53 protein-coding genes and 1 pseudogene (1 of these 54 cut by a window edge) are annotated in these 56869 nt (G+C 63.2%); 32 read left to right on the top strand and 22 right to left on the bottom strand.

Annotation, left to right across the window (positions count from 1 at the left end):
* A protein-coding gene (gene puuE / locus J4E08_RS21395) for an allantoinase PuuE (protein WP_349540217.1) crosses the window boundary here: on the bottom strand, positions 1-661 show its beginning. It extends 758 nt beyond the left edge of the window; 661 of the gene's 1419 nt are visible here — the first part of the coding sequence; its start codon is at positions 659-661; its stop codon lies beyond the left edge, outside the window.
* 77 nt (positions 662-738) lie between these two features.
* On the opposite strand from puuE, the gene uraH reads away from it, so the two are divergent.
* From uraH to J4E08_RS21375, 4 genes are all read left to right on the top strand, one after another.
* Positions 739-1095 carry a hydroxyisourate hydrolase gene (uraH, locus tag J4E08_RS21390; RefSeq protein ID WP_349540216.1) on the top strand — a complete coding sequence of 119 codons (357 nt, stop codon included), beginning with the start codon at positions 739-741 and terminating at the stop codon, positions 1093-1095.
* A 548-nt stretch (positions 1096-1643) separates the two neighbouring features.
* Positions 1644-2120 carry an SsrA-binding protein SmpB gene (gene smpB / locus J4E08_RS21385; RefSeq protein ID WP_183967560.1) on the top strand — a complete coding sequence of 159 codons (477 nt, stop codon included), beginning with the start codon at positions 1644-1646 and terminating at the stop codon, positions 2118-2120.
* A 138-nt stretch (positions 2121-2258) separates the two neighbouring features.
* A complete protein-coding gene (gene sseA, locus J4E08_RS21380; protein WP_349540215.1) occupies positions 2259-3116 on the top strand; it encodes a 3-mercaptopyruvate sulfurtransferase in 858 nt (285 codons plus the stop codon).
* A complete protein-coding gene (locus J4E08_RS21375) occupies positions 3116-4300 on the top strand; it encodes an amino acid aminotransferase (protein WP_349540214.1) in 1185 nt (394 codons plus the stop codon). Before sseA ends, J4E08_RS21375 begins: the two co-directional genes overlap by 1 nt.
* 512 nt (positions 4301-4812) lie before the next feature.
* Here the strand turns inward: J4E08_RS21375 and J4E08_RS21370 are convergent.
* From J4E08_RS21370 to J4E08_RS21350, 5 genes and pseudogenes are all read right to left on the bottom strand, one after another.
* The gene (locus J4E08_RS21370; RefSeq protein WP_349540213.1) at positions 4813-7836 is read right to left on the bottom strand and encodes an error-prone DNA polymerase; all 3024 of its coding nucleotides are present in this window, start codon (positions 7834-7836) and stop codon (positions 4813-4815) included.
* 139 nt (positions 7837-7975) lie between these two features.
* Complete coding sequence (locus tag J4E08_RS21365; RefSeq protein ID WP_349540212.1) at positions 7976-8878, bottom strand: metal ABC transporter permease; 903 nt, start codon at positions 8876-8878, stop codon at positions 7976-7978.
* A gap of 20 nt (positions 8879-8898) precedes the next feature.
* A pseudogene (locus J4E08_RS21360) lies at positions 8899-9786 on the bottom strand (metal ABC transporter permease); the annotation flags it as partial.
* Between the two features lie 4 nt (positions 9787-9790).
* Positions 9791-10534 (bottom strand): metal ABC transporter ATP-binding protein, encoded by a 744-nt coding sequence (locus J4E08_RS21355; protein WP_349540211.1) that lies wholly within the window; start codon positions 10532-10534, stop codon positions 9791-9793.
* Positions 10531-11490, bottom strand: coding sequence for a metal ABC transporter solute-binding protein, Zn/Mn family (locus J4E08_RS21350; protein WP_349540210.1), 960 nt, complete (start codon positions 11488-11490; stop codon positions 10531-10533). Before J4E08_RS21350 ends, J4E08_RS21355 begins: the two co-directional genes overlap by 4 nt.
* A 193-nt stretch (positions 11491-11683) precedes the next feature.
* Here J4E08_RS21350 and deoC point away from each other — a divergent pair, with 193 nt between their 5' ends.
* From deoC to rlmH, 5 genes are all read left to right on the top strand, one after another.
* Positions 11684-12682, top strand: a complete 999-nt coding sequence (deoC, locus tag J4E08_RS21345; RefSeq protein ID WP_349540209.1) for a deoxyribose-phosphate aldolase — start codon at positions 11684-11686, stop codon at positions 12680-12682.
* Between the two features lie 90 nt (positions 12683-12772).
* Complete coding sequence (locus tag J4E08_RS21340) at positions 12773-13066, top strand: hypothetical protein (RefSeq protein WP_183967581.1); 294 nt, start codon at positions 12773-12775, stop codon at positions 13064-13066.
* A gap of 1 nt (position 13067) precedes the next feature.
* Positions 13068-15398: an aldehyde dehydrogenase family protein gene (locus tag J4E08_RS21335; protein ID WP_349540208.1), complete on the top strand. Its 2331-nt coding sequence runs from the start codon at positions 13068-13070 to the stop codon at positions 15396-15398.
* A 222-nt stretch (positions 15399-15620) separates the two neighbouring features.
* Positions 15621-15980 (top strand): ribosome silencing factor, encoded by a 360-nt coding sequence (gene rsfS / locus J4E08_RS21330; RefSeq protein ID WP_183967585.1) that lies wholly within the window; start codon positions 15621-15623, stop codon positions 15978-15980.
* A gap of 7 nt (positions 15981-15987) precedes the next feature.
* On the top strand, positions 15988-16458 hold the full coding sequence (gene rlmH, locus J4E08_RS21325; protein ID WP_349540207.1) for a 23S rRNA (pseudouridine(1915)-N(3))-methyltransferase RlmH: 471 nt from the start codon (positions 15988-15990) through the stop codon (positions 16456-16458).
* A gap of 75 nt (positions 16459-16533) precedes the next feature.
* On the opposite strand, the gene J4E08_RS21320 is transcribed toward rlmH, so the two are convergent.
* The gene (locus J4E08_RS21320; RefSeq protein ID WP_349540206.1) at positions 16534-17340 is read right to left on the bottom strand and encodes an undecaprenyl-diphosphate phosphatase; all 807 of its coding nucleotides are present in this window, start codon (positions 17338-17340) and stop codon (positions 16534-16536) included.
* Positions 17341-17572: 232 nt separating this feature from the next.
* Here J4E08_RS21320 and J4E08_RS21315 point away from each other — a divergent pair, with 232 nt between their 5' ends.
* The 11 genes from J4E08_RS21315 to J4E08_RS21265 all read left to right on the top strand — a co-directional run bounded on the left by J4E08_RS21315 (position 17573) and on the right by J4E08_RS21265 (position 32974).
* Positions 17573-19012 (top strand): NAD(P)-dependent oxidoreductase, encoded by a 1440-nt coding sequence (locus J4E08_RS21315; RefSeq protein ID WP_349540205.1) that lies wholly within the window; start codon positions 17573-17575, stop codon positions 19010-19012.
* A gap of 155 nt (positions 19013-19167) precedes the next feature.
* A complete protein-coding gene (locus tag J4E08_RS21310) occupies positions 19168-19857 on the top strand; it encodes a hypothetical protein (protein WP_349540204.1) in 690 nt (229 codons plus the stop codon).
* 151 nt (positions 19858-20008) lie between these two features.
* On the top strand, positions 20009-24553 hold the full coding sequence (gene gltB / locus J4E08_RS21305; protein ID WP_349540203.1) for a glutamate synthase large subunit: 4545 nt from the start codon (positions 20009-20011) through the stop codon (positions 24551-24553).
* 416 nt (positions 24554-24969) lie between these two features.
* Positions 24970-25605 carry a monofunctional biosynthetic peptidoglycan transglycosylase gene (mtgA, locus tag J4E08_RS21300; protein WP_349540202.1) on the top strand — a complete coding sequence of 212 codons (636 nt, stop codon included), beginning with the start codon at positions 24970-24972 and terminating at the stop codon, positions 25603-25605.
* Positions 25606-25720: 115 nt separating this feature from the next.
* Positions 25721-26386 carry an FtsZ-binding protein FzlA gene (gene fzlA, locus J4E08_RS21295; RefSeq protein ID WP_183967597.1) on the top strand — a complete coding sequence of 222 codons (666 nt, stop codon included), beginning with the start codon at positions 25721-25723 and terminating at the stop codon, positions 26384-26386.
* A 95-nt stretch (positions 26387-26481) separates the two neighbouring features.
* On the top strand, positions 26482-27504 hold the full coding sequence (gene queG / locus J4E08_RS21290) for a tRNA epoxyqueuosine(34) reductase QueG (RefSeq protein ID WP_502949307.1): 1023 nt from the start codon (positions 26482-26484) through the stop codon (positions 27502-27504).
* 418 nt (positions 27505-27922) lie between these two features.
* Positions 27923-28369, top strand: a complete 447-nt coding sequence (gene msrB, locus J4E08_RS21285) for a peptide-methionine (R)-S-oxide reductase MsrB (RefSeq protein ID WP_349540200.1) — start codon at positions 27923-27925, stop codon at positions 28367-28369.
* Positions 28369-28875: a peptide-methionine (S)-S-oxide reductase MsrA gene (gene msrA / locus J4E08_RS21280; protein WP_349540199.1), complete on the top strand. Its 507-nt coding sequence runs from the start codon at positions 28369-28371 to the stop codon at positions 28873-28875. The genes msrB and msrA overlap by 1 nt, the downstream gene beginning before the upstream one ends.
* Positions 28876-29141: 266 nt before the next feature.
* On the top strand, positions 29142-31166 hold the full coding sequence (locus J4E08_RS21275) for an oxidoreductase (RefSeq protein ID WP_349540198.1): 2025 nt from the start codon (positions 29142-29144) through the stop codon (positions 31164-31166).
* A gap of 144 nt (positions 31167-31310) precedes the next feature.
* Entirely contained in the window at positions 31311-31871 is a 561-nt protein-coding gene (locus J4E08_RS21270; protein ID WP_183967604.1) for a type 1 glutamine amidotransferase domain-containing protein, read from the top strand.
* A gap of 197 nt (positions 31872-32068) precedes the next feature.
* Positions 32069-32974: a LysR family transcriptional regulator gene (locus tag J4E08_RS21265; protein ID WP_349540197.1), complete on the top strand. Its 906-nt coding sequence runs from the start codon at positions 32069-32071 to the stop codon at positions 32972-32974.
* A 144-nt stretch (positions 32975-33118) separates the two neighbouring features.
* Here J4E08_RS21265 and J4E08_RS21260 read toward each other — a convergent pair whose 3' ends face one another.
* From J4E08_RS21260 to J4E08_RS21245, 4 genes are read right to left on the bottom strand one after another with little or no spacing between them, the layout of a single operon-like run.
* Entirely contained in the window at positions 33119-34048 is a 930-nt protein-coding gene (locus J4E08_RS21260; RefSeq protein ID WP_349540196.1) for an OmpA family protein, read from the bottom strand.
* Positions 34020-34586 carry a peroxidase-related enzyme gene (locus J4E08_RS21255; RefSeq protein ID WP_349540195.1) on the bottom strand — a complete coding sequence of 189 codons (567 nt, stop codon included), beginning with the start codon at positions 34584-34586 and terminating at the stop codon, positions 34020-34022. The genes J4E08_RS21260 and J4E08_RS21255 overlap by 29 nt, the downstream gene beginning before the upstream one ends.
* Positions 34583-35341 (bottom strand): GNAT family N-acetyltransferase, encoded by a 759-nt coding sequence (locus J4E08_RS21250; protein WP_349540194.1) that lies wholly within the window; start codon positions 35339-35341, stop codon positions 34583-34585. Before J4E08_RS21250 ends, J4E08_RS21255 begins: the two co-directional genes overlap by 4 nt.
* Positions 35338-36069: a competence/damage-inducible protein A gene (locus J4E08_RS21245; RefSeq protein ID WP_349540193.1), complete on the bottom strand. Its 732-nt coding sequence runs from the start codon at positions 36067-36069 to the stop codon at positions 35338-35340. The genes J4E08_RS21250 and J4E08_RS21245 overlap by 4 nt, the downstream gene beginning before the upstream one ends.
* Before the next feature lie 68 nt (positions 36070-36137).
* Between J4E08_RS21245 and sfsA the strand changes: the two genes are divergently transcribed.
* Positions 36138-36845, top strand: a complete 708-nt coding sequence (gene sfsA / locus J4E08_RS21240; protein WP_349540192.1) for a DNA/RNA nuclease SfsA — start codon at positions 36138-36140, stop codon at positions 36843-36845.
* Positions 36846-36927: 82 nt separating this feature from the next.
* Here sfsA and J4E08_RS21235 read toward each other — a convergent pair whose 3' ends face one another.
* From J4E08_RS21235 to mutY, 3 genes are all read right to left on the bottom strand, one after another.
* Entirely contained in the window at positions 36928-37848 is a 921-nt protein-coding gene (locus tag J4E08_RS21235) for a manganese-dependent inorganic pyrophosphatase (RefSeq protein ID WP_349540191.1), read from the bottom strand.
* A gap of 115 nt (positions 37849-37963) precedes the next feature.
* Positions 37964-39130 carry an alkane 1-monooxygenase gene (locus J4E08_RS21230; protein WP_349540190.1) on the bottom strand — a complete coding sequence of 389 codons (1167 nt, stop codon included), beginning with the start codon at positions 39128-39130 and terminating at the stop codon, positions 37964-37966.
* Positions 39131-39187: 57 nt separating this feature from the next.
* Entirely contained in the window at positions 39188-40246 is a 1059-nt protein-coding gene (mutY, locus tag J4E08_RS21225) for an A/G-specific adenine glycosylase (RefSeq protein ID WP_349540189.1), read from the bottom strand.
* Between the two features lie 91 nt (positions 40247-40337).
* Here mutY and J4E08_RS21220 point away from each other — a divergent pair, with 91 nt between their 5' ends.
* From J4E08_RS21220 to J4E08_RS21210, 3 genes are read left to right on the top strand one after another with little or no spacing between them, the layout of a single operon-like run.
* Positions 40338-40892, top strand: coding sequence for a DUF721 domain-containing protein (locus J4E08_RS21220; RefSeq protein WP_349540188.1), 555 nt, complete (start codon positions 40338-40340; stop codon positions 40890-40892).
* Positions 40893-40907: 15 nt separating this feature from the next.
* Complete coding sequence (locus tag J4E08_RS21215) at positions 40908-41606, top strand: DsbA family protein (protein ID WP_349540187.1); 699 nt, start codon at positions 40908-40910, stop codon at positions 41604-41606.
* Entirely contained in the window at positions 41603-42721 is a 1119-nt protein-coding gene (locus J4E08_RS21210) for a CaiB/BaiF CoA transferase family protein (RefSeq protein ID WP_349540186.1), read from the top strand. Before J4E08_RS21215 ends, J4E08_RS21210 begins: the two co-directional genes overlap by 4 nt.
* A 35-nt stretch (positions 42722-42756) precedes the next feature.
* On the opposite strand, the gene J4E08_RS21205 is transcribed toward J4E08_RS21210, so the two are convergent.
* The 3 genes from J4E08_RS21205 to J4E08_RS21195 all read right to left on the bottom strand — a co-directional run bounded on the left by J4E08_RS21205 (position 42757) and on the right by J4E08_RS21195 (position 45699).
* The gene (locus J4E08_RS21205; protein ID WP_349540185.1) at positions 42757-43887 is read right to left on the bottom strand and encodes a saccharopine dehydrogenase family protein; all 1131 of its coding nucleotides are present in this window, start codon (positions 43885-43887) and stop codon (positions 42757-42759) included.
* A gap of 3 nt (positions 43888-43890) precedes the next feature.
* Positions 43891-44937 (bottom strand): saccharopine dehydrogenase, encoded by a 1047-nt coding sequence (locus J4E08_RS21200; RefSeq protein ID WP_349540184.1) that lies wholly within the window; start codon positions 44935-44937, stop codon positions 43891-43893.
* 102 nt (positions 44938-45039) lie between these two features.
* Positions 45040-45699 carry a histidine phosphatase family protein gene (locus J4E08_RS21195; RefSeq protein WP_349540183.1) on the bottom strand — a complete coding sequence of 220 codons (660 nt, stop codon included), beginning with the start codon at positions 45697-45699 and terminating at the stop codon, positions 45040-45042.
* A 232-nt stretch (positions 45700-45931) separates the two neighbouring features.
* Between J4E08_RS21195 and map the strand changes: the two genes are divergently transcribed.
* Complete coding sequence (gene map / locus J4E08_RS21190; RefSeq protein ID WP_349540182.1) at positions 45932-46744, top strand: type I methionyl aminopeptidase; 813 nt, start codon at positions 45932-45934, stop codon at positions 46742-46744.
* 109 nt (positions 46745-46853) lie between these two features.
* Here map and J4E08_RS21185 read toward each other — a convergent pair whose 3' ends face one another.
* Positions 46854-47825 carry an MBL fold metallo-hydrolase gene (locus J4E08_RS21185; protein ID WP_349540181.1) on the bottom strand — a complete coding sequence of 324 codons (972 nt, stop codon included), beginning with the start codon at positions 47823-47825 and terminating at the stop codon, positions 46854-46856.
* 485 nt (positions 47826-48310) lie between these two features.
* Between J4E08_RS21185 and J4E08_RS21180 the strand changes: the two genes are divergently transcribed.
* Together J4E08_RS21180 and J4E08_RS21175 are read left to right on the top strand one after the other, a co-directional pair.
* The gene (locus J4E08_RS21180; RefSeq protein WP_183967641.1) at positions 48311-48448 is read left to right on the top strand and encodes an aa3-type cytochrome c oxidase subunit IV; all 138 of its coding nucleotides are present in this window, start codon (positions 48311-48313) and stop codon (positions 48446-48448) included.
* 135 nt (positions 48449-48583) lie between these two features.
* Complete coding sequence (locus tag J4E08_RS21175) at positions 48584-49237, top strand: hypothetical protein (RefSeq protein WP_349540180.1); 654 nt, start codon at positions 48584-48586, stop codon at positions 49235-49237.
* A gap of 4 nt (positions 49238-49241) precedes the next feature.
* On the opposite strand, the gene J4E08_RS21170 is transcribed toward J4E08_RS21175, so the two are convergent.
* Complete coding sequence (locus J4E08_RS21170; protein ID WP_183967644.1) at positions 49242-49571, bottom strand: AzlD domain-containing protein; 330 nt, start codon at positions 49569-49571, stop codon at positions 49242-49244.
* Positions 49568-50284, bottom strand: a complete 717-nt coding sequence (locus J4E08_RS21165) for an AzlC family ABC transporter permease (protein WP_349540179.1) — start codon at positions 50282-50284, stop codon at positions 49568-49570. Before J4E08_RS21165 ends, J4E08_RS21170 begins: the two co-directional genes overlap by 4 nt.
* 51 nt (positions 50285-50335) lie before the next feature.
* Between J4E08_RS21165 and fdhD the strand changes: the two genes are divergently transcribed.
* From fdhD to J4E08_RS21145, 4 genes are all read left to right on the top strand, one after another.
* Positions 50336-51217, top strand: a complete 882-nt coding sequence (gene fdhD / locus J4E08_RS21160) for a formate dehydrogenase accessory sulfurtransferase FdhD (protein WP_349540178.1) — start codon at positions 50336-50338, stop codon at positions 51215-51217.
* 64 nt (positions 51218-51281) lie between these two features.
* A complete protein-coding gene (gene mobA, locus J4E08_RS21155; protein WP_349540177.1) occupies positions 51282-51899 on the top strand; it encodes a molybdenum cofactor guanylyltransferase MobA in 618 nt (205 codons plus the stop codon).
* Positions 51896-52390 carry a molybdopterin-guanine dinucleotide biosynthesis protein B gene (mobB, locus tag J4E08_RS21150; RefSeq protein WP_349540176.1) on the top strand — a complete coding sequence of 165 codons (495 nt, stop codon included), beginning with the start codon at positions 51896-51898 and terminating at the stop codon, positions 52388-52390. The genes mobA and mobB overlap by 4 nt, the downstream gene beginning before the upstream one ends.
* 35 nt (positions 52391-52425) lie before the next feature.
* Entirely contained in the window at positions 52426-54483 is a 2058-nt protein-coding gene (locus J4E08_RS21145; RefSeq protein WP_349540175.1) for a molybdenum cofactor synthesis domain-containing protein, read from the top strand.
* Between the two features lie 64 nt (positions 54484-54547).
* Here J4E08_RS21145 and J4E08_RS21140 read toward each other — a convergent pair whose 3' ends face one another.
* Together J4E08_RS21140 and greA are read right to left on the bottom strand one after the other, a co-directional pair.
* Positions 54548-55540 carry a hypothetical protein gene (locus J4E08_RS21140; RefSeq protein ID WP_349540174.1) on the bottom strand — a complete coding sequence of 331 codons (993 nt, stop codon included), beginning with the start codon at positions 55538-55540 and terminating at the stop codon, positions 54548-54550.
* A gap of 12 nt (positions 55541-55552) precedes the next feature.
* On the bottom strand, positions 55553-56023 hold the full coding sequence (gene greA / locus J4E08_RS21135) for a transcription elongation factor GreA (RefSeq protein ID WP_183967654.1): 471 nt from the start codon (positions 56021-56023) through the stop codon (positions 55553-55555).
* Positions 56024-56337: 314 nt separating this feature from the next.
* On the opposite strand from greA, the gene J4E08_RS21130 reads away from it, so the two are divergent.
* Positions 56338-56869, top strand: a 532-nt coding sequence (locus tag J4E08_RS21130; protein ID WP_349540173.1) for a calcium-binding protein, incomplete at its 3' end; no start/stop codon positions are given.

Raw genomic sequence — 56869 nt, 5'->3', positions numbered from 1 at the left:
GGGCTCCGGCGAAACGCATGTCGTTGGCTTCAAGCGTGTAGGGGATCACAAGTTGGTCGCGGTCGCCCACCTGCAACCAATAGGGCAAATCATCGTCGTATGTGTCTGAAATATAATCAAGCTTTCCGGTTTCTGCCGTCAATCGCACCGTATTCATCGAGCAGCGGCCGGTGTACCAGCCACGCGGCGGCGTGCCGACGACCTCTGTGTGCAAGCGGATGGCCTCCGCGATCTGCGCGCGCTCTTCCTCTTCCGGCATGTCGCGGTGTTCGATCCATTTCAGCCCGTGAGAGGCGATCTCCCACCCGGCGTCCTTCATCGCTTCGACCTGCTCGGGGGACCGGGCAAGAGCACTGGCCACACCGTAGATGGTCAGCGGCAGATTTCGCCCCGTAAACAGGCGATGCAGCCGCCAGAACCCGGCGCGTGCGCCATATTCGTAGATCGACTCCATATTCCAGTGGCGCAGGCCGGGCCAGGGCTGCGATCCGGGGATGTCAGACAAGAAGCCTTCAGACCCGCCGTCGCCATGTAACAGATTGTTTTCGCTGCCCTCTTCGTAGTTCAGTACGAATTGCACACAGATTTTTGCGCCGCCGGGCCACTGCGGATCAGGGCGATCAGGGCCATAGCCGATCATGTCACGAGGATAGCGGTTCATCTTGACCTCCCACTGGATTGCTTTCAACCATCTGAAAAGCGCCACCACGGCGCAATTTGCAAGGGGATGCAACCGAAATGAGCGAAGGTTACCTGACCACACACGTGCTGGATACGGCGCGAGGATGTCCGGCGGAGGGCGTTAAAATATCATTATATCGCATCGAAAGCGATGCGCGCCACAAGATATGCGACCTGACGACCAACGCGGATGGACGGACGGATCGCCCAATTCTTGGGCAGGCCGATTTTGCCAAGGGCAGCTACGAGCTTGTCTTTGAGGCGGGCGATTACCTGCGGGCCACCGGAACGGCGGGGCCGGAACCGCTGTTTCTGGACGTGGTGCCGATCCGTTTCGGCATGTCCGAGGACGACCATTACCATGTGCCGCTGCTGATCTCTCCCTACGGAATGTCGACCTATCGCGGCAGCTGATCCAAGGTTAACTTAAGGGGCCGAAAACAGAGCGCGCGCAGGGATGAACGCAGCGCGCGCAGGCCACATGATGTGTTGCGCATGCGGATGCACCACAAGGCGGAAGGATATTTTAAGCCGCCTTTACGGATTTTAACCGACGAACCGACCGGTTCGCGGCGAAAACCGGTCGGTTGTTAAGCTTTGTACGCAAGCCTGCGAGAAATGTGGTTAACGCGACCATTTTTCACGCTTCGATCCTGGGTCACAACCGCCCTGGGGGCGGTTCGTGATTAGCGGTATCAGGTTTCACCTATTCGACCTGCGCGTCGCGTCGGAAAGGGCGGTAGGCTCTAGCGGTATAAGGTTCGGCCGGCTTTGGTCGCGGATGGTTTGGTGGAGCCGGTCCAGCGCCAGCCGGTATCGGTTCAAGCGCATATTCAGGGTCCGATATGTTGACGCGGATGTCATATCCTCGCACGTGAGGTGCCTGCGCATGCGATGTCCGTGATGGCTGTGAAAGCGCCTCCTATGGACAACCCGATCAAGCGCCCCTATCTAGACCAGCCATGGCACAGAAACCCAAATCCGACCCGAACTACAAAGTGATCGCCGAGAACCGGCGCGCACGTTTTGATTATGCCATCGAGGATGACATCGAGTGCGGCATGATCCTGACCGGGTCGGAGGTGAAATCTCTGCGCGAGAACACCTCCAACATCGCCGAAAGTTATGCAGCGGTGGAAGAGGGGGAGCTTTGGCTGGTGAACTCCTACATTGCGCCCTACGAGCGCGCGATGTTCAGCCATGAGCCGCGCAAGCGCCGCAAGTTGCTGGTGTCGCGCAAGGAACTGTCACGGTTGTGGAACGAGACCCAGCGCAAGGGCATGACCATCGTGCCGCTGGTGATGTACTTCAACCACAAGGGCATCGTGAAGCTGAAGGTCGGCATCGCGAAAGGCAAGAAGAACCACGACAAGCGCGAAACCGCCGCCAAGCGGGACTGGAATCGTCAAAAACAGCGACTGCTCAAGAGCAACGGCTGATCGGCCTGCTGTGTTGGCGCTACCGCTGTTGCGGTTTTGCGCTGACAGCGCGACCTTGGGCGCAAAGCCGGTGGTTCGCCTTGCAGAATGGTGCGCGCTTGCCTAAGCGTGTGGCCCATGACAAGGGCGAGGGGCGACATGGCCACAGACGATCCCAAGGTGCTGGTTTCGACCGATTGGCTTTCGAAACATCTGAACGATCCGGATCTGCGGATTCTGGACGCAAGCTGGTATCTGCCGGACGCCGGGCGCGATCCGAAGGCGGAGTACAAGGCGGGCCACATTCCCGGTGCGCGGTTCTTTGACATTGACGAAATCTCGGACGCGCGCTCGGACCTGCCGCATATGGCGCCTGAGCCGGAGAAGTTCATGTCGCGGATGCGTGCCTTGGGGGTGGGCGACGGCCATCAAGTCGTCGTCTATGACGGCATGGGCGTGTTTTCTGCCGCCCGTGTCTGGTGGCTGTTCAAGCTGATGGGCAAGACCGACATTGCCGTTCTGGACGGCGGCCTGCCCAAATGGGTCGCAGAGGAACGCCGGGTGGAGGATCTGCCGCCGATGATCCGCGACCGTCACATGACCGTTCGCCGTCAGGCGCATATGGTGCGTGACGTGACGCAGGTCAGCGCGGCGGCCAAGCTGAAGGATCACGAGATCCTCGATGCGCGCAGTCTGAAGCGGTTCAGTGGCGAAGCCGAAGAACCCCGAGAGGGTCTGCGCTCGGGTCATATTCCCGGCTCAAAGAGTGTGCATTATGCACGCCTGCTGACCGAAGACGGCTGCCTGAAGTCGCCCGACGCCTTGCGCGCGGAATTCGAGGCCGCAGGCGTGGATCTGTCCAAGCCCGTGATCACGAGCTGTGGATCCGGCGTTACAGCTGCCATTATCAACCTTGCGCTGGAGGTCATCGGAAAGACTGACCACGCGCTTTATGACGGGTCATGGGCGGAATGGGGTGCCTTTCCGACGTTGCCTGTCGCCACCGGAGAAAACTGATGTTCGAACTTCTCAAAGAACAACCCGAAGACAAGATCCTGATGCTGATGCAGGCCTACCGCGAAGATCCGCGCGAGGCCAAGATCGATCTGGGCGTTGGCGTTTACAAGAACGCCGAAGGCAAGACGCCGATCATGCGTGCCGTCAAGGCTGCGGAAAAGCAGCTTTGGGAAGTGGAAGAGACCAAGAGCTACACCGGGCTGGCCGGCGACGTGGGCTTTGCGGATGCGATGTTCGATCTGCTGATCGGTGATGCCTGCCCGCGCGATTGCGTGGCGGCGGCGGCGACGCCGGGCGGCACGGGCGCGGTGCGCCAAGGCTTTGACATGATCCGCATGGCCAACCGGGAGGCGCGCGTTTTCGTGTCCGATCCGACGTGGCCGAACCACCTGTCGATCCTCAAGCACATGGAAATACACATTCAGCCCTATCGGTATTTCGATTCCGAGACGCGGTCTGTGAATTTTGCCGGTATGATCGAAGACATTGCCGATGCGCGCGTCGGCGATGTGGTGTTGCTGCACGGCTGCTGCCACAACCCGACCGGCGCGAACCTGACGCTGGAGCAATGGCAGCAGGTCATCGATACGCTGTTGAAAACCGGCGCAACCCCGATGATCGACATTGCCTACCAGGGCTTTGGCGACGGTCTGGCCGAAGATGCGGCGGGCCTGCGCATGGTCGTGGCGCAAATGCCGGAAGTGCTGATTGCGGCGTCATGCTCCAAGAACTTCGGTGTGTATCGGGAGCGGACAGGTCTGCTGTTGGCTGTCGCCCAGGACAAGGTGCGCCGTCAGGCAAACCAGGGCATGCTGAACTATCTGAACCGTCAGAACTACTCTTTCCCGCCGGACCACGGCGCCCGTCTGGTGACCATGGTGCTGCAGGACGACGCGTTGCGCATGGATTGGGAAGAAGAAGTTCGTGAGATCCGTGAAGGTGTGCTGGCCCTGCGTCAGCAGCTGGCGGGTGAGCTGGCACGTCTGACCAACTCGGACCGCTTTGCCTTTGTGGCCGAGCACCGGGGCATGTTCTCGCGGCTTGGCGCAACGCCGGAGCAGGTGGAAGCCATGCGTGTGAGCCACGGCGTCTATATGGTGGGCGATTCGCGCATCAATATGGCCGGTCTGAACAAGGATTCAGTGCCGGTGCTGGCCGAAGCCATGGTCGCCGCGGGCGTCTAAGGCTTTGTGTTTGTCAAAATGAAAAAGGGGACGCGGGCATTGGCCCGCGTCCCCTTTTGCTGGTCTCTCCTCGCGCGCCTCTGGCGCACTTCGTCGCGCGGATCACAGCCTACCGAAATACATTTCAAGCGGTGCTCTGTGACGTCCTCGACAGCTTGGCTTTCGTCTTGGCCGGTTCGCGGTTTGCTGTGCCGTGGTCGCGCAGCATCTGGGGATCAGGACATGCCAGCGCTCAACGGCGCTCTCGTTCTTTCAATTCAACAGTGACATGCGTCTGTCCGGAGGGGTGAGCGTCTGTAACCTGAAGCTGTCATCCCCTTTCATAAGCGGGCGCATGTGGGCGACGATGGCGATGGAGGCGTGCTTTTCCACTTCGGCGGGCAAAACCTCAAGATAATGGCGGGGCGGGTCGCCCTCGTCCGCCGCGCTGTTTTACGGCCTCGTCCAGGGGGGCAATGGCGCACCTGCACCGGCAACGTTTGTCCGGGCTATCGATGCGGATGTTGGCCGTATCATGTGGTGCGGAGGCCGCCCGCTTGTCGCGAAACATGCCCTCTGCTGTCTGGCGCGCGCCCGGCTTCTTTGCTGTCCGAATACCTCTGGGGGAGTTCCGCAGGAGCGGGGGCAGTGCCCCTCGTGCGGTTGGCCGGCGGCGGCGTCAGGATGTGGCGCAACAGGGCCACGGGATGCGCGCGCAGGCTCAGACGCATGGCGACGTAATCTTCGACGACCTCTTCGCCCAGCGTCATTTCCGGAAGGTGGGCGGTGGGTTCCAGAATCGCCTCGCCGTCCAGATCGCCGGAAAAGAGCGGCAGCTCCGGGCCTTTCACCAGCGCCTTGGCCTGCCACAGCGCCTCGCGACGGCTGAGACCCATCGGGCGGAAGGCGTCGGCCTCGGCCAGTCGGGCCAAAGTGGCCGGGGCCAGCCCCGCGCGGCGCCAGACGTCACGCACCGATTGGTAGCCGTTGCCGCGCGCGCCTGCGATCCATTGGGCGTCGTCCTCCGCCAGCCCCTTGATCTGGCGAAACCCCAACCGGAGGGCGAGGCCGCCGCGCTCGTCTGGCTCCATCACATTGTCCCAGTAGCTGGCATTGATGTCGATGGGACGCACCTGCACGCCATGTTCGCGGGCGTCGCGCACGATCTGGGCGGGCGCGTAGAACCCCATCGGTTGGGCATTGAGCAGGGCGCAGGCAAAGATGCCCGGATGGTGGCATTTCAGCCAGGCAGAGGCATAGACCAGCAGGGCAAAGCTGGCGGCGTGGCTTTCGGGAAAACCGTAGGAGCCAAAGCCCTCGATCTGGGAAAAGCAGCGTTCGGCAAAATCGGCATCATAGCCGTTGGTCATCATCCCCTTCAGGAAGCGGGTGCGGAATTCGCTGACGTTGCCGTGTTTCTTGAAGGTGGCAAGGGCGCGGCGCAGGCGGTCGGCCTCGGTCGCAGTGAAGTTCGCGCCGGTGATGGCGATCTGCATGGCCTGTTCCTGAAACAGCGGCACGCCCAGCGTCTTGCCCAGCACGCGCCCCAGCGCATCGGAGGGGAAAGTGACCTGTTCCTCGCCATTGCGGCGGCGGATGTAGGGGTGGACCATGTCGCCCTGGATCGGGCCGGGGCGGATGATCGCCACTTCGATCACCAGGTCGTAGAAGCAGCGTGGCCTCATGCGGGGCAGAAAATTCATTTGCGCGCGGCTTTCCACCTGGAAGACGCCCAGACTGTCGGCCTTGCACAGCATCTGGTAGGTTTTGGGGTCTTCGGGGGGCAGTGTGGCGAGCGTGTGCGTGGTGCCATGGTGGCGTTTGAGCAGGTCGAACGCCTTGCGGATGCAGGTCAGCATCCCGAGGCTGAGCACGTCGATCTTGAGGATCCCGAGCGCGTCGATGTCGTCCTTGTCCCAGCAGATCACGGTGCGCCCCTCCATCGAGGCGTTTTCGATCGGGACAAGTTCGTCCAGCCGCCCTTCGGTGACGATGAAGCCGCCCACGTGCTGGGACAGATGGCGCGGAAAGCCGATGATCTCGTAGATCAGCTCCATCGTCAGTTTCAGCCGGCGGTCCGTGGGGTCGAGGCCGATCTCACGCATGCGCTCTTCCTCCAGCCCGTTGGTGGAGAAAAATCCCCAAAGCTGGGAGGAAAGCGCGCCGAGCGTGTCCTCTGACAGACCCATGGCGCGGCCCACTTCGCGGATGGCGCGTTTGCCCCGGTAGTGGATCACGGTGGCGCAGAGCCCCGCGCGGTGGCGGCCGTAGCGTTCGTAGATGTGCTGGATGACTTCTTCGCGGCGTTCGTGTTCGAAATCCACGTCGATGTCGGGCGGCTCGTCGCGGGCCTCGGAGACGAAGCGCTCGAACACCATGGTGCCGATCTCGGGGGAGACGGAGGTGACGCCGAGGCAGTAGCAGGTGATGGAATTGGCGGCCGAACCGCGCCCCTGACACAGGATTCCGCGCTCTCGGGCAAAGGCCACGATGTCGCGCACGGTCAGGAAATAGGGTTCGTATTTCAGCTTGCCGATGAGGTCGAGTTCATGGGCGAGCTGCGCGCGCGCGTGATCCGGGGCGCCTTGGGGGTAGCGCCAGTCCAGACCTTCGTGGGCGAGGCGGGAGAGGCGCTGGCGCGCGGTCTCGTTCTCGGTGACTTCGGAAGGGTATTCGTAGCGCAGGGATGCGATGTCAAAGGTGCAACGGCGGGCAAGGTTTGCGGCACGGGTGACAGCCTCGGCATGGGGGCCGAGCAGGCGGCGCATCTCTGGGCCGGAGCGCAGGCGCTGTTCGGCATTGGCGCAGGCGGCGCGGCCGAGTTCCTCGATCCGGCAGCCCTGGCGAATGGCGGTCAGCACGTCGGCCATGCGGCGGCGGCGGCCATGGTGCATCAGCGGGGCGGCGCTGGCGATGGTGGGGATGTTCAACCGCTGTGCCAGCGCGCCGAGCGCGTCGAAGCGGGGACGGTCCTGTCCGTCATAGCAGGGCGCGAGAGCTAGATGCGTTTCGACGCGGCGCGTCAGCTGCTGCGCCAGTGTCGACCATGCGCCCGCGTCGCCCTGTGAGGTGAGCGCCTGTGGCGGATGGAGGATGGCGACGAGGCCGCTCATGTCCGCGGGCAGGTCGGCCATGGTGAGCAGGCAGGTGCCTTTCTGCGCCCGGCGGCGGCCCAGCGTGATCAGGCGGCAGAGCGTGGCCCAGCCTGCGCGGGTGGTGGCCAGAGCGGTGAAGCTGATGCCATCGGTGAGGGTCAGCCGCGCTGCGGGGATCAACCTCGGGATATTGCGGACGGGCAGGGAGGGCGGCTTTGGCAGGTGCGCGGGGGCGGGCGGGCCGATAGGGCCATCGCGGGCCTCGATCTCGTCACGGGTGCGGATCTGGTGGGCGATGTCCTTTGCCTGCGTGTGGGCGCGCACGATGCCCGCGACGGAGTTGTCATCGGCAATGGCGATGGCGTCGAGGCCAAGCAGGGCGGCACGCTCCATGTACTCCTCCGGGTGGGAGGCCCCGGTGAGAAAGGTGAAGTTGGAGGTGATGCAGAGCTCGGCGAACATGAATCACATGGTAGTTCATGATTTGTTCTTTTTGGAGTCCTATTATCGGATTGCGGCGTTGGCACGCTGTCAGGGGGCAAGCCGAAAGCTGTGATGTAACTGGACTATGGGCGGCGACATGAAAACAGACGCGAGGAGGTTACGCTTTGCGGTGTGGCCCTGCGAGGGCGGCCCCGCCAAGGATAAGGCCGGAGACCGTGGCGATCATCCCGGCGGCGGAGACGGAGGCCTCTGCGCCCAGCCAGAGTGGTCCGTAGCCTGCGAGCACATAGCCAAGCGTGGCCGACAGTGCGGCGAAGGCGAGGGACCATGCGATCTGGTGTTTCAGGTCGTTGGTCATCAGCCGCGCGCTGGCGGGCGGGCAGATGAACATGGCGATCACGATGATCGACCCAACAGCGTCGAAGGCGGCGACGGCGGCCATGGCGGCACAGACCACCAGCCCGAGGGAGAGGGCCGTGACCGGCAGGCCGAGGCTTTGCGCGAAACCGTTGTCAAAGGTGGCCAGCGCCAGCGGTCGCCAGAAGATCCACAGCGCCAGCGCGATGACCGCGAGTGTCAGGGCCATGCGCGTCAGCTCTGGCGGGAGGGTCGCCAGCGCCTGCGGGTCGGTCAGGGCGCCGGGGACAAAGCCGTCGAGCCAGATCAGGCTTTCGAGGTTGCCGTAAAGCGCGTGTTCGACGTCGAGGTGGACCGATGCCGTGTCGGTCTGTTCCAGCAGCAGCACGCCGGCGGCAAACATGGTGGTGAAGACGACACCCATGGCAGCGCCCGGCTCCACCCGACCGAAGCGACGGATAAGTTCGATGAGCACGACGGCCAGCAGGGCGGCTGCGGCAGCGCCCAGCATCATCGGCAGCGCGGCGAGCGAACCGGTGAGCAGGAAGGCCACCACGATACCGGGAAGGACCGTGTGGGAAATGGCGTCACCGATCAGGCTTTGACGGCGCAGAAGCAGAAAGTTGCCGGGCAGGGCGCAGGCCATGGCGGCCAGCGTGCCGATCAGCATCGGCGGCAGGGACAGCGCGATGAACTCGCTCATGAGCGGGCCGTGGCGCGTTGGCGGGTGTGACGCAGGGCGGAGGCGAGAAGGCCACGGCGCGGGGCGCAGAACAGGCTGACGGCAAAGGCCGAGAAGGCGGTGAGCACGATCAGCGGGCCGGTGGGCAGATCCGGCGCGGAGGCGGAGAGCGCAGCACCAACGTAGCCTGCACCTGCGCCAATGGCAGCGGCGATCAGGGCCATGCGCGGCGCGCGGTCCGTCCAGAAGCGCGCGGCCACGGGCGGGATCACCAGCAGCGCAACAATCAGGATAAGGCCGGTGATTTTCAGCCCGGTGACGGTCACGGCCAGCACCAGTCCAAGCAACGCAAGGTCGTAGCGCGCCACGTTCAGACCGCGCTGGGCGGCATAGCCTTCGTCAAAGGCGATCATGAGCAAGGGGCGCCTCAGCGCCATCGTCGCCAGCAAGGTCAACGCGCCCCCTGCCGCGATCAGCAGCGCATCGGCGCGCAGCATTCCGGCGGTGGCCCCGAGCAGAACGCTCTCCAGACCGGCTTGTTGTCCGGCGTCGAGGGTCTGGATCACGGTCAGCAGCGTGATCCCGGTGCCGAAGAAGACCGAGAGCACCGCACCGATGGCGGCATCCTGGGGCAGGCGGGTCGCGCGGGTCAGCCATGTCACAGTGGCCAGCCCGAGCGCGGCGGTGATTGCGCTGCCCAGCATCAGACCGGCGAGGTTGCGCCCGGTGCCACCAAGCGCGACCATGACAAGGAACGCAATCGCGACGCCCGGTAGGGTCGCGTGGCTGATGGCGTCCGACACCAGCGACCGTTGCCGCAGGTAGAGGAAAGTGCCCACAGTGCCTGCGGCCAGCCCCAAAGCCGTTGCTCCGAGGGCGACCAGCGTCGCGTTGTACCCGAGGTTCAATGTAAGAGCATCAAGAAGCATCTGGTCAGGCCGCAGTGGGCAGACGCCCGTCGTAGGTGCGCATCAGGTTGGCGTCGGTGAAGGTTGTGGTGGTCGGCCCCTGGGCCACAGTATGCCGGTTCAACAGGCAGACATGATCGAAGTATCGCGGCACGGTCGACAGGTCGTGATGGACGCACAGCACGGTTTTCCCAGCGTCGCGCAGCCCATGAAGGACGGTGATGATGGCGGCTTCGGTGGCGGCATCCACCCCGGCAAACGGTTCGTCGAGCAGATACAACTCGGCCTCCTGGGCCAGCGCGCGGGCGAGGAAGACACGCTGCTGCTGGCCGCCTGACAGCTGGCCGATCTGACGATCCGCGAGGTCGGACATGCCGACGCGATCAAGGCAGGCCAGCGCCGTGTCGCGGTGGTGGGGGCGGGTGCGGCGCAGCAGGCCGAGCTGGCGGTAAAGACCCATCAGCGCGACCTCCAGAACCGTCGTCGGAAAGTCCCAGTCGACGGAGGCGCGCTGTGGCACATAGGCGATGCGGTCCCGCTGTGTGGCCAGTGGCTGATCCCAGGCCGTGATCGTCCCGGACAGCGGTTTGACCAGACCGAGCGCGGATTTGAGCAGCGTGGATTTGCCCGCGCCGTTGGGGCCGATGATGGCGGTCATCTCGCCCTCGGGCACTGTCAGGTCAGCCCCGGTCAGCACGGGATCGCCGCCGTAGGAAACGGTCAGGTCCTGCACCTGAAGCGGGGCGGAAAGCAGCGCGGTGTCCTTCATAGGCCTGCCGAGAGCTTGCCAAGGCGCCCCGAAGTGGGCGCGGTGCCGCCAAGGGCGCGGGTGATGGTCGTCGCGTTGTGGTCGATCATGCCGAGCCACGTGCCTTCATAGGTGCCGGGAATGCCCATGGCGTCGGAAAACAGCTCTCCGCCAATGCGCACCGTGTGGCCGCGCGCTGCCGCGCCTTCGACCAGAGCGCGGACGTTGCGATCGGAGACGGAGCTTTCGACGAAGACGGCACCGATCTGGCGGGTGACGAGCGTGTCCACGAGGGCGGAGATGCGCGCCAGACCAGCCTCGGATTCCGTTGAGATGCCTTGAATGCCCAGAACCTCGAAGTCGTAGGCGCGGCCGAAATAGGCAAAGGCGTCATGCGCCGTCACCAGAACACGGGCGTTCGGCGGCACGGAGCCAAGAGCCTCGCGGGCATAGGCTTCGGTGGCGCGGGCCTCGGAGAGATAGCGCTCGGTGTTGGCGGCCAGCAGGTCGGCGGCGTCGGGGCGCAGGTCGGTCAGCGCATCGCGCGTGGCGGTGATGGCGTATTCCCACAACGCGGGCACCATCCAGATATGCGGATCGGGGCGGCCCTCGTAGATTGTGTTGTAGAGCGTCTGATCTTGCGGCAGCGCCTCTGCCACGGCGGTGACGGGGGTGCGGGCGGCAAGTTTGTCCAGCAGGTCGTTCAGCTGTGCTTCGAGGTTCAGACCGTTGCGCAGGATCAGGTCGGAGCGGCTGAGCGCCACGATATCGGAGCGGGTCTGACGATAGCCGTGCGGATCGACCCCCGGTCCCATGAGGGCGGTGACCTCTGCGAGATCCCCGGCAATGTTACGCGCTGTGTCGGCGATCATCCCGGTGGTGGCGGTCACGGTCAGCGCGGACGCGGCGCGGGCCGTCTGCGGGAGGGTCAGGGCAGCAGCAGCGGCAGTCAGCATTTGGCGGCGAGTGAGGGTCATTTATCGCTCCTTTGCGTGATGAATATGCGAATCATTCGCAAGAAGTCAACGCTTTTGCGAGTTAGTCGCAACAAAAGCTATTGGTGGGGGGCTTGCCGATGACAAGCGCCGCGTCACCATTTGCCGGAACGGAAGTCTTGCAGTCCGCTCGACCCGCAGGCAGGGTTGCCGCGCCGCCAGAAGGAGACCCGCGATGACCATCACAGATCAGCAGACTGCCCTCGGGGCGGCGCAATTGCCGCAGGTGCATGGCGCGCGCAATCCGGGCATGGCGCTGGATATGGACTGGGTCCTGTCGGCACGGGCGAACCGGTCCGCGATTGAGCGACGCGCGGCGACGTTGCCGGGGCGGCGTTCGGTCAAGAAGGATCATCAGGCGGCCTGGATGGCGCGGGCGATTTCTTGCATCGACCTGACGACGCTGGCGGGGGATGACACCGCAGGTCGCGTGGCGCGCTTGTGTGCCAAGGCGCGCCAGCCCGTGCGCGCCGACCTGCTGGAGGTGCTTGGCCTGCCGGATCTGACCGTCGGTGCGGTGTGCGTGTACCACGGCATGATCGCGCCCGCAGTGAAGGCGCTGGACGGCTCGGGCATTCCGGTGGCCGCTGTGTCCACCGGATTTCCGGCGGGGCTGTCGCCGATGCATCTGCGGATCGCGGAGATCGAAGAAAGCGTGAAGGCGGGGGCGGAGGAGATAGACATCGTGATTTCGCGCCGCAAGGTGCTGACCGGCGACTGGCAGGGGCTGTACGATGAAATGAAGGCCTTTCGCGCGGCCTGTGGCGAGGCGCATGTGAAGGCGATTCTGGCCACCGGCGAACTGGGCACCTTGCAGAACGTGGCGCGGGCGTCGCTGGTGTGCATGATGGCGGGCGCGGATTTCATCAAGACCTCCACCGGCAAGGAATCGGTGAACGCGACACTGCCTGTCAGCCTTGTGATGATGCGGGCGATCCGCGAGTACCATCTGCGCACCGGGGTTCGCGTGGGCTACAAACCTGCTGGCGGGATCTCCAAGGCGAAGGACGCGGTGCTGTATCTGTCGCTTGTGAAAGAAGAGCTGGGCGACCGCTGGCTGCGGCCTGACCTGTTCCGCTTTGGCGCGTCGTCGCTGCTGGGTGATATCGAGCGGCAGCTGGAACATCACGTCACCGGGGCCTATTCGGCGAGCTGGCGGCATGCATCGGCGTGAGGCCGGTTCGGGGCGCGGCCTGACCTGCGGGGAAGGCGTCGCCTTGGGCGATGAACATTTGAACCAAACAGATACAGGGGCGTCGGGCCGATGAATATGAGCGCGGAATGGTCGCTGGCCATGGTGTTCGTCTTTGCCGTCACGCTGGCAAGCGGGTGGCAGCGGGCAAAGATCCGTCGCGCGGTGCGCAACTTGTCCACCGCCGCGCAACGGCAGTTGGGCGAGGCACCGACCTACGCACCGCCCACGGGCGACGCTCTGACACCGGAGCTGGCGGACTATGCCGCCGTGCATCGGCGTGTGGGCTGGATCGTAAAAGGCGTCTGGGTGCTGGCGCTTCTGTGGCTGGCCTATGTGGCCTGGCTGATACTCGGGGGGATATGAGATGAGCGTTAAAGAGATATTCGAGACCATGAGCTATGGACCGGCCCCGGAGCAGGCGGGCGATGCGCTGGCGTGGATCGTGGACCGCGGGGCGCGGTTCGGACACTTCATCGACGGGGCGTTTACCGAACCGGGCGAGGGGTTCGAGTCCAGGAACCCGGCCACCGGAGAGGTGCTGGCGACGCTGACCCAAGCCACCAGCAGTGACGTTGCGGCGGCGGTGGATGCGGCGCGATTGGCGCAGCCCGAGTGGGAAGCGCTGGGCGGCAAGGGGCGTGCGCGCTACCTTTATGCGCTGGCGCGGCTGCTGCAAAAGCACGCGCGCCTGTTCGCGGTTCTGGAAACGCTCGACAATGGCAAGCCGATCCGCGAGGCGCGCGACATCGACGTGCCGCTGGCGCAACGGCATTTCTATTATCACGCCGGTCTGGCCCAGCTGATGGAGCAGGAACTGCCGGGACGCGCGGCGCTGGGCGTGTGCGGTCAGGTGATCCCGTGGAACTTTCCACTGCTGATGCTGGCGTGGAAGGTCGCGCCGGCACTGGCCATGGGCAATACCGTGGTGCTGAAGCCCGCCGAATGGACGTCTCTGACGGCTTTGTGCTTTGCGGACATCTGCCAGCAGGCGGGGCTGCCGAAAGGTGTGGTGAACATCGTCACCGGCGACGGTGCGGTGGGCGAAATGGTCGTGAACGCCGAGGTCGACAAGGTCGCCTTTACCGGCTCTACCGAGGTGGGTCGCAAGATCCGCGAGGCCTCGGCGGGGCGCGGGATCGCCCTGTCGCTGGAGCTTGGCGGGAAGTCTCCGTTCATCGTGTTCGAGGACGCGGATATTGATTCGGCGATTGAAGGCGTCGTGGATGCCATTTGGTTCAACGGCGGCCAGGTCTGCTGTGCCGGAAGCCGCCTGTTGGTGCAGGAGGGCATCGCCGAGGATTTCCATACCCGGCTGAAGGCGCGCATGGCGACGCTGCGCGTGGGCGACCCCTTGGACAAATGCATCGACGTGGGGGCCATCGTGGACCCGGCGCAAAAGGCGCGCATCGCCGCGCTGGTGGATGCGTCTGGCGGCGAGGTGTTCCGCGCCGGTGATGCGCCGGCGGGATGCTTTTACCCGCCAACGCTGATCTCCGGCCTGTCGCCAGCAGATCCGCTGATGCAGGAGGAGGTCTTTGGCCCGGTGCTGGTGTCCACCACCTTCCGCACGCCTGCGGAGGCGGTGCAACTGGCCAACAACACGCGTTACGGGCTGGCCGCAAGCGTGTGGTCGGAGAACATCAACACCGCGCTGGATGTGGCGCCGAAGCTGGTGTCGGGCATCGTCTGGGTCAACGGGTCGAACATGATGGATGCAGCGGCGGGCTTTGGCGGTGTGCGCGAAAGCGGATGGGGCCGCGAAGGCGGTTGGGAAGGCGCGCGCAGCTACACGCGCGTGGTTGACGATATGCCCGCGCTCACCACTGTGGAGGGATTCGCTGGCGAAAAGGTCGAGCCTGTGGCCGTTGACCGCACCGCCAAGATGTACATCGGCGGCAAGCAGGCCCGGCCTGACGGTGGCTACGCCAAGGCCGTTTATGGCGCGGATGGCTCACTGATCGGGCAAGCGCCCATCGCCAACCGCAAGGATATCCGCAACGCGGTGGAGGCGGCACGCGGGGCCGCAGGCTGGGCCGGTGCGACGGCGCACAATCGCGCGCAAGTGTTGTATTACCTGGGCGAGAACCTGTCCGCGCGTGCAGATGAGTTCGCAGTGCTAATTGACCGGATGACCGGAGGCACCGGCGGCAGGGCAGAGGTCGAGGCGGCGGTGGATCGCCTGTTCACCTATGCGGCCTGGTGCGACAAGTTCGAAGGCGCGGTGAAGCCGGTGCCGGGGCGCGTGGTGGCCATGGCATTGAATGAACCCTGCGGCGTGATCGGCGCGCTTTGCCCGGACGAGGCGCCCTTGCTGGGATTGGTCTCTGTGATGGCGCCGATCATCGCCATGGGCAACCGCGCTGTTCTGGTGGCATCCGAGCCGTTCCCGATGGCGGCCTTGGAGTTTATTCAGGTGCTGGAAACCTCGGACGTGCCGGGCGGCGTGGTAAATATCCTGACGGGCAGCCATGCGGAACTCGCCAAGCCACTGGCAACGCATATGGATCTGGATTGCGTCTGGTCTTTCTCCTCCACCGATCTGGCGGCAGAGATCGAGCGCGGCGCGGCGGGTGTGCTCAAGCGGACATGGGTCGACGGGCTGGCGCGGGATTGGCTGACGACGCAGGGCGAGGGGCGTGTTTTCCTTGATGCGGCGACCGAGGTGAAGACCGTCTGGGTGCCGTACGGCGCCTGAATACTGCCCCGGGCTGGCGATAAACATTGACCGACTTGCAACGCTTCGGCCCTGTGCCGTGGCGGAATGCAGCCGCCGACACGGCTGACATTGAGATTTAACACACCCGGTGTTATCTTAAGTCTATCCCAGCGCCGGGGATGTGCGGCGTTCGATGCAAAGGAGGACTATGTCCTGTCTGCCATGCAATTTGCGGGTCATACCGCAGCACCGGGTCAACCCATGACGGCCACGACCCATTCCACCCCGTCGAGCGAGCAATTGCGCGACGTGGTTTTGTCCATCCTTGATGACAACAAGGCCGAAGACGTCGTGCAGGTCGACCTGCGCGGCAAGACGTCTGTCTGCGACTTCATGGTGATCGCGTCCGGTCGCTCGTCGCGTCAGGTTGCTGCGATGTCTGAGATCCTTTCGGACAAGCTGAAAGCCGATTACGGCTTGCTGACCAAGATGGAAGGCAAGGAAACCGGCGACTGGGTTCTGTTGGATGCAGGCGATGTTGTCGTGCACCTGTTCCGCCCGGAAGTGCGCGAGTTCTACCAGCTTGAAAAGATGTGGGCGCCCACGGCGGCGTCGGCCTGACACTCACGTGAGGGTACATCTGTGCGTTGTGGGCCGGCTGCGGGCCGGTCCGGAGCGCGAACTCATATCCGACTATCTCGACCGTTTTGAAAAGACCGGGCGCGGTATGGGGCTTGGCCCCGTGACCGTGCACCAGGTCGAGGATCGCAAAGGCGGCGGCATGGCGGCAGAGGCCGCTTTGCTGCGCAAGGCGCTGCCGTCCGGCGCAAAAATCTGCATCATGGATGAACGTGGGCGTGTCATGAGTTCGCCTGATTTTGCCGGGCAACTGGCAAAATGGCGGGACACTGGCTGTTCCGACCTGGCGATCGTTATCGGCGGCGCGGACGGGATAGATCCGGGCCTGCGCGCCGAGGCCGATTTCGCGCTGAGCTTCGGTGCGATGGTCTGGCCGCACATGCTGGTTCGCGTGATGCTGTCCGAACAGTTGTATCGTGCGGCGTCGATCCTTGGCGGCGCACCGTATCACCGGGTCTGACGAGGCTGATTTGTGCGCCACCCCGAGAGCGTTGCTCCCGGGATAGTATCAGCCGGCAGACATCAAACTCTTGCGTCAGCCGGTGTAGGCAATGCCAAGCAGGATAAGGCCGAGGATTACCCGGTAAATGACGTAAGGTGTGAAGCTGACAGATTTCAGCAGGCGCATCATGAGCGCAAGCGCACCGAAGGCGGCGACAAAGGCAAAGGCTGCGCCGATGGCTGCGTCGCGCATGAGCGCGGCATTGGCTTCGGATGCCACTTCGAGGCCAAGCAGCGTACCGGAAGCCAGGATCGTCGGGATCGACATGAGCATCGCGAGCTTTGCGCCGTCCTGGCGGGTATAGCCCAGCATGCGCGCGGCGGTGATCGTTATGCCTGAACGCGAGGTGCCTGGAATCAGGGCAACGGCCTGCCAAAGGCCCATTTTTATGGCGTCAGGCAGGTTCCAATCGTGATCTTCCTTGATTTCCGGGCCTGTCTTGTCCGCCCAGTAGAGTAGGATGCCGAAAACCAGCATCGTCCAGCCGATCACCGCAGTTGACCGCATCAGGTCGTTCAGACCCGTGATCTTGAGGATCAGTCCGGCGATGATCACGGGGATGGTGGCGACCAGCAGGAGGAAGGCGAGCCGCGATCCTGGGGTGTCGGTGCGACCCGTCAACATGCGGGGCGTTCCAACCGCTGCCTCGCGAACGTCATGCCAGAAGTAGAGGATCACAGCCCCCAGAGTGCCGACATGCACTGCGACATCAATCGCTTGTCCCTGATCTGCCATGCCCGTGAGATTCGGCAGCAGAATAAGGTGACCGGAGGACGAGATCGGAAGAAATTCCGTAACGCCTTGGACCAGCGCAAGAATCATTAGGTAGAACAAAGGCATTGGCGTTATCCTGAATATAGTATGACTTGGGTATAAGACCCTGTTTCCGAAAGAAAAGCGGGAATAAATGGCCGGTTCGGACCCAAATACTCTTGAGGTCACCTGAAATATCCGCCTGCAGTAGGTGGAAAAGCGCAAATAGGTCAGCACTTATGACTTTTATTTGCTGAGGGCGTCGGGTAAAGAGGCCGAACACCCCTGAAGTCTACTCCTTGAAGAGGTTCAGCGACACATGGCAAAGCAGCCGATGTTGAAATTCGTTACCACCGCGCGGGAAATGCCCGAAAAGCGGGAGGCTACTGTCCGCAACAAGGATTTCGACGAGATTTATGCGGAGTATGCAGAGGCGAAGGCCCACGAGCAAGCGTCTCGCTGTTCGCAGTGTGGCGTGCCCTATTGCCAGAGCCATTGCCCCCTGCACAACAATATCCCTGATTGGCTGAACCTGACGGCAACCGGCCGTTTGCAGGAAGCCTATGAAGTCAGCCAGGCCACCAACACCTTTCCGGAGATCTGCGGCCGCATCTGCCCGCAGGACCGTCTGTGCGAAGGCAACTGCGTGATCGAGAAGTCCGGCCATGGCACCGTGACCATCGGCTCCGTTGAAAAGTACATCACAGACACCGCCTGGGAAAAGGGCTGGGTCAAGCCGGCGTCTCCTTCTCACGAGCGGTCCGAAAGCGTCGGCATCATTGGCGCAGGCCCCGGCGGATTGGCGGCGGCGGACATGCTGCGCCGCGCTGGCGTGCAGGTCACGGTCTACGACCGCTACGACCGCGCGGGCGGTTTGCTGACCTACGGCATCCCCGGCTTCAAGCTGGAAAAGGAAGTGGTCATGCGCCGGGTCGAGCAGCTGGAGCAGGGCGGCGTGCGCTTTGTCCAGAACTGCAACGTCGGCGACACCATGTCCTTTGACGAGATCCGCGCACAACATGATGCGGTGATCATCGCCACGGGCGTCTACAAATCGCGTGACCTCGGCGGTCCCGGTGCGGGCGCCAAGGGCATCGTGAAGGCGCTGGACTACCTGACCGCATCGAACAAATCCGCGAACTTTGGCGACACGGTTGCGGACTTCGAGGACGGCACGCTGAACGCCAAGGGCAAGAATGTGGTCGTCATCGGTGGCGGCGACACGGCCATGGACTGCGTGCGGACGGCGATCCGGCAGGGCGCTTCGTCGGTGAAATGCCTGTACCGTCGTGACCGCACGAACATGCCCGGCTCGCAGCGCGAGGTGCAGAACGCCGAAGAAGAAGGCGTCGTGTTCGAGTGGCTGACTGCGCCTGCGGGCTTCAAGGGCGGTGATGTTGTCAGTGCGGTGACGGTGCAGAAAATGCGCCTTGGCGCGCCGGATGCCACGGGCCGTCAACGTCCCGAGCTGATCGAAGGGTCCGACTATGACGAGCCTGCAGATCTGGTTGTGAAGGCGCTTGGGTTTGAGCCGGAAGAGCTGCCGACCCTCTGGGGTGTGGACGGGCTGGACGTGACCCGCTGGGGCACCGTGAAGGCGGAGTTCACCACCGGACGCACCGCGCTGGATGGCGTCTATGCCATCGGTGATATCGTGCGTGGCGCGAGCCTTGTCGTCTGGGCAATCCGCGATGGCCGCGACTGTGTCGAAGCCATTCTGGAAGACTTCAACGCCAAAGCATCGGTTGCTGCGGAGTAACTTGAGCTTGTTTTCCGGTCGGATGCTTCGCCTTTAAGGTGCGCAATCCGACCGGAAAGGCGGGGCAAACCGGTCGGTTGTTAAGGCCGCTCACGTGGGAAGTCGTAAAGGTTAAAGGTCTGCAAGGCTGACCTGAACTGTGGGAGAGGTAAAATATGTCTGAAGCAATGCGTCACTTGAGCATCGCGGGGCTGTTGGCCCTGATGCCCTTGTGCGCGCAGGCGGCAGACGTGTTCCAGGCGCCCGCAGGCTGCGAGACCTTTCTGACGGTGCAGATGAAGGAATGCCGCGTCGAGCATCATTATCGCTGTGCGGCCAGCGGCTCTGACCAGTGGCGCGCTGTCTACGTGGAGCAAGGGCCGATCTTTGTCAGCCGCATCGACGCTCAGGCGCAGTGGCTGTCCAGCATCGACATCGCATCGGGCCGTGAAACGGTGACGGTGATGCCGGTGAAGGATCCGTCAGACGTGACAGCCCTGATCGAAACCGGGCAGGACGCGTTTGATTTTCAGCAGCGTCGCGCGGATGGGTCGGTGGAGCGTGTGTTCGGCGAGGATCGTATCGTCGAGCGCAACGTGCTGCTGGACGGCGAGCTGCTGCACCGCACGGTGTTCGAGGTGACCTATCAGCGCGCCGATGGCAGCGAGATCGGGACGTATTCCGGTTCGGAATATGTCTCTGAGGCGCACCAACGGTTCTTTGCCGGTCGGGGCACCAGTGTGTTCGATGGCGTGTCGTCGTCGTTCGACCGCACGCCACAGGAGTTTATCTATCCCGGCGAGCCGGGCTTTGCTTCGGTCACGCCTGTCTACGACTGTGGCATGATGATGAGCGCCCTGCGCTAGAGGATTGGGGATGGCGGGCTCGCCCCGCGTCCTGAGTGAATTTGAACCAAGGCGAGGTTGCGGCCGGATCTTGGGATGTAATCTGGTCGCCTGCGGGGGACCGAACGGATGAGACGGCCACCCGGCGTGGCCTATATGGAGGGCGTGAGCCATGACCAAGTTTGACGCTGAATGGGTGCGCAACGAGGAAGCCAAGCGCAAGTGGATGTCGGAAAACGGCATGTACCACGAGAGCGAGGAGCATTCGTCGTGCGGTGTGGGCCTTGCGGTGAGCCTTGACGGCAAACCGTCGCGCAAGGTTGTGGAGGCGGGCATTTCCGCACTGAAGGCAATCTGGCACCGCGGCGCGGTGGATGCGGATGGCATGACCGGCGACGGCGCAGGCATCCACGTTCAGATCCCGGCCCCCTTCTTCTACGATCAGGTGGAGCGCACCGGCCACACGCCGCGCATGGACCAGCGCATGGCCGTGGGTCAGGTGTTTTTGCCGCGCACGGACTTCGGCGCGCAGGAAGCCTGCCGGACCATCGTCGAGACCGAAGTGCTGCGCATGGGCCATTCCATCTACGGCTGGCGCCACGTCCCGGTGAACGTCGGCTGCCTTGGCGAGAAGGCGAACGCCACGCGCCCCGAGATCGAGCAGATCCTGATTTCCAACGCACGCGGCGTGGATGAGGAACAGTTCGAGCGTGAGCTCTATGTCATCCGTCGTCGCATCGAAAAGGCGGCTGCGGCGGCTGGCGTTGCGGGCAACGGCGGGTTGTACATCGCCTCGCTGTCCTGCCGGTCGATCATCTACAAGGGCATGATGTTGGCGGAACAGGTGGCGGAGTTCTACCCCGACCTTCAGGATGAGCGGTTCGAGAGCGCCTTTGCGATCTATCACCAGCGTTATTCCACCAACACCTTCCCGCAGTGGTGGCTGGCGCAGCCGTTCCGCATGTTGGCGCACAACGGCGAGATCAACACGCTGAAGGGCAACGTCAACTGGATGAAGTCGCACGAGATCCGCATGGCGTCGTCGGCGTTTGGCGATCTGGCGGAAGACATCAAGCCGATCATCGCAAATGGCGCGTCTGATTCGGCGGCGCTGGATGGCGTGTTCGAGGTTCTGGTGCGCGCGGGCCGCAACGCCCCGATGGCCAAGACCATGCTGATCCCCGAAAGCTGGTCCAAGCAGGCGGTCGAGCTGCCCGAGGCGTGGCGCGACATGTATTCCTACTGCAACTCGGTGATGGAGCCGTGGGACGGCCCTGCCGCGCTGGCGATGACCGATGGTCGCTGGGTCTGTGGCGGTCTGGACCGTAACGGCCTGCGTCCGATGCGGTATGTCGTGACCGGCGACGGCATGCTGATTGCCGGGTCCGAGGCTGGCATGGTGCCGGTGGACGAGGCGACCGTGCGCGAAAAAGGCGCGCTTGGCCCGGGCCAGATGATCGCGGTCGACATGGCCGAGGGCAAGCTGTTCCACGACACCGAGATCAAGGACGTGCTGGCCGCATCGCAGCCGTTTGGCGACTGGGTTGGCAAGATCAACGAGCTGGACGGGCCTCTGGCCGAGGTCACCGAAAAGCCGCTGTTCGAGGGCGCAGAGCTGCGCCGGCGTCAGATTGCAGCCGGCTACACCATCGAGGAGTTGGAACAGATCCTTGCGCCGATGGCCGAGGACGGCAAGGAGCAGCTGGCCTCGATGGGCGACGATACGCCCTCTGCCGTGCTGTCCAAGAAGTACCGTCCGCTGTCGCATTTCTTCCGCCAGAACTTCTCCCAGGTGACCAACCCGCCGATCGACAGCCTGCGCGAATTCCGCGTGATGTCGCTGAAGACGCGGTTTGGTAACCTCAAGAACGTGCTGGACGAATCCTCGTCGCAGACAGAGATCCTCGTGCTGGACACGCCCTTTGTGGCCAATGCGCAGTTCGACGCGCTGAAGGAGAACTTCAACGCGACCTCGACGACCATCGACTGCACGTTCGGGGCTGGCAAAAACGAGCTGCGTGACAACCTCGCCCGCATCCGGGCAGAGGCCGAAGAGGCTGTGTCTTCCGGCGCGGGGCATTTGATCCTGACGGATGAAGGCACCTCGGAGGATCGCGTTGCGATGCCGATGATCCTGGCCACCAGCGCGGTGCACAGCCACCTGACGCGCAAGGGCTTGCGGACCTTCTGCTCGATCACCGTGCGGTCGGCGGAATGCATTGACCCGCATTACTTTGCGGTGCTGATCGGCGCCGGTGCGACCATCGTGAACCCCTATCTGGCCGAAGACAGCCTTGCCGACCGTATCAAGCGCGGTCTGCTCGACATGACGCTGACCGAAGCCGTGGCGAAATACCGCGAAGCCATCGACCAAGGTCTGCTGAAGATCATGTCCAAGATGGGTATCTCGGTCGTGTCGTCCTATCGCGGCGGCCTGAACTTCGAGGCGGTGGGCCTGTCCCGCGCCATGTGTGCCGAGTACTTCCCCGGCATGATTTCCCGTATCTCGGGGATCGGTGTGAACGGCATCCAGCACAAGGCCGAGCAGGTCCATGCGCTGGGCTTCAAGAACGGGCGCGACGTGCTGCCCATTGGTGGCTTCTACAAAGCGCGCAAATCGGGCGAGACCCATGCGTGGGGTGCGCAGACCATGCACCTGATGCAGGCCGCCTGTGATCGAGCGTCCTACGAGCTTTGGAAGCAGTATTCCAACGCGATGCAGGCGAACCCGCCGATCCATCTGCGTGATCTGCTGGCGGTGAAGCCGCTGGGCGCCTCCGTCCCGCTTGAAGAAGTCGAATCGATCACCTCGATCCGCAAGCGGTTCGTGACGCCGGGCATGTCGCTGGGCGCGCTGTCGCCGGAGGCGCACAAGACGTTGAACATCGCGATGAACCGGATCGGCGCAAAGTCGGATTCCGGTGAAGGCGGCGAAGATCCGGCGCACTTCGTGCCGGAGCCCAACGGCGACAACCCGTCCGCGAAGATCAAGCAGGTGGCGTCGGGCCGTTTCGGTGTGACCGCCGAGTACCTGAACCACTGCGAAGAGCTGGAAATCAAGGTCGCGCAGGGGGCCAAGCCCGGCGAGGGCGGTCAGCTTCCGGGCATGAAGGTCACCGACCTGATTGCGCGTCTGCGGCATTCGACCAAGGGCGTGACCCTGATCTCGCCACCGCCGCACCACGACATCTACTCGATCGAGGATCTCGCGCAGCTGATCTACGACCTCAAGCAGATCAACCCGCGCTGCAAGGTGACGGTGAAGCTGGTGGCGTCCTCCGGCGTGGGCACAATCGCGGCAGGCGTGGCAAAGGCGAAGGCCGACGTCATCCTGATTTCGGGCCACAACGGCGGCACGGGCGCATCGCCTGCGACCTCGATCAAGCATTGCGGTCTGCCGTGGGAGATGGGGCTGTCGGAGGCGCATCAGGTGCTGTCGATGAACAACCTGCGCTCGCGCGTGACGCTGCGCACGGACGGTGGTTTGCGCACCGGTCGTGACATCGTCATGGCGGCCATGATGGGGGCCGAAGAGTTCGGCATCGGCACCGCGGCGCTGATCGCCATGGGCTGCATCATGGTGCGCCAGTGCCAGTCCAACACCTGCCCGGTGGGCGTGTGTACTCAGGACGAAGCCCTGCGGGACAAGTTCACCGGCAACGCGGACAAGGTGGTCAACCTGATCTCCTTCTATGCGACCGAAGTGCGCGAAATCCTGGCCGAGATCGGTGCGCGGTCGCTGGACGAGGTGATCGGTCGTGCGGACCTGCTGACGCAGGTGTCGCGCGGTGCAGAGCATCTTGACGATCTGGACCTGAACCCGCTGCTGATCCGCGTCGATGGGTCCGACAAGAACGTCTACAACCGCGACAAGCCGCGCAACCCGGTGCCTGATACGCTGGATGCGGAAATCGTGCGCGACGCCGCACGCTTCTTGCAGGATGGCGAAAAGATGCAGCTATCCTATGCCGTGATGAACACGCACCGGACGGTGGGCACGCGGGTGTCGAGCCACATCGAGTCGAAGTTCGGGATGCGCAACGCGTTGCAGCCCGATCACCTGCACATCAAGCTGACCGGCTCTGCCGGGCAGTCGCTGGGCGCCTTTGCCGCGCCGGGGCTGAAGCTCGAAGTGTCGGGCGACGCCAACGACTACGTGGGCAAGGGCCTGTCGGGGGGCACGATCGTTGTGCGCCCGCCGCTGGTGTCGCCGCTCAAGGCGTCGGAGAACACGATCATCGGCAACACTGTCCTTTACGGTGCGACCGACGGCTATCTGTTCGCGGCAGGCAAGGCGGGGGAACGCTTCGCGGTCCGCAACTCCGGTGCGAAGGTTGTGGTCGAGGGCTGCGGTTCCAATGGGTGTGAATACATGACCGGGGGCGTGGCGGTGATCCTTGGGGAGATCGGTGCGAACTTTGGCGCGGGGATGACCGGCGGCATGGCGTATCTGTACGATCCCGAAGGCAAGGCCGACGCGTTGATGAACATGGAAAGCCTCGTGACCTGCAAGGTGACCGTGTCTGCGTGGGAAGATCAGCTGTTGGGCCTGATCCAACGCCATGCGGAGGAAACGCGCTCTCAAAAGGCCGCAGAGATCCTGCAGCATTGGGATCTGGAGAAGGGCAACTTCATTCAGGTCTGCCCGAAAGAGATGCTGAACAAGATCCCGCATCCGCTGGGCATCGAAGACGCCGTGGCGGTGCCGGCGGAGTAACCTGGCCTCGCTTTGAAATCATGCGCCCCGGGGGAGACCTCGGGGCGTTTTTGGTTTCCGAGGTGGGGCCTTGTGGTGGTTTGCCTGATGTTGGGCCGGGCCGATATTTTTTTGTCCGCCGCACATGACGCGGGCTGATGTCTAATTCCGTGTCCGTAAGGACATTATTCGGGTTTTGCGTGGTACAGATTCGGGATGACCGGCGAAGGCCGTTGATATCCGGGTGACGTCAGGCGGCGACCGCTGCGGTGCCGTCTCGTTTTTCTGCTAGCCCCTTTGGCACGGGTGTGTAGACAGGGGACATGGCTACCAAACGGACAAAATCGACGCCCAAAAGCAAGGCGCGCAAGCAGGACAAGACGAAGCTGCCTTTGAGGCGGCGGCTGAAACGCCTTGTGTATATAGGAGCTTTGGGGATGGCAGCCTTTGTCGTTCTGGCGGTGGCGGCGTTTACCGTGCTGAACCCGCCCACCACGCACACGATCTGGAGCGAGAAGCAGCGCCTTGGCTCTGTGGACCGGTCCTGGGTCCGATTCGAGGATGTGGCCCCGGTGATGGGCCGTTCGGTCGTGGCGGCGGAGGATGCCAATTTCTGCGAACACTGGGGATTCGACATGACGGCGATCCGCGCCGCCATTGCGGAAGGGGCGCAGCGCGGCGGCTCCACCCTTAGCCAGCAGGTGGTGAAGAACGTCTATCTCTGGCAGGAGCGGTCCTGGCTGCGCAAGGGGTTGGAGGCCGGGCTGACGCCCTTGGTCGAAGGCATCTGGTCCAAGCGACGCATTCTCGAGGTCTATCTGAACGTGGCGGAGTTCGGTGAGGGCGTGTTCGGGGTGGAGGCGGCCTCCTGGCATTATTTCGGCGTCGGGCCGGAGGCTTTGACCGCGCGACAGGCGGCTTTGCTGGCGGCTGTGTTGCCCAGCCCCAGAACGCGGGATGCTGGCCGTCCTTCGAAGGCCGTGAGCCGGCGCGCTCAGGCGATCATGGATGGGGCGGCGACCATCGCGGCGGATGGCCGGGCGGCGTGCTTTGAGGGCGGTCAGGCCGGCTGAAATCGGCGGGAGGCAGCCGGCATGTGGTCCGCAGAGGGGCGCAACCTGCGGCGGGCGCTTGAAACCGGGTGGCGATGGACTCTATTAGAAGGCATTCCCGAAACGCAGGATTATCATGGCCAAGCTGTATCACGTTCCCCTTTCTCCGTTCTGCCGCAAGGTGCGGCTGAGCCTCGCCGAGAAAAAGATCGAATGCGAATTGGTGGAGGAGCGCTACTGGGAGAAGGACCCCGATTTCCTGCGACGCAATCCGGCGGCCAAGGTGCCGATCCTGCGCATGGACGGTAAGACGATGGCCGAATCATCTGCCATTTGTGAGTGGATCGAGGAAAAATACTCGGACCCGTCGCTGATGCCACGGTCACCGGATGCCCGCTATGAGGTGCGGCGTCTGGTGGGGTGGTTTGACGACAAGTTTCACAACGAAGTCACGTCCAAGCTGTTGTACGAACGGGTGAACAAGAAGGTGATGAAGGCCGGTTTTCCGGACTCGGGGAACGTGAAGTCCGGCGCGAAGGCGATCAAATACCATCTCGATTACCTCGCTTGGTTGCTGGAGCACCGCCGTTGGTTGGCGGGCGATTCCATGACGTTGGCGGATTTTGCAGCTGCCGCGCATCTGTCGTCTCTGGACTATATCTCGGATGTGGACTGGAACCGCAGCGAGGCGGTCAAGGATTGGTACGCAAAGATCAAATCGCGCCCGGCTTTCCGGTCGATCCTTGCGGATCAGGTGCCGGGTTTCCCGCCGCCCGCGCATTATGCCGACTTGGATTTCTGAGCCCGCCTTTCGGGGCAGGGGGCGCTGCCCCGTCCCATTGGGACACCCCCCGGAGTATTTGAAAAGCCAAGAAGCAGGGTGACCGCGTGACCGATCTGACCACAGCGCTGAAAACGGAGGCGGGCGCGGTCGGGTTCTCTGAGTGCCGCATCTGCCGGCCGACGGATGTGCCAGAGGTCATGGCGCGCTTGCAGGCCTTTGTCGCCGAGGGTCGGCATGGGCAGATGAACTGGATGGCGGAGCGCATGAACTGGCGTGGCGATCCCGCGGCGCTTTGGCCGGAGGCGCGGTCCGTGATCATGCTGGCAGAGAATTATGGCCCGGAGAGCGACCCTCTGGCCGTCTTGTCAGAACTGGACCGTGGCGCGGTCAGCGTTTATGCCCAAGGGCGCGATTATCACGACGTGGTCAAGAAGCGGCTCAAACGTTTGGGGCGCTGGTTGATTGATGCGGCTGGAACCTCGCCTGAAATCAAGGTGTTCGTTGATACCGCCCCGGTGATGGAAAAGCCGCTGGGGCAGGCGGCCGGGTTGGGGTGGCAGGGCAAGCACACCAACCTTGTCAGCCGCCGTTTGGGGTCCTGGTTCTTTCTCGGCTGCATCTTTACCACCTTGGATCTGGAGGTGGACGGCGCGGAGGTCGATCACTGCGGATCGTGCCGCAAGTGTCTGGATGTCTGCCCGACGGCGGCGTTTCCCGCGCCCTATCAATTGGACGCGCGGCGGTGCATTTCCTACCTGACAATCGAACACAGCGGTCCGGTGGACGAAGCCCTGCGCCCTGGACTGGGCAACCGGATTTACGGGTGCGACGACTGTCTGGCGGTCTGTCCATGGAACAAGTTCGCTCAGGCGGCCTCTGAGGTGAAGTATGAACACAAGGTGGGGGCGCCTGCTTTGACGGACTTGGTGAGGCTGGACGACGCAGCATTCCGGGCGCGGTTTTCCGGGTCTCCGATCAAGCGGATTGGCCGGGATCGCATGGTGCGCAACGTGCTTTACGCAATCGGCAATGCAGGTGAGGCGCGTCTGCGGGAGGCTGCGCGGCCGTTGTGCGAGGATGATGACGCGACGGTGCGCGACGCAGCGCGGTGGGCCGTGACACAACCTGTGGATTGAGCGCGGCGCAGAGGCCACATTCACAAGAAGACTGTCGGTTCGATGGACGCCAAGTCAATCCGACTCTTGCATGCGATAAAAAAGCATGTTGAAGTCGTCAGGCCGAGTGGGGGACGTGCTGCCAACACAAAAATCACTCTATGGCCAAGGTAATAGGTAACCGTTTTCGGTTGCCCCGTGATGGTGCATGCAAACTGCGGTGTCATGGGGTGGGTGTGACGGGCGCAGAGCTGCCATCTCCGCGCCCGAGGCGACTCTTGCGGTCTTGGGAGAAAGCTGTCGTCACCCGCCTGTTACATGGCAGGCCGTGACCTTTCTCGCAACCCTCCCCCACGAAGCTGTGTGCAATGTTTCGCCACCCCTTTGCTTTACGGCAACAGACCCCATTTAACGCAAGACAGCCGAATGGAGGTACACAATGGCAAATTATGAACGACGGCCGGAGGTTATCGAACGGTTAACCCCGGAGCAGTACCGCGTCACCCAGCAAGGCGGCACGGAGCGTCCGGGCACCGGGGAATACCTTGGAAACAAGGCGACCGGGATTTATGTCGACATCGTCTCCGGCGAGCCGCTTTTCGCCAGCGCCGCAAAGTACGAATCCGGCTGTGGCTGGCCGAGCTTTGTGAAACCCATCGAGCCGGACAACATCGTCGAGCTGCGCGACACCGCGATGGGCATGGTGCGCACCGAAGTGCGCTCGCGGCACGGAGACAGCCATCTGGGCCATGTGTTTCCGGACGGACCACGGGAGCGCGGCGGATTGCGGTATTGCATCAACTCGGCGGCGTTGCGGTTCATCGCGAAGGAAGACATGGAAGCCGAAGGCTATGGCTCATATATCGATCAAGTGGAGGACGTGTGATGAGCGAACGTGCTGTTCTGGCGGGCGGTTGTTTCTGGGGCATGCAGGATCTGATCCGCAAGCTGCCCGGCGTCGAAAAGACCGTCGTCGGGTACACTGGCGGTGATGTGCCCAACGCGACTTATCGCAACCATGGAACCCATGCTGAAGGGATCGAAATCATCTTTGATCCGGAGAAGACAAGTTATCGGCAGCTGCTGGAGTTCTTCTTTCAGATCCACGATCCGTCAACGCCCAACCGGCAGGGAAATGACGTGGGCATGAGCTATCGTTCCGCCATCTATTATGTGGATGAGGCGCAAAGGGACGTTGCGTTGGACACCATTGCCGATGTGGACGCATCTGGCCTGTGGCCCGGCAAGGTGGTGACCGAGGTGGAGCCGGTGGGTGATTTCTGGGCGGCTGAGCCGGAGCACCAGGATTACCTGCAAAGGCTTCCGACCGGGTATACCTGCCATTATCCGAGGCCCGGGTGGGTGTTGCCGAGGCGGTCCGCCGCTGAATGACGGTGTTGATACGGGCGCCTCGTGGGGCGCTACGATCCCTGCGGGCATGCGGCGTTGGGCGTCGAGGCGGCCAACGAGGGCACCCGTCCGGTCGGTGATCCAAGGTTCAGGACGGGGGTCGGACGCTATTTGCGCAGGCGCAAAGGCGCCCCGCCCACCGTCCCGATGGGGCTTGCGGATGACCTGTGCCGATCTGACGTGACGTAGAAGGGTGACAAGGTCAAAGTGATGGTGTGTGCTGTGCCCTGAGACAGGGAGGTTTCACCATGACCACGTATCCGCATTTGCTGCGTCCGCTCGACCTTGGGTTCACCACGCTGAAAAATCGCGTGTTGATGGGGTCGATGCACACCAACCTTGAAGAACGCGGCGATTGGAACCGGGTGGCGGAGTTTTACGCGACGCGGGCGCGGGGCGGTGTCGGTCTTATGGTGACAGGTGGCATGGCTCCCAATGTCGAAGGTGGGGTGTTTCCCGGCGCTGCCGGCTTGTTTTCCCAACAGGATATCTCCAACCACCGGATCGTGACGGACCGCGTGCACGCAGCAGGCGGCAAGATCGCCATGCAAATCCTGCACGCCGGTCGGTATGCCTACGGGCCTGAGTGCGTCGCGCCCAGTGCGATCAAATCACCGATTTCACCATTTCCGCCGAAGGCGCTGGACGAAGGCGGGATCGAGAAGCAGATCGCCGATATGGCCACCTCTGCCGCCCGTGCGCGCGAAGCGGGATACGACGGCGTGGAGATCATGGGCTCCGAAGGATATTTCCTGAACCAGTTTCTTGTGTCCCACACCAACAAGCGCACGGACCGCTGGGGTGGGGCATATGAGAACCGGATGCGCCTGCCGGTGGAGGTGGTCAAGCGTGTGCGCGCTGCGGTGGGCGAGGACTTCATCGTGATTTTCCGGCTGTCGATGATCGACCTGATCCCGAACGGGTCCACCCATGAGGAGGTGGTGATGCTGGCGCAAGCGGTGGAGGCTGCCGGGGCGACGATCATCAACACCGGCATCGGCTGGCACGAAGCGCGGGTCCCCACCATCGCCACATCTGTGCCGCGCGCGGCCTTTGCCTGGGTGACCCAAAAGCTGATGGGCAAGGTGTCGGTGCCGCTGATCACGTCAAATCGGATCAATACGCCGGACGTGGCGGAGGGGATACTGGCGGACGGTTGCGCCGATATGGTGTCAATGGCGCGGCCTTTCCTTGCGGATCCGGATTTCGTGAACAAGGCCGCCCAAGGCCGCGCCGACCTGATCGCGCCCTGCATCGCCTGCAACCAGGCCTGTCTGGATCACACGTTTTCCGGCAAGGTGTCGTCCTGTCTGGTGAACCCAAAGGCGGGGTTCGAGACAGAGCTGGTGATCACTCCGGCAGAGGTGGCGAAGTCCGTGGCGGTTGTGGGAGCGGGTCCGGCGGGCATGGCCTCGGCCATAACGGCTGCGGAGCGTGGGCATCGGGTGGTGTTGTTCGACGCGCACGATCAGATCGGCGGCCAGTTGAACATGGCAAAGCAGGTTCCTGGCAAGGAAGAATTTCACGGGTTGGTGGAGTGGTTTGGCGCGGCCCTGGACGAGGCTGGCGTCGAGCTGCGATTGGGGCAGCACGTTGACGCCGACGCGCTGAGTGCGTTCGACACGGTGATCGTCGCCACAGGGGTGTCGCCTCGGGATCCGGAGATCGCTGGGCAGGAGCACCCAAAGGTCACCGGCTACATCGACGTGCTGCGCGGCAAGGTCGAGGCGGGCGGTCGAGTGGCTGTGATCGGGGCAGGGGGCATCGGGTTTGACGTGTCCGAATATCTCGTGACCGGGGACAGCCCGACGGAGAGCCTGCCGGAGTGGATGCGTGAATGGGGCGTGACAGACCCGGCGGATCAACGGTCTGGCTTGTCGGCGGAGGGGCCGCAGCCTGCCGCACCTTTGCGGGAGGTGACGCTATTGCAGCGCAAGGCGGAGAAGCCCGGCAAGCGTCTGGGCAAGACGACCGGCTGGATTCACCGTGCCGGGCTGCAGATGAAGGGGGTGCAGATGAAAGCGGGCGTGAATTACGAGCGCATCGACGACGAGGGACTGCATATCTCTTTCGGAGAAGCGCGCGAACGGCCCGAGGTGATCGCCTGCGATACAGTTGTGCTGTGTGCAGGGCAGGTGAGTGAGCGGTCTCTGGCGAATGATCTGGAGGCTGCGGGCGTGTCGTGTCACGTGATCGGGGGCGCGGATGTGGCCGCAGAGCTGGATGCCAAGCGCGCGATTGACCAGGGCGTGCGGCTGGCGGCGACGCTGTAGGGACGGGGGCTGCATTATCTTGTCGATCGTTTGCCTTGCGTAAAGCCGCCGCCGATCATGGAACCAAATCCGCGTCTCTCCTGTTGTGGGTATGAAAGAGGAACACAGGGTTTTGTGTTCCGAACGACGAGATAGGAGAGACACATGACCAAGATTACAGACGCGAAAATTCTGATCATCGCCACCCACGGTTTTGAGCAATCCGAACTCGAATTCCCGCGCGACCAGTTGCGTGCCAAAGGTGCAGAGGTGCATGTTGCCACCCTTGACGGGAAGGCAATCAAGGGCTGGGAAGGCTCTGACTGGGGCCGCGAGGCCGAGGCGGACCTGAAGATCGCTGACGTCGACGCCACCAAGTACGATGCGATCGTGCTGCCGGGCGGCCAGATCAACCCAGACCTGCTGCGCGTAGATGCGGCGTCGGTGGAACTGGTCCGCAGCTTTGCGCGCCAAGGCAAGGTTGTCGCTGCAGTATGCCACGCACCGTGGTTGCTGATCGAAGCGGACATCGTCGCGGGCCGCGAAGTCACCGGCTATCCGTCGATCCGCACCGATCTGAAAAACGCAGGCGCCCGTGTGATGGATGAGCCCGTTGTTGCAGACAGCGGCATCGTCACCTCGCGCAATCCTGACGATCTGAAAGCCTTTGTGTCCAAGATCGTTGAGGAAGTGGAAGAAGGCCGTCACAATCAAAAGGCTGCCTAAACCAGCCCTTTGATCATTCGGATCATTGCTTTGCCCCCGCCCAGTCCTGCTGTGGCGGGGGTTTGCTTTGCATTTTCCCGTTTCCGGACGCGGCACGGTGAGGGCAATAACCGCGATATTGTCTCTCCCCTGCCCAAGTTCAGCCGCGATTCACCGGCATTCCTTGTATCCAACGCAGGAACGACGAGGAGACGGAAATGGATCGTCTTACCGAAATGGAGGCTTTTGCCACCGTGGTAGACCAGGGCGGCTTCACTGATGCCGCCAAGAAGATGGGGATTTCCAAATCGGCCGTTTCCAAGCATGTATCCAGCCTGGAAGCGCGGCTGGGCGCACGCCTGCTGAACAGGACGACGCGGCGGGTTTCGCCGACGGAGATCGGGCTGGCGTACTACGACCGCGCCCGGCGTGTGTTGAACGACGCAGGCGAAGCGGATGCGCTTGTGACCTCGATGCAAAGCGCGCCGTCCGGCCTGCTGCGGATCTCGGTGGCGACGGATTTCGGGGTGAACCACCTGTCGCCGGTGCTGGGCGATTTCCTCGCGGAATTTCCCGACATCACCGTCAACATGGTGCTGAACAACCGCTACGTTGAGCTGATTTCCGAAGGGTTCGACATGGCGATCCGCATCGGTGAGCTGGAAGACAGCACACTGAAAGCGCGAAAGTTGACCGAGACCTGCAAACGCATGATCGCGGCCCCGGCCTATTTCGAGAAATACGGACGGCCTCAGCGGATCGACGATCTGAACGAGCACAAGCTGCTGCATTATTCCAATCAGTCCTCCGGCAGCATGTGGAAGCTGACCGCCCCGTCGGGCGAGAAGCGACAAGTGCGTACTGCTGGCTGGCTGACGGTGAACGATGGTCAATCGTTGCTGAATGCCTGCGTCGGCGGGCTCGGCATCGCGTATCTGCCGTCATATCTGTACCATGAGGCCATGGAGGCCGGGCTGGTCGAGGATGCGATTCCCGATCTGCCAGTGGAAACCCAAGGCGTCTATGCCGTCTACCCGCCGGGCCGCTTTACGCAGCCCAAGGTCCGCGCCTTTATCGACTTCCTCGTTCATTCCTTTGCCGACAAGGGACCGAACGTCTGGTGACACCGGTGGGCGCCTGTCGCCCGCTGGACCTGCTTTTCCTCTGCCTGATGCTAGGCACCAACTGCCCCCGTCGACAGAAAGGTCGGTCGGGGGCTTTTTTTGCGGCGCCACGATCCCGGTGGTCTGTTCAGGTCAAGGACGGGGTCATTCGGTCGAGAGCAAGACGGCTTCGACACGGCGGTTGGCCTCGCGCCCGTCCTCGGTGAGGTTGGAGGCGACAGGAGAAAGATATCCCGCCCCTTCGGAGGACAGTTGCGCGGTCGGTGTGCCGTGGCGCTCACGCAGGTAGCTCACCGCGGACCCGGCCCGCCGCAAAGAGATGGCGCGGTTCGCGTCGAGCGATCCTGTGGCGTCGGTATGGCCAACGATCAGCAGGCGGCGCGAGGGGTTTGCCGCGAGGTAGTCCGCGAGCGCATCAAGCGAGGCGATGGCACCTGCGCCAAGCGTGGTGGAGCCGGTGTCGAAAATCACATCGGGCAGGATCACATGGCCGTTGGCCTCCAGCGCCTGCGCGAGATCGCCGGTTGCAACGGATCGGATCGGCGCGGCATCGGTGATGGTCTCTGCCCGCACAGCTTTGCCCGCGCGGATGATCTGGACGTAGCCGTCGCGCGGTCCTTTGCTGGCCAGCAGGGAGATCGCACCGGCGCCCGGTTTTTGCACTGCGACAAAATGGAAGTCGTCGAGAGAGACGAACATCTCCGGCGCGGGCAGCACCAACGTGGCAAAGCGGAAGTCGAAGCCGCCACAGCGTTGCGTCGCACAATCCAGCGTGATGTCGTAGCCGTCGGCGATCAGCGCGTCGCGCAGTGGTTCGATCAGCTGGAACGACGATGCGCCGCTCTGCGGGATACGCCAGCTTTCAATCTCGATCCGGCCTTCGATCCGCGTGGTGGGCAGGGTGCCGCTGCGGACCGGTCCGGTGGGCAGGGCGTAGGTGCCCGGCTCCTGGACCGTGGAGTAGGTGCGGGTGGCGGTCTGCGGCAGCGACAGGTTCTGCGCGGCCAGTGGACCTGCGCAGAACGCCAACAGCAACCCCAGCCGTTTACCGTGCTTGCGCGTGGTAGTCGTCATTCGGCCGCATATCCGTGGCCGAGGCCACCCGGTTGGTCATGTTGAAAAAGCCCGCCACATTGACGATGTCCCAGATGTCCCGCTCGGAGAACCCCGCATCGCGCAAGGCCTCGCGGTCATATTCACCGATCTTGGCGCTTTCGATCGTCATCTTTTCAGCAAAAGCGAGCATGGCGCGATGACGGTGTTTCAGGTCGGCCACGCGCCAGTTCATCACCAGCATCTCGCCCAGCTTGGGGTCGCCAGACAGGTCACGCACGGCAGCACCGTGGGCGGTGAGGCAGTAAAAGCACTTGTTCACCGAGGAAACAACCACGGCGATCATCTCGCGCTCCAGCTTGGTGAGGCCGCTGTCTGCCAGCATCAGATCGTTGTAGAGGGTGGTGAAGGCGTTCAGCTTGTCGATGTTAAACGCATAGGCGCGCAGGACGTTCGGAACCATGCCGAGCTTTTCTTCGCAGATGTCGAAGTATTTCTGCGTTTGCTCTGGCAGCGGGTCGACCGGCAGCAGGTTCAATGCGGTGGGTTTGTCGGTCACTGTGTATCGCTTTCGCTATCAAGGATGCGGTAATGGTAACGCCCCGCGACCTCCATCTGCAACGACCGATACAGCGCGGAGGCCGCAGTGTTTTGTTCGGTGGCGGCGCAGGCGATCCAGCGGGCGCCTTTCGACGCGGCCCAAAGCGCGGCGCAGCGCATCATCCAGCCCCCCAGCGCCTTTCCGCGGTGCTGTTCGAGGATGTGAAGTGCGTGAACCATGGCAATGTCGTCGTGGATGGCGCAAAAGCCCACGCCGGCGGCCTTGTCCGACACACGTCCGAACAGGCCCGTCTTGGGCGGGGCGGCGCGGTTCATGACGCGCTGCCGAGCGGCACCGATATCGCCGTCCTCCCAGAGCTCGCGCATGATGGCGAGGGGCTCCCAGATGGCAAAGGCCGAAACCCGGGGCAGGGATCGGTCGGTCAGATGGTCAATCGGGGCAAGCCAGATCTGTGTCGGGTCGGCTCGCGCATAGCCCTGGGCCGCCAGCGTCACATCCAGCGTGGTGTCGGAGGGGGTCAGGTCGGGCCGGATCATGAAAAGCGGGTCTTGCCCCAACATCCGCATGGCGCTGTCCGCCGCTGTCACATCGTCGAGCCGCCAGGCGTCACGCGCCGTCGCGGCTGACACACGTTTGCCGCCGCCACGCCCCTCCCGCAGCGTCCAGGGCCCGGTGTCCACCTTGGCCGCAGCGGGCCATGTGGCGTCCAGCACGTCGAACAGCCGGGGAAGATCGGGCCTGGTCTGGCTCATGCGGCCGCGTCCGTGAACAACGCATTCAGGCGGGTCATGGCGGCATCCAGCCGGGCGCCGTCCGATCCCCGCACCACGAGATTGGTGCCGTAGATGCCATCCTTCTGGAATGGGTAGGAGCCGAATTGGAGATCGTTGAACTCCTCGGCCAATGCGCCCAGCGGCTGGGCAACGTCGCCTTCGCCGCGCATGACACGCAGGGTTTGCGACAGGATGGGCGCGCCACCGGTCAGGGAGGGAAGCAGGCTGGCGACCATGGCTTGAAAGACGCTCGGAACGCCGGCCATGACGTGGACGTTTTGCAGGGAAAATCCCGGCGCGATGGAGACCGGGTTTTCGATCAGCGTGGCGCCATCGGGAATGCGGGCCATGCGCAGGCGCGCTTCGTTCAATTCCGATCCGGTGCGGTCGTAATGCGCCTGTAGCAGCGCACGGGCATCGTCACGCACGGTGATCGGCACACCGAAAGCCTCCGCCACGCAAGGGGCGGTGATGTCGTCATGCGTTGGGCCTATGCCGCCAGAGGTCACCACGTGGTCATAGGCTGCACTCAACGCCTGCACAGCGGCGACGATGGCGGCGTGATCGTCAGACACCATGCGAACCTCACGCAGGTCGATGCCGTGGCGGGTGAATTCATTGGCAAGGAAATGCATGTTGCTGTCACGGGTGCGGCCTGAGAGGATCTCGTCGCCGATCACCAGCATGGCGGCGGTGGGGTTGGACATTCTGGACTTCCTTTAGCAGCGGTCGGGCAGCTTGCGCCGGGCGTTGCGTAAGGTATAGGGCTCAGATCATGCGCTTTCAAACACAACTGGTGCCTGCGACATTGATACGCCGCTACAAGCGGTTCCTGGCGGATTGCCTGCTGGAGGACGGTCGCGAGGTGACGGCCCATGTGGCGAACCCCGGCTCCATGCTGGGGCTGGCCGACGAGGGCATGCGGATCTGGCTGGAACCGAACGACGACCCAAAGAAAAAGCTGAAATGGGCTTGGCGGCTGGTGGAGCAGCCCGGAGGGCATTTTATCGGCGTCGATACGGGCGCGGCAAACCGGCTGGTCAAGCCCGCGCTGATGGCGGGTCAGATCGCCGGGCTGGACGGCTACGACATTGTCCGACCCGAAGTCATGTACGGAGAGAGCAGCCGCATCGACTTCCTTCTCAGCGGTGGCCGACCGGATTGCTACGTCGAAGTCAAATCTGTCACGCTCTCGCGGCAGACGGGGCTGGCGGAGTTCCCTGACAGCAAGACAGCGCGTGGCACGAAACATCTGGGTGAGCTGGCGGCCATGGTCGCCCAGGGGCACAGGGCGGTGATGCTCTATCTGGTTCAACGCACCGACGCCGAACGCGTCACGCTGGCCGATGACATCGACCCGGTTTACGCCGCAGCCTTTACGGAGGCGACAGCCGCAGGTGTCGAGGTGCTTTCCCTGGGCTGCGAGATCACCCCCTCCGGCATAACACTCGGGCAGCCGCTGCCCTTTGAGCCGCCGAAATAGAAAAGGCCGCGCCGCAAAATGCGGCACGGCCCTTGTTTCTTTGTCCGTGGTCCGGGGCAGCGCCCCGGTCCGGTGTTCAGGCTCAGACCTTCAGGTTCGGGATGATCTGCTTCTTGCGGGACATGATGCCCGGCAGAACCACGGTGTCGCCGTCAACCGTCGCGCCAAAGGACTTTTCCGCCACGGCTTTTACCCGGTCGTTGGGGACCAGCAGGGTGGCTTCTTCCTTCAGAATGTCCACGACGAACAAGAGCACCTCGTCGACGCCGTCTTCGGACTGAACGGTGTTGTAGGTGTTCATCAGGCTGTCTTTGCGGTCGAGCGGGATCTCCGGTGCGGTGGTTTCCAGTACGGAGACACGGAATTTCACGCCGTCCACTTCGTATTCCTTGGAATCCATGCGGATCAGTTCAGCGTCAGAGAACGCCGAGACATCGGATTTTGCGGCGAACATCTGCGCGGCAAAGTTGCCCAGATCGACGCCCAGATCCTTGGCGAGGCTTTCGGCCACTGCGCGGTCATGGTCGGTCGTCGTGGGGGAGCGGAATTCCAGCGTGTCCGACAGGATGCAGGTCAGCGCCGCGCCCTTGATCTCTTTCGGGGCCTTGGCCATGTCCGCTTCGCCGATCAGGTCGACCATGATCGTGGCGGTGCATGCCAGCGGGCGCACGGTGATGTCGATGGGGCCTTTGGTCTCCAGCCCGCCGACCAGCTTGTGGTGGTCGATGATCGCGGTGATGTTGGCCGCGTTGATCGAGGCGGGCAGCTCGGCGGGGTTGTTGGTGTCCACGATCACGACGTCCTGACCTTCGGCCACCTCCGAGATGATCTCGGGCTTGTCGAGGCCCCAGTGTTGCAACATGAAAGCCGCTTCGGTGTTGGGTTCGCCCAGCAGAACCGGCTTGGCGTCGACGCCCTTGGAATTCAGGTACCACGACCAGAAGATCGGGGAGCCGGTGGAATCGGTGTCAGGGGATTTGTGGCCAAAAACAAGCGTTGTCATGGGTGTCCTCGCGGTTCAAATGCATTTTGCCGCGCTATAATGCTGTGCTTGCGTATTGTCACCCCGGGACGCGCCATGTGCGACCATGGGAGCAGGGCACCGCACCGACGGGATATCAGCGTGGCGGTGGTGTGCTGGCTTGCACGTATGGCGTCCAATCGGTGATGTCGGGGTAATATCGGGCGCGCCACGCGCGGACCTTGGGGTTCATGACGCGCTTCCAGACCGGCGGGACCAACGCGGCCATTGCCATCAGCGGGTAGCCGTAGGGCAGTTGCGGCGCTTCGTCAGCGGTATAGGTCTGCAAGAGCGGGAAGCGGCGGTCGGGCTTGTAGTGGTGATCCGAATGCCGCTGAAGGTTGATCATCAGCCAGTTCGTGGCCGTGTGTGACGCATTCCAGGAATGGCGCGGCTGGACGTGTTCGTATTTTCCCTCGCCCAGATGACGGCGGGTCAGCCCGTAGTGTTCAACATAGTTGACCAATTCGAGCTGCCAGATCGCCACGCCGGCCTGCACGGCAAACAGCAACACACCAAGCCAGCCACCGACCACATAGGCCAGCATCAGCATCGCCGCCTGTAGCGCCCAATAGCGCCAGAAGGGATTGCTGCGGTGGGTCCAGGGCAGTGACTTGCGGGCCAGCATCGCCTTTTCGGCCCGGAACGACGAGTGCAGGGATTGCCGCAGGACACGCGGGTAAAAGCGGTGGAACCCTTCGTTGTAACGCGCGGTCACCGGATCGCGCGGTGTGCCGACGTAGCGGTGATGCACCAGCAGGTGTTCGCTGCGAAAATGCGAATACAGCACCATGGCCAGCAGAATATCGGCCAGCCAGCGTTCTCTGGCGTTGCGCTGGTGCAGCAGTTCGTGGGCGTAGACGATGCCGACGGTCCCGGTCATGACGCCGGTGCCGAACATGACGCCGTAGATTTCCCAGCCGTTCAGGTGGTCGGCGCGGGTCACGTAGTACAGCAGGCCAAACAGCGTCACGAATTGCAGCGGCACCCAGATCTGCGTGAGCAGGCGATACCAGAAAAGCTGATCTTCGGTGGTGTTCAGATCGGCGTTGGCGGTGTTCAATCCGGCGAGGGTGTCGATGGCAGAGAACAGATACCATGTGGCCAGCGGCACGAGCAGCACCCAAAGACCGCCTTGTATCGCCCCGATCCAGACCAGCGGGATCAGCAGGAAAGACAGGAAGAATGGCGCGGCAGCGGTGAATCGCGCCACGCGGGCCGCCGGGATGCGGGTCTGTGCGTCGGGCCGTTCTGCAATGCTCATGGGCCTACTCCGGTTTTTGTCTATATAGACGCTCCGGCAGATTGTCCCAAGCGATGTTCATCCGCCTTGCGCAAGGTCAAACGCCTTGCGCATGACGGTTGGCAGATCACTGGGGCTAAAATCAGACAATTCGATGAATTCTCCGCGAGAAGCGTTGCGTTCCATCGGCACCAGAGCGGTTTTCACCGTCAGAATCAGGTGGAAATGGGTGAAGGTGTGGCGCGCTTCGCCGCCGACGGTCTTCCATTCCGCACGGATTGGCGGATCCTCGACGGGGGCATCCAGCGTCACATCCAGCCAATCGGTGCCGGGCCAGCCCAGCATCCCGCCCAGCAGCCCCTTGTCGGGCCGGGTTTCCAGAAGCCAGGCACCATCGACGCGGCGGGCGAGGTAGGCGGTGCCGCGACGGATGGGCTTTTTCTTCTTCGGGGTTTTCTTGGGCAGTTCGGCGGCGGTGCCTTCGGCCCAGGCCACGCAGGACGTGCGCCAGGGGCACAACCCGCAGGCGGGACGTTTCGGCGTGCAGATCGTGGCGCCCAGGTCCATGACCGCCTGCGCGTAGTCGCCGGGGCGCTGGGCGGGTGTCAGAGCAGCAGCATAGGCCGTCAGGATCGGCTTTGCCTCTGGAAGGGGCGTGTGTTCGTCGTGCAGCCGCGCCATGACACGTTCGACGTTGCCATCGACCACCACTTGCGCGTCGTCAAAGGCAATCGCGCTGACCGCCGCTGCGGTATAGGGGCCGACACCGGGCAATTTCAGCAGTTCCGCGTGATCCGCCGGGAATTGCCCGCCATGGTCCGCCACCACAACCCGCGCGCATTTCAGCAGATTGCGGGCGCGGGCGTAGTAGCCCAGCCCGGCCCAGGCGGCCATGACGTCTGCATCCTCGGCAGCGGCGAGATCCTCGACCGTGGGCCAGCGCTCTGTAAAGACACGGAAATACTCGCGGACGGCTGCCACCGTGGTCTGTTGCAGCATGATTTCTGACAGCCAGATGCGGTAGGGGTCTGCGGTCACACCGGCAGCGCGGGCCTGTGGGCGAATGCGCCACGGCAGGTCGCGGGCATGGCGATCGTACCAGTCGAGCAGGTCGGAGGCTTCGGCGGGGTCACGCAAGGGTGAGGGTCCTGTGACAGAAGGGGGCTGGCGCCCGAGGGGAACGGCCCCTTAGAATAGGGCCAGTGAACGGGAGTCAACGGGGTCCACCATGGCCAAGCGCAAGACAACCACCTACGGGTTCGCCCGTACCGAAAAGCTTCTGACGGGGCAGATCCGCAAGGCGTCGGAATCGCGGGGCTTTGCCGAAAGCCGCGTCCTGACCCATTGGGAAGAGAGCGTCGGAGAGGAACTGGCCCGCATGAGCCGCCCTGTCGAGGTCAAATATGGCCGCGTGCGGCTGGAGGGCAAGGTTCACAACGAATACGGCGCAAAGCTGGTGGTGCTGACCAAAGGGGCCTTTGCCCCCATCCTGGAAATGCGCAAGGCGGAGATCGTCCAGCGCATCAACGCGGTCTACGGGTTCGAAGCGATCCGTCACGTGATTGTGACCCAGACGGCGCCGGTGGGTTTTGCCGAAGGGCAGGCGAGCTTTGACCACGGCAAACCCAAGGTCCACGAACGCGCGCCCAAGCCCGAAGCTGTGGCGGAGGCCAAAAGCCTGTCCGAAGGGGTGGGGGACGATGGTCTGCGCGCAGCGCTTGAACGTTTGGGCGCAAATGTCATATCGAAGACAGGGCGGCGCGAGCCCCGCTCTGCGAAGTAGGAAAAGGCAAGATTTATGAACAAGCTACTGACCTCTGGCGCGGTTGCGCTTGCCCTGATCGCGGGCGGCGCGTTCTACATGACGCAAGGTGCGACGACCAACGCTAACGGCACAATCACTGTTCCGGGCGCAGCTGTTGCCCAGACACAAGAGGGCGGTGAGACCGAGATCGACACCTCCTCCGTCGTGGAAATGACCATGGGGGCCGAGGATGCGCCGATCGAAGTGATCGAATACGCCTCCTACACCTGCCCGCATTGCGCCAGTGCCAACGCGACGCTGATCCCGCAGTTGAAAAAGAACTACGTCGACACCGGCAAGGTGAAATTCACCTACCGCGAAGTCTACTTTGACAAGTACGGCATGTGGGCGTCGCTGATCGCGCGCTGCGGTGGGCCCGAGAAGTTCTTTGGCATCTCCGACATGATCTACAAGGCTCAGGACGATTTCATCGCCCCTGCACGTGAAGGTGACGAGGCCGGTGTGGCCGACGAGCTGCGCAAGATTGGACGAATGGCCGGCCTCGACAACGACCAGCTCGAAGCCTGCCTGACAGACAGCACGCAACTGCGCACGCTGCTGACCTGGTTCCAGGAAAATGCCACGGCGGATGACATCAACTCGACGCCGTCGTTCATCATCGACGGCGAGAAGTACTCGAACATGAGCTACGCGGACTTCTCCGAGATCCTGGACGAGAAACTCGGCGAATGACGTCGGCGCCGCGCGGCCCCCTTGCAGGGGTGAAGGTCATTGAACTGGCCCGGATTCTGGCCGGGCCGTTCGCGGGGCAAACCCTCGCTGATCTTGGCGCGGAGGTGACAAAGATCGAGGCCCCCGAAGGCGATGACACCCGTCGCTGGGGGCCTCCGTTCATCGACCGTGACGAGGATCACACGGCCGCCTATTTCCATTCCTGCAATCGCGGCAAGCAGTCCGAAGTTGTGGACCTGCGCAGTGCCGAGGGGCAGGCGCGGGTAAGAGAGCTGGTGGCCGAAGCCGATATCCTGATCGAGAATTTCAAGGTCGGCGGGCTGAAGAAGTACGGATTGGATTATGCCTCGCTGGCAGAGGTCAATCCACGGCTGATCTACTGTTCCATCACCGGGTTCGGTCAGGATGGGCCGTATGCGCATCGCGCTGGCTATGACTACATCATTCAGGGCATGTCCGGCTTCATGTCGATCACCGGCGATCCCGAGGGCGTCCCGCAGCGCGCAGGTGTGGCGATCACCGATCTGTTCACCGGGTTGTATAGCGTGTCCGGCATTCTGGCGGCGTTGCATCAGCGGCACCAGACGGGCAAGGGCCAGCACATCGACATGGCGCTGATGGATTGTGCGGTCTCCGCCATGGCGAACCAGGCGCTGAACTATCTGTCCACCGGCACGCCGCCGGAACGGACGGGCAACTATCACCCGAATCTGACGCCCTATCAGGTGTTTGAATGTTCCGATGGCCACATCATCATCGCCACCGGCAATGACGCGCAATACCAGCGCCTGACGCGGGTTCTGGGGGTGGCCGACATGGCTGAGGATGCCAGTTTCCTGACAAACTCGGACCGGATTGCGCATCGCGACGAGATGACGGAGCGTCTGACCGCCGGCACGCGCACGTTCACAAAGGACGCGTTGCTGGCTGCCTGCGAGGCCGACGGCATCCCCGCCGGGCCGATCAATGACATGGCCGAGGTTTTTGCCGATCCGCAGGTGGTTGCACGCGGAATGCAGATCGCGCCGGGTGGCGTGCCGGGGGTGCGTGCGCCCTTCCGGTTCTCGGATGCGGACTTGGTGCTGGACGCGCCCGCGCCAAAGCTGGGCGAATAAGGCGTTTGGGCGGGGTGTCACCCCGCCCGTCATGTTCAGGTCAGGTGATCCACCACCATTAGATGTTGCGCCAGTCCGTGCACGCTGTCCAGCCAGCGGTTCACAAGCCGCAGATCGGACGGCGCGGCACTGACGCCCGCCGGGATCTCTCGGGCCAGAACGCTTTCCACAGCCCAGCTGACCGGGGTGGACACCAGCCGTGCCATGGCAGAGCCGCGCGCGTCGCCCCAGGCGTCCATCACGTAGGTCTTGTGATAGACCGCTTCGCCGTCCTTTTCCGCCCGCAACGAGACGCACAGGACCACGCGATCCGCTTCGCCCTCTTCGTAGGCGTTCTCTTGCAGCAGCTTGTCGGCGATGGCTTGCAATTCCGCGTCCGAGGCTTTGGGCGCAACCTTGAAAATGTCGTCCCACGCATCGGCCCAGCCGTTCAGGCGCAGGGTGCCGCGCACGAAATCCTTCACCTTCCAATCCGGGGCAAAGCCGTAATCCGTCATAAACGGCAGGCTGTCCCGGTTGGGATAGACCTCAAAGCTCTCGGGGCGCGGCAGCGGGGCGTCGTAGCGGGTCAGCGCCTCCCATGGGTGGGCGACCTCCAGCTCGGTGAAGTGGCGGATCGACCGCGAGGGGGATCGCAGAGCCTTCAGCACGCCCACCGGGGCCCAGCTGAATTTGTAGCGAAAGGCGTTCGGAACCTTGGGAACACCGCCGCAGTATGAGGTGAAGGACAGCGCGTTGTCCTTGTCGAATTCCGAGGTGGCGCGATAGTCGGCCACCAGCCAATGTGCCATCAGGTGATCGAGGCCCGGGTCCAGTCCGACCTCGTTTACAAAGCGCAGGTCGGCCTCTTTCGCGGCGGCGTCCAACGCGCGCATTTCGGGCGCGATATAGGAAGAGGACACGAAATCCGCCCCCTTCGCCAGCGCCAGTTCGGCCAGCGGGACGTGCCAATCTCCGGGCAGCATGGAGACGATGACGTCACCCTTTTCCACCGCCGTGCTCAACGCAGGAAGGTCGAACGCCCGGATGTCGTCGGTCAGGTCGCCCACCGCGGCCTCGGCCTTGGCGGTGGTCCGGTTCCAGACCGTCATGGGAATGTTGCGGCCCAGCAGACGCCGCAGGCCGGGAACTGTGGACAGGCCCGTGCCGCACCAATGTACTGTCATGCCTCAGGCTCCTTTTGAGTGCTTTTTGAACATATCATATGCCCGCCCCCAGACACCTGAGTCGATCTGATCCAGCGTGGCAAGATGGGGCAGGAGCTGCTCGGCGAAATCCAGAGAGGATTCCAGCGGCAGCAGCGAAGGCAGGTTGTCGATAGCCATCACATCCAGCGGCGGAGTGTCGTGCACGCGGGTGGCGGGATGATCCCAGGTGGTCGCCGCGTCGTAGACCGGCACCGGGTTGAACGGGCTGGTGGGGTCACAGGCGATGTCGCCGATCACCCGCAGCGCGCGGTCGCGCTGACCTGCGTCTGCGGGGACAAATTGCGGCACGCCGGGCGTGGCCAGAATGCAGTTGAAAAAGACGTCATGCGCCAACACCTCAGGAAACGGGCCGCCGTGCGCGGTTTCCGCCATGTCCCAGGGGGTGACGGTGACGCCGACCTCTTCGCACAGTGTCTTCGCGCCAGAGCCGACGCGGCCTTTGGCACCGATGACGATGGCGCGCAGGGTCTGGCCGGTGATGGCGGAGGCAACCTCGGCGCGCATGGCAGGGGCGTCCTTCCACGTTGTCACAGGCGGGCAGGTGTCGCCACGGGCCTGTGCTGCCAGTGCCAGAAGGGACACGGCTGCGCCAGCGTATCCCGCCCAATAGCCAAAGGCCGCCACGCGCCGCCCCTGAGGATCGACGAGGTATTCGAGGTCATACAGCGCCCCGCCGCCGCGCGTGAAACGATCCAGGAAGTCCTCCGCGCCGGTCTGATTTTTGTAGGCGTGGCCGAACATGATGTGGCGGTGGGGCAGGGGGCCGTCGCCCTCGGGCAATTCCTTGAGACCAAAGATCAGCGCATCGCGTGGCGCCTCGGGCCAGCTGCCGTCCGGCGCGATTGCGGCCCCGGCGTTTGCGAAATCGTCGGTGGGCAGAGCGCGGGTGGCGCTGTCCTCGACCGTGACCTGAAACCCCTTGGCGATCAATTTACGCACGCCGTCTGGGGTGATGCCCACCCGTTCCTCGTTGGCGCGGCTTTCCGCGCGGACCCATAGATGTGTCACCCACTGCTCCATCTGTGCGTTTGATCAAGTTTCCCGGCCAAACAACCTGTCCCGTCGGGCAGGTTCAACCCCTATTCCCGGTCGGACGGGGCAACTGTGGCCTTACAGATGGCTGCGGGCGAATTGACGGTCCGGGTTGTCCAGGTGCGGCAGCGCATTGAACTGCGTCAGCAGCAGGTCGTTCCCGAGAGGCTGAATCCGGTGCAGTGAGGTGTTCTCGATTGCGAGGCAGGCTGCGGCGAGCGCTGAAATGTCCAGCCGCATCACGACGCGCATGGTCATGCCGATCAAGCCCCCTGACGTGACGATCAGCGCGCGTCCCTCGCCGGCGGCGATCTCTGTCACGGCGGCGCGCACGCGGGCCTCGAAATCGGCAAAGGGCTCGGGGGCGTCGTCCACCTTATCCTGCTGCCATAGGTCAAACACCTTTGGCAGATGGGTGACGAACCCCTCCCGGTCAGTGGGCATCATCAGCCCGTGCTGGGCCTCGACCGCCTGAGCAAGGTCGAAATAGGCCATCTCGTTCAACCGCGCGTCCCGCACCGGAGCCGTGTCGCAGACCGTGCCGATCCCTTCGGCGGTTTCCACATGTCGAACCAGCGTACCCGTGTAAACGCGGGCAAAGCGTTCGCCCGTGTCGCGGAACCAGTCGCCCAGCCAGTGCGCCTGCTGCCAACCAAGGTCAGAGAGTTTGTCATAGCTCACTTCATCGCGGGCGGCCGTGTTGGCCTGCCCGTGGCGAACAAGGGTGACATGAGACATGGGCGCGGGCCTTTCCAGAGTGTGCGGCGCAGGCTTACGTCGGGCGCGGCCTGAGGGAAAGCAGCATTCCCGCCTTGCCGCGGCGGATTGACCCGGATTTTGGCCTCTTAGGTGTAAACGTCGCGTTGCAAAGCGCGCGGTCTGGCATCTTTGGCCGAAAGCGCCTAAATCACGAAAAAACCATAGCATCGACGCCCCAAAGACCGACGCCGCACAGACCAGGAGACCCGCCTTGAATCAGGAACACGCAGGCCGCATCACCCGAGATGGCATTCGCATTCACGACGATGCGGACTTTGCCGGAATGCACGCGGCGGGACAGGTGGCGGCGCAAATTCTCGACGAGGTGGCGGACAAGGTTGATGTGGGCGTGTCGACCGCCGAGTTGGACGACTTTATCACGCGGCGGGTGACGGAGCTGGGCACCGTATCGGCGACGATCGGGTACAAAGGGTATCAGCACGCCTCCTGCATCAGCGTGAACCACGTGGTCTGTCACGGCATCCCGGACGACAAGAAAAAGCTCAAGGACGGTGACATTCTGAACATCGATGTGACCGTGATTCTCGATGGCTGGTTCGGGGACAGCTCGCGCATGTATGTTGCGGGCAAGCTGTCGCGAAAGGCAGAGCGGTTGATCCAGGTGACGCACGATTCGCTGATGAAGGGGATCGACGCGGTAAAGCCCGGCGCCACATTTGGCGACATCGGACACGCGATCCAGAGCTATGTGGAAGGCCAGCGCATGTCGGTGGTCCGCGATTTCTGCGGCCACGGGCTGGGCACGGTGTTTCACGCGCCGCCGAATGTGTTGCACTACGGGCGCCCGGGGATGGGACCTGAGCTGGAAGAGGGCATGTTCTTTACCATCGAGCCGATGGTGAACCTGGGCCGCCCTGAAACGAAGGTCCTGGCCGACGATTGGACGGCTGTGACACGCGACAAATCGCTGTCGGCGCAGTTCGAGCATTCGATTGGCGTGACGGCAGATGGGGCGGAGATCTTTACCCTGTCGCCTGCGGGACGATTTCACCCCACCTATTGACCGAAGCGCCTTTGGTCGGCTCGGGCTGCCTCCGGCGAGCGGTATTTGGAAAGCAAAGCAGCAGGGCGGCGCGTGACAGGTGACACGCGCCGCTTTTGATTTCAGGGGGTTAGCCCCATTGCCAGAGCGCGGGCACGAATTGGTAGGTGCTGCCCTCTTTTCGGACGTGGCCCACACCGGGGAAGGGGAAGTGGTAGCCCAGCACCGCCATGCGGTCCGTTGCAGCCATGTCGAGCAGACGTTTCCGCGTACTGACCGTTGTCTCGCCGTCCATGTCGAAATTGTTGTACCACTCCGGCTGGGCAAAGTTCATGTAGGCGTGCGTCATGCTGTCGCCGAGGGCGATCAGCTGCTGGCCGCCGCTTTCGACCACGACAGAGACATGGCCGGGTGTATGGCCGGGCGTGTTGATGACGCGCACGCCGGGGACAACCTCGTCTTCATCGTTGAGCAGTGTCCAGTCGGCGCCATCGACCCGCAGCGAGTTTGCGGCCCCCACGGCGAATTGCTGCATATCCGCTGGCATGCTGGCGGCGAGACCGTCCTGAAGCCAGAAGTCATGCTCGGCAGTGGAGACGAAGTACTGCGCCTGTGGCAGGATCGCCTCGTCAAAATCGTCGCGGATGCCCCAGATGTGATCCGGGTGTGCGTGCGTGATGACGACATGCGTGATGGTGCCGGGATCAATGCCAGCTGTTTCCAGATTGCCCATCAGCTCACCCGCAGTGGGGAGGAATCGATTGCCCGAGCCGACATCGACCAGCACCTTGTGGTCACCGATCTCGATCACGAGGTGGTTGGCGTGGGAATAGTTGGTGACGGGCGACAGGAAATAGCTTTCGAGGAAGGCTTTGACCTGGTCGGCGTCGGCATTCACGCCAAGATCGGTGGCAGACAGTTCGAGACGGCCATCCGAGACAACGGTCAGCCGTGCTTCCCCGATCGTGAAGGCGAAGTGCTGCGGATTGCCGCCGGAGGGTGCGCCGAGTGTTTGGGCACGGGTCAGTGTCGGCAGGGTCAGCGCTGGCGCAGCGGCAGCCATCGCAAGAACTTCGCGACGGGTGGGGCGGATGATGGACACAAGAGACCTCCCTTTCATGCATGTCTTTGAATGCGACTGTAGCATCGCAGGCGGAGCTTGCCACAAAAAGTACGGCCTGCTGTTTGTACGGGCATGAAAGAGTTTGCCTTTTTGGCCAGACGCTCGGTCAGTGATCCGGATTATATGTCCTAGTCATGGCGGGATTAAGTGTTCGGTCCAGGCATTTGGTGGATCGGGTTTTAGCATCACCGGCAGCGACCTTGGGCGTCTCCGCATCATGCCAAGTTCACTCACGGCCGGCCAACGCACCGGCTGGTATGGCAATTCCGACGGTGTGAGTTGCTGTGCGGTTGCGATATTCATACGGAGCAGCCACGCCACGGCGCATTGGCGTGACCTTGGTGCCTCAGTTTGCTGATGCATGACGGCCGCGACATTTGCGCGCTTTTCTCGCGGTGACAGGGCAAAACTTTTGCGTTATCTGTCTTCGTCGAAACGCTCATACCCAACGGAGGGACGCGATTATGGCCGCAGATCACAAGCACGGCACCATGGACGTCACAGTTCAAGAGAAGACCTTCGACGGCTTCATCAACTTCGTCATCAAGGCCTGCACGGTGATTTTCGTCATCGTCGTGTTCATGGCGATCTTCGCCGCCTGATATGACGCGGGGGCGCCGCGTTTTGCAGCGCCGAAGGTACAGGAAATTTTGCAAGGCCCGTGGTCACTTGAATGTGATTCGGGCCTCGTGCTTTTGTCTGACAAGACGCGCAGACAGATGACAGGTGGGAACCTTATGACACTGATACAGGGCCTTCGGGCTATTTTTGCGCTGGGCGCACTGCTGAGCATGGCCGCCTGCGCCGGGACACAAATGTCCGGTCCCAACGCCACGCCCGAAGAGGCCGCGCGGGTCGCCTATCGCTCGTCTGAGCCGCCCTCAATCACGCTGTACACCATGATCAACAACCGGACAGACAACGGTGCGCATACGTCGATCAAGGTGAATGCGCCGACACAGCAGGTGATTTTCGATCCTGCTGGCTCCGCCCGGTTCCAGAGCGTGCCGGAGATTGACGATGTGCTGTATGGCATCACGCCCGAAGTGGAGCAGGCCTATGAGAGCGCGCATGCGCGGTCTGCCTATCGGGTCAAGATCCAGCGCGTTCAGGTGCCGCCGGCGGTGGCAGAGCGGGCCTTGCGACTGGTGCAGGAGAACGGCCCGGTCGGGCCTGCGGCCTGCACGTCCCAGACCGCAAGGTTGTTGCAGAAGCTGCCCGGTTTCGAGAGCATCCCCAACGCCTTGTTCCCAAACAAGCTGATGGAGGCCTTTGCGGAGTTGCCGGGCGTCGAGACCCGTGAGCTGCGCGAAGAGGATGGTGATGACAAAGACCTCGCCATTCAGCGAATCGAAGCGGGCTGGGCCGCCAACGGCGTGCCCGACAGGTAAGCTGTCAGGCCCCGAGCAGCCAGCCGCCGCCGAACATGACCAGCGCGCCAACGCCAAGCGCGGCATAGAGGTTTCGGGTCACGGCACCAACAGCCAGGGCAAGACCCGCCGCCGTCACACGCAGCGGGTCTGTCTCTCCGCCGGTCGCGGCGGGCCAGATCACCAGGGGCGCAACCAGCGCCGGGATCACCGCGACGGCAGTGTAGCGCAGATGCCGCAGCAGCCATTCGGGCAACTCGCGGTCCCCGATCACCCCAAGGAACACGAACCGCAGGCCGAACGAGCCCAGTCCCAGCAGAACGATCACTGTCCAAAGCGCGGTCTTGTCGATCATGACTTGTCCTCCTGCGGCAACATGCGTCGCTCGAATTCCGCCCCGGCCATCATGCCCAGAAGCGCCCCGGCGATCAGGCCGAGGTTATAGGGCAGGAAGGCGAACACCAGCGCCGCCACACCGCCGACCGTGGCCGCCACGCGATGTGCCCCGGTGCGCAGGCTTGGGCCGAGCATCGCGATAAAGGCCAGCGGCAGAACAAAGTCGATCCCGAGCCCCTCTGGCACCGCATTGCCCAGCCACGCGCCCACAAGGGTAAAGACATACCACGGCGGGCAGATCGGCAGCACGACCCCCATAAAATACGCGAACTTCTGCGCCAGCGTCTGGTTTGGGTGTTTCTCGTAGTCCAGCGCGGCGGCGGCGTAAGTCTGATCCACAAGGAAATACGCCGTGATCACACGTTTCCAAAGCGGCAGCGCGCCCAGATGTGGGGTGATGGACGCAGAGTACATGGCCATACGCAGGTTCACCGCCAGCGCAGAGGCCAGCACGACCACCACCGGCGTGTTTTCCGACAGCAGTTGCAGCGCGGTGAACTGCGCCGCGCCTGCGATCACCACGACAGAGAAGCTCAGCGTTTCAAGCACGTTCAGCCCCGCTTCGGTAGCGATCACGCCGAACAGAAGGGCGAAAGGTCCGACCACCAAAAGAAACGGCAGGCCGTCGCGAACTCCGCGCCAGAAGCTTGACATCACGTTGGGCTGGGGCATGGTCTGGACCTCCGGAATTGCCGGATGATGCCTAGCGGGGGAGCGCAGCGGATGCAATCGCATGACGACAGCACGGATTATATCATTGCGCCGGATCCCGGTGCCGCGCGGCTGACGCGGGCCGTCAATGGCATCGATCAGGCAGGGCAGGTGGTTCAGATCAACGTGGTCGAGGAACGCCCGCTGACCATCTATCTCAATGGACAGGAGATCGTCACCGCCATGACGATTGGCGATTACCCGGAATACCTCGCCCTTGGGTTTCTGAAAAACCAGGGTATGTTGCGCGACGGCGAGACGATCAAAGGCGTCGATTACGATGACGATCTGGAGGTTGTGGTTGTGCGCACGGACGGCCAGACCACTTACGAGGAAAAGCTGAAGAAGAAGACCCGCACGAGCGGCTGTGCCGTGGGCACGGTCTTTGGCGATATGATGGAGGGGCTGGAGGGGCTGACCCTGCCGGCGACGTCGGTCAAGACTTCGTGGCTGTATGCTCTGGCGCATCGCATCAACACCACGCCGTCGCTGTATCTGGACGCTGGGGCCATTCATGGCTCGGTGCTGTGTCAGGGTGATCGTCCGCGGGTGTACATGGAGGATGTGGGCCGCCACAACGCCGTGGACAAGATCGCCGGCTGGATGGTGTCCGAAGGCGTTTCCGGCGCGGACAAGATCATGTACACCACCGGGCGGCTGACCTCTGAGATGGTGATCAAATGCGCGTTGATGGGAGTTCCAGTGCTGGTTTCGCGCTCGGGTTTCACCGCTTGGGGGGTGGAGATCGCGCAGCAGGTCGGGCTGACCTGTGTTGGCCGAATGCGTGGACGGCGCTTTACCTGCCTGTCCGGCGCAGACCGGCTGGAGTGGGACGCGGATCCTTCGGCGGTGTCCGATGAGGACCGCAAGCACCGGCGAAAAAGCGCGGGTTGAGGCGTGCACAACGATCTGCGATGACCTGTTCTACAAGACCGATACGCGGCGAAAGGAATTCTGAATGAAAGCCCCAGTGGGTGTGATCCTTGCAGGGGGGCAGGCGACGCGCATGGGCGGCGGCGACAAAGGGTTGCTGACGCTTGGCGGGCAGAGCCTGCTGGACCGCGTGATGGAACGTATTTCGCCGCAGGTCGCGGACCTGTGTCTGAACGCCAACGGAGACGCGGGACGTTTCGACGTGGGGTTGCCCGTGGTCGCCGACAGCTTGGCCGGGTTTCCCGGGCCGCTGGCCGGGGTGCTTGCGGGTATGGACTGGGCGGCCGCGCAGGGGGCCGAGACGCTGGTCAGCGTCGCCGCCGACACGCCGTTTCTGCCCTGTGATCTGGTGCCGCGCTTGCAACTGGCCGCCGAGGGGCAGGCGCTTCCTTTGGTGCTGGCTGCTACTCTGGGCGACACGGAAACGCGGTCTTCCAAGGGGCGCGTGATCCGGCATCCGACCTTTGGCCTCTGGCCGGTGGCGTTGCGGGATGATCTGCGTGCCGCGCTGGAGGAGGGCTTGAAAAAGGTCGTCCTTTGGACCGAACGCCACGATGGCCGCGAATGCGTCTTTCCCGACGATGCGGCCTTTTTCAACGTGAACACGCCGGACGATCTGGCGCAGGCTGAGGCGATGTTATGAAAGTTTTCGGCATCACGGGTTGGAAGAACTCCGGCAAGACCGGATTGATGGAACGTCTCGTCTCCGAGATCAGCGCACGCGGTGTGGTGGTCAGCACGGTCAAACACGCGCATCACGCCTTTGACGTGGACCATCCGGGCCGCGATTCCTATCGCCATCGTGAGGCAGGTGCCCGCGAAGTGGTTCTGGCCTCGCGCAAACGGGTCGCGGTGATGACAGAACTGCGGGGCGAGGCCGAGCCGGAACTCGACGAGCTGCTGACCCGCCTTGGCCCTTGCGATCTGGTGCTGGTCGAGGGCTACAAGCGCCAGCGCCATCCCAAAATCGAATGTTTCCGCGCCGAGGCCGGACATGATCTGATTGCCAAACAGGACGACACGATCCTCGCCGTGGCCTCCGATTGCCCGGTGGACGTTGCCGTGCCGGTGCTGGAACTCGATGACACCAAGGCGATTGCCAATTTCGTCATGGCGCATGTGGGGCTGTCCTGATCGACGCTGCAGGCCTGGGGTTCGACCGTTTCATCATGGTGGACTGGTCCGGCGGAAACGACCGGGGGCCGCGCCCAAAACGTGACGCCATCTGGATTGGCGAGGCCGGTCGCGCGCCGGTCTACTGCCGCAATCGCGCTGTGGCCGAGGCGCATCTGGCGGCCCGCATCAGCGACGCATTGGACGCGGGCGAACGGCTGATGGTCGGCTTTGACTTTCCCTTTGGCTACCCTTCGGGCGTGGCTCAGGCGTTGTGTGATGGCGACACGCTGGCGCTTTGGTATTGGTTGGAAAGCCGGATTGAGGACAGTCCAAAAGCCAACAACCGTTTCGACCTTGCAGCTGAGATCAACCGACGCTTTCCGGGACAGGGGCCGTTCTGGGGCAATGGCCTGAAGCGCGACATAGACGGGTTGCCGCGCACCAAAGAAGGCTACGAAAATCCATTTTCCGACAAGCGTTTGAGTGAGACCCGGGCCAAGGGCACCTTCTCTGTCTGGCAACTGGCCGGAGCCGGATCGGTCGGCAGTCAGGCGCTTATGGGGCTCCCTGTTCTGGCGCGGCTCAGGCGACAGTTCCCGGTGGCCGCGTGGCCGTTGGAGCCATGGGACGACGCTGCCGTGGTGTTCACCGAAATATGGCCCGGGCTGATCGAGCCGGCGGTCGCACGCCATGCGGGCATCCGCGACGCGGTGCAGGTGCGCGTGTTGGCAGAGGGGCTCAATCGGCTTTCGCCCGCGCGTCTGAACGCTATGTTAAGCGTCGACGCCCCGGACGCGCAGGAGGAAGGTTGGATCCTCGGTCTGGGCCACGAAAAGGAGCTGCTTGCCGCCATGTCACTCACCCCGCCGCCGTTGAAAAATGACTGTTTTGCCCTGCCGCCGGGGGTGGACTGGACCCCGGTGGACGAGGCGCTGGCCATGCTGCAGTCGCGGCTTACCTGCGTCTGCGCGACAGAGGCTGTTGCACTGGGCCATGCCGCTGGCCGCGTGCTGGCAGACGACGTGACCGCGCGCCGCTCCAACCCGCCGGAACCCAACACCGCAGTGGACGGCTATGGCTTTGCCGGGGCGTCGGTGGGGGAGGGTGACATCGTCTTGCCGCTGGTTGATGGCCGCGCCGCCGCAGGTGTGCCTTATGCTGGCACGGTGCCGCCGGGACAGGCCTGCCGTGTCCTCACCGGAGCAGCGCTGCCCGATGGCGTCGATACGGTGGTGCTGGACGAGGACTGCGCCACCAGTGGCGGCGAGGTTGCCTTTCGCGGGCCGGTCAAGACTGGGTCCAACACCCGCCGCGCGGGCGAAGACGTGCAGGAGGGACAAACGGCCCTGTCCGCAGGCCGCAGGCTGGCCCCGGCGGACCTGGCGTTGGCGGCGGCTGTGGGGCTGTCGGACCTGCCCGTGCGGGAGCGCTTGCGGGTTGGCGTGCTCTCCACCGGGGACGAGGTCGTCCCGGCAGGCAGCACAGCCGCACAGGGCCAGATATATGACGCCAACCGCCCGATGCTGCTTTCCATCGCTGACCGGCTAGGACACGTTGCCGTGGACCTTGGACACGTGGGCGACGACCGCGATGCCTTGCGCGCGCGGCTCGACGCGGCCACGCAACAGGTCGATGTGGTCCTGACCTCCGGCGGAGCCTCTGCCGGGGATGAGGACCACGTCTCCGGCCTGTTGCGCGAAACCGGCGCGCTGGCGGAATGGCGGATCGCGCTGAAGCCGGGCCGCCCGCTGGCGCTGGGGATGTGGCAGGGGATGCCGATCTTTGGCCTGCCGGGAAATCCGGTGGCGGCTTTTGTGTGTACGCTGGTCTTTGCCCGCCCAGCCATGGGTTTGATGTCCGGAGCTGGCTGGCAAGAGCCGCAGGGGTTCAATGTGCCTGCCGCCTTCTCAAAACGGAAAAAACCGGGCCGTCGCGAATACCTCCGCGCACGCATCCGCGACGGGCACGCAGAGGTGTTCAAATCCGAAGGGTCGGGCCGGATCTCTGGGCTGAGTTGGGCCGAAGGGCTGGTTGAACTTCCCGATGGTGCGCAGGACATCGCCCCCGGCACTGTCGTCCGTTACATTCCCTTTGGCAGTTTTGGGCTGTAAGGCGACCATTGGTCCTTTGGGCAAGAGCGCATCCCGGGGGAGGCCGCAGCCTCGCCTCGGACCGTCAGTCGAAGGTGCCGGCAACGCGCCCCAGCAGCATGAAAGCGCGTGAGGTGCGGGTTCCGGCAAAGGCCTGGATGTCCTCGTCCGTCAGCTGCGATTCCACGCTGGCAAACAGCTGGTCATAACGCCGCAGGAAGTGGTGCGCGGCGTCGCGAAAAATCGGGTCTTCGCGCATCCGGCCCGCGGCCAGCGCCAGCGAGGAGCGGTCGTGCACGCCCCCCAGCGGTGCAATGGCGCGACCGCGTTCGCCTTTGGCGAAGGCGCGCCAGACCTCGTTGCGGGCCATGTCCGGGCGCAGGTCATCCATATAGATGCCGTCCTGGCTCATCAGTGTCAGAATGTCCTGCGCGGCCTGAATGACCTTGGCAGCATTGCGATCTTTCAGCGCGCGGCGCAGCGCGGCAAACCCCTCGGAATCCTCGGCGGTTTCCGGAAAGTGCAGGGCGCGGATCAGATCATCGGTGGCCAGCGGCGGTTGCAGGGCCTCGGCCGGGGTGCCCAGCGACAGCGTCGGCTGGTCGTCCACCGCGGACTGTGATGCGGCGCCGGCCTGAGGGTCCGCTTGGCGGATGCCGCCCAGCATCGCCAGCGTCGATTCCAGATTGCGGATGCCGCCGCTCAGATCGTCAAGCCGTTTGACCACCTGAGGGTGCGGCGGCTGGCCTTTCCCTGCCTGAGATTGCGCCACATAAGCCTGCCGCAGGGCGTCGATGGACGCCTGCAACCGGACGCTTTCCTCTCGCATGGTCTTTGAGGCCCGCATGGCCATGGCGGCGACCCAGATCATCGCCACCGGCAGCACAATGACCATCAGTGTGATGGCAAATCCGCCACTGGCGCTCTCGGCACCGCCTGCGAGGAAATACCACGAGGCCGCAACCAACCACAGCACGGACAACGCCAGCGCAGTGATTTCCACCGGAGTCACTCCAGCCGCATCGCCTCGACTGTACAGGCCGGGGGGCGTGGGACGGGGGTCCTTGGTCTCGGCCATGGGCTGCCTTGCTTATTTATAGGTGATTGAGAGGATTTCGTAGGCCTTCTCGCCGCCGGGGGTCTTCACCTCGACGCTGTCGCCTTCTTCCTTGCCAATCATCGCGCGCGCAATGGGAGATTTGACGTTGAGCAGACCTTTTTCGATGGAGGCTTCGTGTTCGCCCACGATTTGCCAGGTCTTTTCCTCATCCGTGTCCTCATCGACGACCGTCACGGTGGCGCCGAACTTGATCGGACCGGACAGCTTCGTTGGGTCGATCACTTCGGCCAGACCCAGGACGGATTCGATTTCCTTGATGCGGCCTTCGATAAAGCCCTGCTTTTCCCGCGCAGAATGGTACTCGGCGTTCTCCTTGAGGTCGCCCAGTTCCCGCGCTTCTGCGATGGCCTTGATGATGGCGGGCCGCTCAACGGACTTGAGCTGCTTCAATTCTTTTTCGAGCACAGTGTGACCTGTGCGTGTGAGGAGGATCTTGTCCATTTCGGATCTTCTTTATGCTGAGAGACGCGTCTGGGTATCGAAAGTGTCGCGTGTGGGCTGTGATGTAAAGCGTGAGTGGGGGGCTTGCCAACGGGTTTTTCGCAACGACGGCCAGACTGCCGGGGGTTTCTCGCCGATCATGGGGCAGGGCGGCGCAGCTCTGGACCGTGCAAAATGAGGTTATTTTGTGCAAATCGCCTTTGGATTAATGATAGCCCAAAAATAGTCCTGTGCGTTTGTTTTGTCAGCGATACTCTGCTTTAGGATTAGGACGTGACTCGTTTTCACTTCATGAAATTGTAAGGAGGATGCCGATGCCGACATCTGGCAACGACACTGTATTTGGCACCATTCTTGGCGATGTGATCACGCTTCTGGAAGGTGATGACCTCGTTTTCGGGTCGGAGGGCAATGACACCATCGACGGCGAAGCGGGCAATGACACACTGTGGGGCGGGCTTGACGACGACTGGCTGAAGGGTGAGCAGGGCGCGGACCTGCTGCTGGGTGGCGAAGGCAATGACACGCTCGAAGGTGGTCTGGACAACGACACCATGGATGGCGAATCCGGCAATGACCTGATGCTCGGCGGCGAAGGCGACGACTGGATGGTCGGCGAAGACGGCAACGACACGATGGATGGCGAGTCCGGGAATGACACTGTCGAAGGCGGGCTTGGCAACGACTGGATGAAGGGCGAGCAGGGCGCGGATCTGCTTCTGGGTGGCGAAGGCAATGACACGCTCGAAGGTGGTCTGGACAACGACACCATGGATGGCGAATCCGGCAATGACCTGATGCTCGGCGGCGAAGGCGACGACTGGATGGTCGGCGAAGACGGCAACG

It is taken from the genome of Sagittula sp. NFXS13, from assembly GCF_040148795.1.
Lineage (GTDB): Bacteria > Pseudomonadota > Alphaproteobacteria > Rhodobacterales > Rhodobacteraceae > Sagittula > Sagittula marina.
The sequence above is the reverse complement of the archived record's forward strand: the minus strand, read 5'-3'. Positions and strand labels throughout refer to the sequence as shown.

Bases quoted from the DNA above. Each gene is read 5' to 3' on its own strand.
- uraH (WP_349540216.1), top strand. From the start codon at position 739: ATGAGCGAAGGTTACCTGACCACACACGTGCTGGATACGGCGCGAGGA.
- smpB (WP_183967560.1), top strand. From the start codon at position 1,644: ATGGCACAGAAACCCAAATCCGACCCGAACTACAAAGTGATCGCCGAG.
- sseA (WP_349540215.1), top strand. From the start codon at position 2,259: ATGGCCACAGACGATCCCAAGGTGCTGGTTTCGACCGATTGGCTTTCG.
- J4E08_RS21375 (WP_349540214.1), top strand. From the start codon at position 3,116: ATGTTCGAACTTCTCAAAGAACAACCCGAAGACAAGATCCTGATGCTG.
- J4E08_RS21370 (WP_349540213.1), bottom strand. From the start codon at position 7,836: ATGTTCGCCGAGCTCTGCATCACCTCCAACTTCACCTTTCTCACCGGG.
- J4E08_RS21365 (WP_349540212.1), bottom strand. From the start codon at position 8,878: ATGAGCGAGTTCATCGCGCTGTCCCTGCCGCCGATGCTGATCGGCACG.
- J4E08_RS21355 (WP_349540211.1), bottom strand. From the start codon at position 10,534: ATGAAGGACACCGCGCTGCTTTCCGCCCCGCTTCAGGTGCAGGACCTG.
- J4E08_RS21350 (WP_349540210.1), bottom strand. From the start codon at position 11,490: ATGACCCTCACTCGCCGCCAAATGCTGACTGCCGCTGCTGCTGCCCTG.
- deoC (WP_349540209.1), top strand. From the start codon at position 11,684: ATGACCATCACAGATCAGCAGACTGCCCTCGGGGCGGCGCAATTGCCG.
- J4E08_RS21340 (WP_183967581.1), top strand. From the start codon at position 12,773: ATGAATATGAGCGCGGAATGGTCGCTGGCCATGGTGTTCGTCTTTGCC.
- J4E08_RS21335 (WP_349540208.1), top strand. From the start codon at position 13,068: ATGAGCGTTAAAGAGATATTCGAGACCATGAGCTATGGACCGGCCCCG.
- rsfS (WP_183967585.1), top strand. From the start codon at position 15,621: ATGACGGCCACGACCCATTCCACCCCGTCGAGCGAGCAATTGCGCGAC.
- J4E08_RS21320 (WP_349540206.1), bottom strand. From the start codon at position 17,340: ATGCCTTTGTTCTACCTAATGATTCTTGCGCTGGTCCAAGGCGTTACG.
- J4E08_RS21315 (WP_349540205.1), top strand. From the start codon at position 17,573: ATGGCAAAGCAGCCGATGTTGAAATTCGTTACCACCGCGCGGGAAATG.
- J4E08_RS21310 (WP_349540204.1), top strand. From the start codon at position 19,168: ATGTCTGAAGCAATGCGTCACTTGAGCATCGCGGGGCTGTTGGCCCTG.
- gltB (WP_349540203.1), top strand. From the start codon at position 20,009: ATGACCAAGTTTGACGCTGAATGGGTGCGCAACGAGGAAGCCAAGCGC.
- mtgA (WP_349540202.1), top strand. From the start codon at position 24,970: ATGGCAGCCTTTGTCGTTCTGGCGGTGGCGGCGTTTACCGTGCTGAAC.
- fzlA (WP_183967597.1), top strand. From the start codon at position 25,721: ATGGCCAAGCTGTATCACGTTCCCCTTTCTCCGTTCTGCCGCAAGGTG.
- msrB (WP_349540200.1), top strand. From the start codon at position 27,923: ATGGCAAATTATGAACGACGGCCGGAGGTTATCGAACGGTTAACCCCG.
- msrA (WP_349540199.1), top strand. From the start codon at position 28,369: ATGAGCGAACGTGCTGTTCTGGCGGGCGGTTGTTTCTGGGGCATGCAG.
- J4E08_RS21275 (WP_349540198.1), top strand. From the start codon at position 29,142: ATGACCACGTATCCGCATTTGCTGCGTCCGCTCGACCTTGGGTTCACC.
- J4E08_RS21270 (WP_183967604.1), top strand. From the start codon at position 31,311: ATGACCAAGATTACAGACGCGAAAATTCTGATCATCGCCACCCACGGT.
- J4E08_RS21265 (WP_349540197.1), top strand. From the start codon at position 32,069: ATGGATCGTCTTACCGAAATGGAGGCTTTTGCCACCGTGGTAGACCAG.
- J4E08_RS21260 (WP_349540196.1), bottom strand. From the start codon at position 34,048: ATGACGACTACCACGCGCAAGCACGGTAAACGGCTGGGGTTGCTGTTG.
- J4E08_RS21250 (WP_349540194.1), bottom strand. From the start codon at position 35,341: ATGAGCCAGACCAGGCCCGATCTTCCCCGGCTGTTCGACGTGCTGGAC.
- J4E08_RS21245 (WP_349540193.1), bottom strand. From the start codon at position 36,069: ATGTCCAACCCCACCGCCGCCATGCTGGTGATCGGCGACGAGATCCTC.
- sfsA (WP_349540192.1), top strand. From the start codon at position 36,138: ATGCGCTTTCAAACACAACTGGTGCCTGCGACATTGATACGCCGCTAC.
- J4E08_RS21235 (WP_349540191.1), bottom strand. From the start codon at position 37,848: ATGACAACGCTTGTTTTTGGCCACAAATCCCCTGACACCGATTCCACC.
- J4E08_RS21230 (WP_349540190.1), bottom strand. From the start codon at position 39,130: ATGAGCATTGCAGAACGGCCCGACGCACAGACCCGCATCCCGGCGGCC.
- J4E08_RS21220 (WP_349540188.1), top strand. From the start codon at position 40,338: ATGGCCAAGCGCAAGACAACCACCTACGGGTTCGCCCGTACCGAAAAG.
- J4E08_RS21215 (WP_349540187.1), top strand. From the start codon at position 40,908: ATGAACAAGCTACTGACCTCTGGCGCGGTTGCGCTTGCCCTGATCGCG.
- J4E08_RS21210 (WP_349540186.1), top strand. From the start codon at position 41,603: ATGACGTCGGCGCCGCGCGGCCCCCTTGCAGGGGTGAAGGTCATTGAA.
- J4E08_RS21205 (WP_349540185.1), bottom strand. From the start codon at position 43,887: ATGACAGTACATTGGTGCGGCACGGGCCTGTCCACAGTTCCCGGCCTG.
- J4E08_RS21195 (WP_349540183.1), bottom strand. From the start codon at position 45,699: ATGTCTCATGTCACCCTTGTTCGCCACGGGCAGGCCAACACGGCCGCC.
- J4E08_RS21180 (WP_183967641.1), top strand. From the start codon at position 48,311: ATGGCCGCAGATCACAAGCACGGCACCATGGACGTCACAGTTCAAGAG.
- J4E08_RS21175 (WP_349540180.1), top strand. From the start codon at position 48,584: ATGACACTGATACAGGGCCTTCGGGCTATTTTTGCGCTGGGCGCACTG.
- J4E08_RS21170 (WP_183967644.1), bottom strand. From the start codon at position 49,571: ATGATCGACAAGACCGCGCTTTGGACAGTGATCGTTCTGCTGGGACTG.
- J4E08_RS21165 (WP_349540179.1), bottom strand. From the start codon at position 50,284: ATGCCCCAGCCCAACGTGATGTCAAGCTTCTGGCGCGGAGTTCGCGAC.
- fdhD (WP_349540178.1), top strand. From the start codon at position 50,336: ATGCAATCGCATGACGACAGCACGGATTATATCATTGCGCCGGATCCC.
- mobA (WP_349540177.1), top strand. From the start codon at position 51,282: ATGAAAGCCCCAGTGGGTGTGATCCTTGCAGGGGGGCAGGCGACGCGC.
- mobB (WP_349540176.1), top strand. From the start codon at position 51,896: ATGAAAGTTTTCGGCATCACGGGTTGGAAGAACTCCGGCAAGACCGGA.
- J4E08_RS21145 (WP_349540175.1), top strand. From the start codon at position 52,426: ATGGTGGACTGGTCCGGCGGAAACGACCGGGGGCCGCGCCCAAAACGT.
- J4E08_RS21140 (WP_349540174.1), bottom strand. From the start codon at position 55,540: ATGGCCGAGACCAAGGACCCCCGTCCCACGCCCCCCGGCCTGTACAGT.
- greA (WP_183967654.1), bottom strand. From the start codon at position 56,023: ATGGACAAGATCCTCCTCACACGCACAGGTCACACTGTGCTCGAAAAA.